Raw genomic sequence first — 57671 nt, forward strand, 5'->3', positions numbered from 1 at the left:
CAAGTTTCTAAAATTGCCAAATTGCACGAAGACAGCATCATCCAGTGGAAAGCAAAGGACATCCTTTTAAGTCAAACCGGTTTTATGGCTTTAGTTGAAGAAAACCATGCTTTTAATTATCGTTTATGGCATGCCGAGGATAGAGCCAGACGAGAGGATATGGGCTTTGAATATGTCTATCGTGCAAAACGTGAAATCGACCATTGTAATCAACAACGAAATAATCGCATGGAAGCCATGGACGAATGGTTATTCACAGAATTACAACCGGCAGAGCCTTCAGAATGCCCGGTACACTCTGAAACACCGGGGATGATAATCGATCGCTTGTCCATTCTTGCACTTAAAGCTTACCATATGGAGTTGCAAACTCACCGTGAAGGGGCGGATGAACTTCATCAGCAAAATTGTCAACGAAAATGGCAAACCATCCTGGAGCAACAAAATCAATTATTGATTTGTTTGAAAGAATTACTTACACAAATCACCCAACGCAAACGCACGTTTCGAATCTACCACCAATTCAAAATGTATAATGATCCCAATTTAAATCCAGAACTTTATCAGCAAAAATGATTACCAATATTCAGATGTCAAAGCTTTAGGAGGTTCTTTATGGGGTTGCTCTAAGCCACGTAATTGTGGTGCACTATGGGTACGACGTAGCTGAGCTTTGGGGTTCGAAAAAAATCCATACATGGATTGTGTTTTTTCTGTCGGTTTAGAACGACGTTGGAGGGTAATTTGATGACTGGGGGTAATGTCTGGGGTTCTATTATTATTGGTAGGCTTGAATGTGATGTCTTGAATCGTTCTATTAGAATCAGTTATTGAAGAACTATTTTTATCCGAGGAATCAGAAGACAATTGGCGATTACAATCTGATTCCCCTATAGGCGAGGTGGTTACAGTCCCTCCTGTTTCACTGGCATTGACAGTTGAGGGCACACTATCAATGGGGTCTTTACCAAACCCGCGTGCTTGGGCTCTTAAGGCTAACGCTGTACCATGCACCAAGGCACTTAAGACAGTGAGTCCCAACATAATGGGTGTATCATGATAATGACCATCTGCACCGCGTTCCTGAAAACTATTCATGGTAAAATCAACTGCCTTTGATCCTTTGCCTAACCCTGAGAAAAATGAGCGCACCACCTCAAACCATTCCTGGAAGAAAAACTGTGGGGAAGGGTCCACAGCCATGCCGTCGGTGATGGCGGTTTTAATTTTTTCTGGTTTTAATTCAGCGATTTTTTCTTTTATGCGATCTTTCGATTGTTTAAGTAATGTTAATATTTCATTTAAATTTTGGTCATGCGGATTATTAATTGTTTCTACTTCTTGCTTAATTTGGTGTCGATGGGCATGAATAAGGGAGTGCGCTGTAAACGCAATTAAAAGTCCCATGCCCATGCAAATGCAGGTAATAAGTAGTGCCGGAGGAAAGCTTGCAGAAGCCAAAACTATAATTGTCGCCACAGCAAATATTAAACTTGCAAGTGCTCCATAAGCTGCCAAACCATTTTTCATCCCTGCTAATAAAGCAGACGAGTAAGAAAGCGTGGATAATTCGCGCAGGTATGCCCGCTTTTTTTCAAACGCGTCTCGCAGAGAGGTGATGTCTTCGAATAACTCTAGCTGCCCTTGGTAGCTAATAGTTCCACCTGATTGCACGAGCTTAAGAAACTTGGTTTCCAATTCTTTCCCGCATAAGGCCAAATCTATTTTGGCTTGCGTAATCACCAAGCGACGTTGAAAATCGTATTCCTCATAAACGCGTGTAGCAATACACGCTATAAAATAAATGGCACAAAATACGGTCATTGCTAAAAATACTGGTGGTGCCAAAGCACATAATGATAAGACGCCTACATAAAGATAAAGTCCATCCACAATGCCACCATAGGCTGCAGAAAGCAGCATTTGGCGTCTTAGGGCCATTGATTGACGTTTTATGTCGTCGCGCTTTTCCTCTATTTCTGCCAGAGATAAGATGTCGGAATTTTTAATTTGCTCCAGTAATCTTGCATTGGCTTTCATCATGTCTTTACGAGTATTGACGTGATAGCGAAACCACATTCGATTTGCCGCAGATAGAACCCCAAGCAGTAAACCCGCGGGGACAATCATAAAATTTAAGTTTTGTCCGCCAATGAGATTAATAACTTGTGCTGCGCTGCGAAATCCTTTGTAAGCATTTTTTAATCCTTTCATGGTGTCGCGGCAATAAGGCCACACGGTAGCTAAAAAACTCTTGAATTTATTGGCATCATCATCTTTAAAATGATTGGCAAGCATTGCGAAGACGACTAAAGTAACTGTGCTTGTGGCTGCTGCAGCGATGCCTTCTGGAGTGAGCATCCATTCATGCATGAGATCAGAGGTTGAGAGGTTGCCATTCCCATAAAGCAAGTCAAAGGTGTACTTAATCATGCTATAAGAAAGGCTCAAACCGTCCAGCGCCCCAAACATGGCGTAAACAATTCGAAGTTCATGCAATCGTTTTGCAATCAATCGACTTTGAGCATCCATTCTCCCGGCAATTAGATAAATTGAACTAGATTCGGAATTTTCAGGGGTAAGCTCGGTCGTCATACGAATAGAGGCACGGCCTAAGATGAGGAGAATTGTACCTAATTACGACCCAAATGGCAACCATTTTTTCATCTTGAATTAAAATGATACAAAAAGAAATGGCCCATCGCTAATAATATCATACCACATGGAAAAATAAATACTTTTTTAAGCTGTCTTCGGAGTAATAAATTCATAAAATAGGACAATTCTTTACCTCAAACACTAGACTAAACTATGAAAGGTTGCATACATATTATGACTCATTGAACTCTGTGCGTAAGATTACAAATCTGCTAGGATTACAGGGGTTTACATAATGGGAAAAGATTTAATGAGTCTGCGCGGTTTTCTTGTTGTTATTTTATCATCGTTTTTAGGGTACTCCATGGCAGCCAATCAAAAAATTATTTATGGCTATGTTGAAAAAGCAACATTAGTTGATAAAAACATGACTCTTTCGGCAAAATTGGATACCGGTGCAAAATCAGCATCCCTTAGTGCCGTGGATATTCATGAAATTGAAGAAAATGGCAAGGCTTTTTTACGCTTCAAGGTACCCGGAAAACATGATGAAGTTGAATTTACGTGTGAATATATCGGCAAAGTGAAAATTAAAGTCCGGGCTGGCGAGCATATGTCATTACATCCTGTTGAACCCATAAAACGGCCTGTGGTAAAAATTGCAATTAAGATAGGCGATAAAACGCGGACTATCCTTGTTAATTTGACAAATCGCAAACGCTTCAACTATCCCTTGCTTCTTGGTAGGGACGCCATTATCGCTTTTGACGGTCTTGTTGATCCGCAGCATGCATTTCTAATTAAACCTGATAAAAACGAGAAAAAATGAAGTCAAACAAACGCCATGTTTACGGCTTAATTCTTACCTTATTTATTCTTGGCATGGGAGTTTTCCTCTATCGTCATTTAGTACTTGATGTTCCACTCACCGATACGGAAACGGTGAACAGCTGGATGGTTGAAGCCCACTTACGTTTTACTGCTGAAAGAAATATGCCAGTTAAAGCAAGCTTTACCATTCCTTATATGCCTCCTTATTTTGCCATTCTGGATGAATATTTTGTTTCTCATAACTATGGCGTCACTACCAATCTAAGCGGCTATAATCGGGTGACTGTTTGGTCTCTCCGACGAAGTAAGGGTACTCAATCCCTTTACTATAGGGCCATTTTTCGCGAAACGGATAACAATGAATCCTCCTTGGCCAAGCCTCCTGCTGTAAAAGCACAGCCCTTAACAGAAAACCAGACGGCAGCCGTTGAAGCAATCACCAATCAGGTTCGTCAATCTTCAGCAGATATTCAAACCTTTGCCCAAGGTACAATCAAAGAATTAAATAAACAGGATGGTAACGCCAAATTATTGGTTGGCAGCGAGTTTAGCGATGAAAATGTCATTCAAGCAGCCATTGTCGTATTAAACCAGGCAAAAATTTATGCCATGCCTGTTAAAGGTATCTATTTAAAGCATCAAAACAAGACAGACTTTAAATCCTTTATGGTAGTTTATAATGGCAAGGACTGGTTGTATATCAATCCCAGAACAGGCAGTGTCGGTTTTCCTAAGGATTTTCTAGTTTGGCAATATGGTTTTGAACCCGTTTATAGTGTCATTGGCGGAAAAAAACCAATTTTCAATTTGATTGTTTCCCCAACACCTATTAACGCGTTGTCCATTGCAAAAACAAGGGGAGTACAAACTGATTCGCAATTACTTCGTTTCTCCCTGTTACAATTACCTGTAAGTGCCCAGGAAACGTATAAAATTTTACTTACTGTTCCCATCGGCGCTTTTATCATTCTCTTATTGCGTAACTTTGTTGGTTTAAAAACTTTCGGCACTTTTATGCCCGTATTGATTGCGCTTGCTTTTCGCGAAACACATGTCATTTGGGGGATCACCTTATTTGTTATTATTGTCTCTTTTGGACTTCTGGCCAGATTTTATCTTGACCAACTGCGGTTATTATTAGTGCCGCGATTGGCAGCCATCCTTACTGTGGTGATTCTGTTGATGATTTTTATTAGCATAATGAGTCAGAATCTTGGATTGGAATCCGGTTTATCCGTTGCCCTATTCCCTATGGTTATTTTAACAATGACGATTGAAAGGATGTGTATTACCTGGGATGAGCGCGGTGCTTCCGATGCCATTAAGTCAGGGGTAGGTAGTCTTATTGCAGCGGTTATTGCTTATGGCGCTATGAACTATGAACCTATGCAGTATCTGATTTTTGCATTTCCAGAGCTACTCTTGGTATTACTGGCGCTCATTTTGTGGTTTGGTCAATACAGAGGCTACCGGCTTTTTGAATTACTGCGCTTTAAAGCCTTAGGCGGAGAACAGTTATAATGTGGAAGCTCTACCGCCGATTGCATAAGCGCGGGATTTTAAGTATTAATCGCCGTAATAGCGATTACGTTTTAAAGTACAATGCTCGCAAACTTTATCCTTTGGTGGATGATAAATTACAAACGAAACAATTAGCCATCCAAGCCGGAATAGCCGTTCCGAAGCTCTATGAAATCATAAGTACTGAACACCAAGTTAAAGGCATTGATAAAATTTTAGAGCCCTATAAAGATTTTGTCATCAAGCCAGCCCATGGGGCAGGCGGCGACGGCATCCTTGTGATTACCGATCGCGTTTTTGGCCGCTATCGCCAAATTAACGGTAAATTAATGACAAATCAGGAGATTAGCTATCATCTCTCATGTCTATTGAGCGGAGCGTATAGTCTTGGCGGACATGGTGACTACGCGATCATTGAGCATCGTGTCATTGTTGACCCCGTCTTTAAAGAAGTGAGTTATGAGGGTATTCCTGATATTCGCATTATTACCCTGTTAGGCTATCCTGCAATGGCCATGGTTCGGTTGCCCACGCGCCAATCGGGCGGAAAAGCAAACCTTCATCAAGGTGCTATCGGTGTTGGTATTAATTTAGCCACCGGAAAAACACTTGGCGGTGTATTTCAAAATGATCCCATCGATTATCATCCTGATACACTAGCGCCGATTGTGGATATAACCGTCCCATATTGGGATAAAATTTTAGAAATTGCTGCCAGCTGCTATGAGTTAACTGGCCTTGGTTATTTAGGCGTCGATATCGTGCTGGACAAAGATCACGGGCCCTTAATGTTGGAGCTCAATGCACGACCGGGATTGAATATTCAGATTGCCAATCGGGAAGGCGGGCTTACACGCTATCAAAAAATTGAAGCCCATGCCGCAAGAGAAAAAGAAGCCGTTGCCGCAAGAGTAGCTTATTCAAAGCAAGAATTTGCAAGATAACTTGAAAGAATGATCAACCCTTTTTTAGTAAGGATTTTGCACAACTCATATATCCCAGTGTTGTTTTATTCAAATGTGTCCATCTAGAATCCATAGATCCATTTTTTTTGACATCAGCAATGGCCACACCCGTTTCTTCTTTATTTTTAGGATTCATAAAGACTAGGGAAAGATTATGCTTTGCCCTATCGTAAATACCAGTTCCTACATAGAATGTTCCATCATTACACTTGGTAAAAATATCATAAGTATACTTGGTTTTTTTAATATTCATCCTGCAAGAAAATACCGTTTTAGTATCAATTTCTGAGCCTTTACATTTGTATAAGCCAGTGATGTGGCGTGGATAACCATCTGCAAAACAGTTTGACGACATTAGTAAGAGGATTATTAATTTTTTCATTCTCTTAAAATCCATTCCCAGCTCTTTGTACTGTATTCAGTAAAACATGAAACACGTTTATTTAAAATAGGCTAGATGCATCAACGCACCCTTTGATTCTATCAATCTTCCGCCAAAACGGAATGAACTAAACTTATAAATAAGACGATATCGGAATAAGGAGATTCATTATGCAGGCCAACGACTATCACGTATTACCTAATGAGGCCCTTGGGGGCTGGGATATACGAAAGGAAAAATCCAAACGAGCAAGTAGACATTTTGAGACGCAACAAGAAGCCATTGCCGCAGCGCGAAAATTCAGCCGCAAAGTAGGTGCTGAACTTTTCATTCATGGAAAAGATGGCAAGATTTTGCGAAAAGACAGCCACGGAAACGATCCCTTTCCGCCAAGCGGTTAACCCCTTCTCTTGAAATTTGCTGTGGGCTTGGAATTAGGGGTTGCCTGATATAGCTCGGCAACTTTGAATATGTATTGATGGGCGGTATTTGACTGTTTTTTTCTAAGTTATTTTTTTTAACCCATCGTTAGAGCATCCTCAGTAGCGAACTCTACACATAAATCGGCAACCTCTTGGTAAAATTCCTCCCGATTATCACTAACCTGGGGATGCTCATCGAAGAATATTTGCAAATCACCAATAGGCTCTATCAGGCTCATTGACATTGAGCTAAGCGCGGGTGGTAAATGGAGTGGCATGAAGGAAGCATCGTTATTTATACAACTTACAATTGTTTTTTGAGCGTCATAGAGCATTGCAAGCATCGTGTCTTCATAGCCAGTGGCTTGCTCAAGCAAATTCTCAATCGCAAGAGACTCTTCTTCATCAAATTCAAACTCCAAAGCAAAACCATCAATAAATTTATTGAGTATAGTAATTTTTGTACGTTCCTGTGGAGTAAAGTCGTCGTTATTTCCCGAGAGAGAGGGCACTGCTGCAGCAATCACCTTTAACAACGCTTCAGGAGAGCGATAATGCCGTACGTCGCTTAATAACAGTTTTGTTGCCGGCGTAAAATTCTGACAAGCATAAATAATCTCAAGTAGAGAAGTCAAATCATAGTAAAATTGATAATGATTTACCATATAGCGGCCAATGTATTCGCCAATACCCTCCCACATAAGCGCAGATTTTAACACCGCCAGCAACACGCTATTTTTATTTGATTCCAATGAATTTTTTGCATCTCTCCAGACATCAAAACCTTGGCAGAATTCCACAATAAATAAACTGCCTCTTAAAAACCCCATTTCTGCATAGAGGCAAGCCAATTTTTCAATGTCTGCCAGTGATTTATTTTTTTGCAGGTAAGCCAAAGCCATTAGAGCAGCATGACAAGCCTTATCGGTTGTCAAAGTTAATAATGCCTGGTGTTGTTCTGCATCAAACTCAAGAAAAAATTCAATGAGCTGTCGACGCTGGCATTTCCAAGTTTTCTTACCGACACGAAATATGACTTCATCTTTAATGTCATTGTATTCATTTATACAACTCACAAGTTTTTCCAACTTCTTAAAAGAGCTTCCTTTAAAAATTTTGCTTGTCTCTAAACAGACCTGTGTAAACACATGCTGATATTGGATTTCTGATGGAAATTTTAAATCATCAATTAATTTTTCTGCCGTTATTTTACCCACCAGGCAATACGTCATGAATTGATAACTACGCTCCGAAGGAAGCTTAGACAGCGTCGTTGCACAGGCGTTAAAAAGTTTATTCACCCTAGCGTAGCTTGGTTTAAAAAATTGATGATATGTTAGGCTGTGTTCATAGTGAACATAGCCTAAAATCTGTAACCATACCTTAGTAGGTAATGCTTTACTCCAATCATGAATTTTTTCTACAGCATTCTGCCCCATTTTTTCTTCCCGAATGGTTTCCTATTTATTTCTTGCAATTGTGTAACCATTTTTGTTTGTCTCTAAATAGTCGCGGAAGTCAATTTCGATTCTACTTGTTGACATAGCTCAGCAAATTGTTGATAAAACTCTTTTTGGTTATCCTCAACTTCAGTAGGGGCATCAAAAAACTCGGCCAAATCATCAATTGGCTCCACCTGATTTTCCGTTTCCTCTGCACGAGTTAAAAAGCTTAGAGACGTAGGGGCGGCATTGCCATCCATATAATTCTGGACAGTTTTAACTATCTCGCATAACTGCTTAAGTATTGTCGCATGATGATTTCTATCCAGAGTATTGTACAACCCTATCATTAAATCCTTTTCATCTTTATCGAAAGAGAAATTTCGAACATATTTTTCAAAGAAGTGCTTAAGTAGTATCAGATTATCCCTCAAGTTACGAGGATAACCGCTGCTATAATAATTCCTATTGAAGATATAACCCACTTGAATCATTCTCAGCATTACCTCAGGTGCTTTGTAGTGTCGGACATCATTCAGCAACAACTTAATGGCAGGTGTATTGTTTTGGCAGTTATGAATACTTTGTAGTATAAATTTGTGATCATAGTCGAACTGATAATGCTCCATGAGGTAATACTTTAAATACCCACCAACCTTTGGCCATGAAAGAGAATAGTCTAATACCCTCTGCAAGACGTTATTTTTTACTAAATCGAAATCTGTTGGCTTTACATCTCGATGTATACTCAACCGAAAACAAAACTCTAGAATAAACAAGCCTCCCCTTAAAAGCCCTACTTCTGCGTACACACTGGCTAACTGCTCAATTTGTTCGAGTGATTTATTCTTTTGAATATAAGCCATCGCCAGAAGTGCTGGGTAACAGCGCTTATCATTGGTTAATTTTGCTAATAATTCCTCTTCTTTGGCATCCATCTGAAAAATAAACTGCGGTATTTCCCCAAGGGATAGAGGTCGATTGACTTCTTCTATAAATTCCTCATCCTCTACATCGTAGTCTTTAAACGCAAGGAGACGCTCTTCTATCTGATCAAAGTTATTTTGCTTAAATAGTTGAAAAACTGCTGAAAAAATATAATAAAATGAGTTTTTGTATTGAGTGTCTGGCGAGCAGTTTAGTTCTTTGATTAAATTTTCGGTTGCTTTTTTACCCACTAAACAATAAGTCATGAGCCGATAACTTTTTTCTTCACGGTTAGACCAATAATCTGCAAATGCATTAAAAAGTTTATTTACCCTTGCGTAAGAAGGTTTGAAAAAGAAAGGTCGGTTTTGATTATGATCATAATGCACATAGCTTAAAATTTGCGCCCATACTTCCGTAGGTAACATTACACTTGGATCGTTTTGCTCTTCAACTTTATTTTGTCCTATCTTGGCCTTTTTACCAGGTTGCTCCCCAGTGTCGTCATCATGAGGTATCTGTCCTGACTCGGTTTCTTTTATTGTGAGTTCATCTTCATATAGTTCTTGAAGTTGTGTGGGCATATTTATCTCCAGCAGCAGATTTCTATAAATGATTTAAAGGGATTTTGGTGACTCAGCTTTATTGTGGTTGCTGTTCACTACTTCTTTCGTTTTTTCCAATTGAAACTTAAAAAAACGATGTGTGGTTTTATAAGGACTATCTGTCCCTAAAAAAAATAATATATGGCTTGCTATGTCGTCAGGCAGATTATATTTCCTGGCAATAGCCGGCATGGATCCTAGCGCTCTGGCTAAATCAGATTCGCCATTTCCTGTAAGGATAAAGCGCTCCCTGTTCTCGCCAAAGGCTTTCAGAATTTGATCTTTTTCTGCAGAAGTTCTTCCTGTAAACAAATCATTATCGCTTAACTCAACTAACTTAATCGAAACAGGAATTGCAGCCAAAATTTTAATTAACTCCTCAACCGTGAGTATATAAAGTCGATTTCTTCGTAAACTAAGTGAAGTAATGTGAGGGGGAATAGCGCTCAAAATCGCAGATGTGTTTTCAGGAGTTTTGTATAGGAAGAGAGCATTATCTTCTAAATCAAGTGTTTTAACGGAAGCTGGGATAGCGGCCAAAATTTCAATCAATATCTTAAATGCAAATCTACCAACATTAGTTTTTCCTAACCTAAGTGAAGTTACATGCTCAGGAATGCCTTTAAAAAGCGCAACCAAATCTGAAGCTTTATAGTTGGTTAAATCAATCTCGCTGAGATCCAGTAAAGTCACGCTCGATGGAAGCGCCCTCAAAATTAGGGATAAACCCTCACGTTTATGCTTTAGTTTCAAGCGCTCATCACTCAAACTTACTGAGATTAAGCTTAAGGGCAGCGCGTTAAGGATTTTAATCAAATCATTCGTGGATTTAAGCCAGAGGTGGTTACGGTTTAGATTCAGGGAGAGTAGACCATTTCGCAGCGCGCCTATTATTTTAACCACATCGTCAGAAGCTTTTATCCCAAGCCCATTACCGGTCAAATTGAGCGAAGTTATACTCGCCGGAAATGCCTGTAAAATGGCAATTATCTCCTCAGTCGATTTTCTCCCAAGGCCGCCGCCTATCAAACTTAGGGTAGTAACATGGGCTGGAATGCGTTGGATGAGCGGTATCAGTACTTTGCTAGTTTTATTTTCTAAAGCGCCAATACTCAAATACAAGGTAGTGATATTTTGTGGCAAGACTGAAACGAGGCGCGAAATGGTAGATACATGCAAAGAGACTATATTTTTGGAAATGGCTTGGCAGACCTGGGCTATTATTTCATCTGCCAATGTTTCAGGAAACTGTCCCGATAAATGAAGTGATATAATGCCGGCAGGGATAGCTTTAAAAATCTCTACCAGAGCCTCACCGGAAAGATGTTGGAAACTATTAAGATCTAGATATAAGGTGTTTATATTTTTGGAAATAGTTGTAAATCTCTGGATTACTTCTCCAGCGGATGGCTGCAAACCCTCTTCCCAATACATATGCAAAGGGTTTGAAATCAGGGGACTGTTATTAAAAGGCATCGTTAATCCTAAATTTGACCAACAAACACATATTTTGGGCAATATTTTATCTTACTGACGATGATGCAAACATAGGTAAGTTTACCCATACACCTCCTTGTCCACCCAATTATAAGAGAGTTGTTACCACCCAACTTGGCTTATTTACAAACATAAGAGAATCTTCTATCATTGAATAATGTCACATTATTCATAAAGGAGGCGCGATGAGCCGTGGCGGAAAACGATTGGGAGCAGGGCGTCCGGTAGGTAGTAATCGCTATGGGGAGACCACCAAAACACTGCGCGTCCCTTTATCTCGCATTGCGGAAATAAAAAAATATCTAGAGCGCCCCAAAGATATTCCACTTTATAGTTCGAAGGTGCGCGCTGGCTTTCCCTCCCCCGCGGATGATTATATTGAGTCATATCTTGATTTAAACCAACATTTAATTAAGCATCCTGCGTCTACCTTTTTTTTAATTGCAGCCGGGGACTCGATGATTGGTGCCGGTATTCAACCGGGGGATATGTTGATTGTTGATAGAAGTCTTGAAGCCACCCATGGCAAAATTGTCATCGCCGCCATTGATGGGGAGCTTACCGTTAAACGCCTGGTTAAAACCGCCAACGGTGCCCGCTTGCTTCCTGAAAACAGTGCCTATCAACCTATTGATATTACTGATTCTCAAGATTTAGTGATTTGGGGTGTGGTCACTTATGTCATTCACCAGGCCGTGTGACGATGTATGCCATCATTGATTGTAATAATTTCTATGCCAGTTGTGAACGTCTATTTCGGCCTGACCTAGTTGAAAAACCTATTGTTGTTTTAAGTAATAATGATGGTTGTGTGGTTGCGCGCTCGAAGGAAGCCAAGGTATTAGGCATTCCAATGGCTGTTCCTTTTTTTCAAGTAAAAGCGCTTTGTAAACAGCATAAAGTTCATATTTTCTCTTCAAATTATGCCCTTTATGGCGATTTATCACAGCGAGTCATGCGAGTTATTGAAGAAAACTGGCCAGACATGGAAATTTATTCAATCGATGAGGCTTTCCTGGATTTAAAAACATTGGCTTATGAAAAACTTGACCGGTTTTGTGTTGATCTACAGAAAAAAATTTTAAAAAATACCGGCATTCCAACCTCTATTGGCATCGGTCGAACAAAAACGCTGGCCAAGGTAGCCAACTGTATCGCCAAGAAAAACTTAAGTACCCCGGTATTTAATATTACGGGCCAGGAAGCCATTTGGCTTCCTCGAATAGGCGTTAATGAAATTTGGGGTATTGGTCGTCAGTGGGGTAGAAAATTAATAGGCTTAGGGGTGACTAATGCTTATGAATTAGCCACGATGAACCAACAACTGCTTAAAAGTAAATTTAGTGTGGTTTTACAATGCACTGCTTTGGAGCTTACCGGAAAAGCTTGTCTTGAGCTTGAAGTGCCCCAACCCAAACAATCGATTATGTCTTCCTGCTCTTTTGGCCAATTGCAATCAGAATATCATGCGCTTGCAGAAGCCATTAGTCATCACTGCAACATAGCCTGGGCGAAAATGCGAAAACAGGGGCTGGCCACACAGCATTTGTCTGTCTTTATTCGTTCAAATCCTTTCCATCAGCATTTACCCCAATATGCGAATGTGATCGGCTTTCGCTTGGTTAATCCTACAGATGATATTCGTTATTTAATACAGGCAGCAAAATTCTGTTTAAAACAAATTTATAAAGAAGGTATTTCTTATTACAAATGTGGCGTACTGCTCTCTGATTTAACGGATAAACACTGTCGTCAAATGGATATTTTTAATCAACCCTCAGAAGAGGCGCTTCTACAAAGCGAGAAAATAATGAAAACAATAGAAAGCATCAACAAAAAATATGGCACACACACTATTCGTTTGGCCGCAGAGGGTTTGCAAAAATCCTGGTCAATGAAAAGGGGATACAAAACACCAAGCTATACCACACGCTGGTCCGAGCTACCCTTAGCTTATTTAAAATAATCGCTTCGAATTGCCATTAGAGCTTCCATTTTGGCTTATTTTCTTATTTTTTAACAATAATTTGCTATATTTTTATTGTACCGAGAGTTTAAGGAAGGGGATGTTTGAGAAATTAAAGCCCATTAAACTTAATATATTAGTATTAAATTTTCTTTTTTTAATTGCCCTGTTAACTTTGGGTGCTATTAGTTATTTGTCTTATTCACAATTAAAGAGCCTTATTGAAGCAAATCTGCGTGTTAACCACGCTTATGAAGTTATTGGACAAATCGATGCCTCACTTTACTCGTTTGCAGAAATTGAAGCGGAGCAACGCGCTTATCTAGTATCGGGGAATAAAGATTTCCTTAAAGAAATTCCTATTATCAAGCCTAAGCTTGATAACTATTTAAAAGCATCTTTGGCGCTTACCGAAGATAACCACAAACAGAATGAAAGAATCCATCGATACGCAGCGTTAATTGAAGCAAGACTTGTCCTTCTACATCAGGTAATAGACTTAAAGGCCAACAATCAATTAAACACTCCCGAAGGTCTTGCTCTTTTTCATCGCAGTAGTGAAATTTCAAATGAGGCTAAAAGTTTAGGTCAAGAAATTAAATCGGTTGAAGAGGTTTTGTTAAGTGAAAGAAATCGTTTAACTATTCGCAGCGCGCAAATAGGCAGCATGTTATTGATTATCGGAAGTACTTTGGGGATTATTTTTTTAATAATACCCTTTATCCTGGCCAATATAGAATTAATCAACCGCAAAATTATCGAACATAAAAATCGCCACACAAGAACGCATCTACGCCAAATTATCGAGAGCGCTAAAGATATGATAGCAGCACTTGATAGCAAAAATCGTTTTGAAATTTTTAATGCGGCTTATCAGCGAGAATTTAGACAATTATTCGGTAAAACATTAAGCATAGGTATGGATATAAATAACATATTATCCGACCTGCCACAAAATAAGCAATATCTGATAGATATCTGGAAAAGCTCTTTACAGGCTGATGAGACTGTCCAGGTCGTGGAAGTGGAGCATGAACATGGGAAAAGAACTTATGAACTAAGCGCTAGCCAAATAAAAAATGAACATAATGAAATTAAAGGCGTAGTTCACACCGTTTGTGATATCACCAATAGAGTGATAGAACATTCCAAGCTTCAGAAATCTTATGAGAAATTATCAGAGGGGATGCAAGCGTTACAACTTAAAAATGAGCAAATCACATTGTTAGTGGATATGAGTGATATCATGTTGGCTGCCAATTCACAAGAAGAATTAAGTAAGATAATGGCCAAATTCGCGCACTCGTTACTTACTTTCAGTAACGGCTATCTATTTATTATGCATCCTTCTAAAAACTACCTTGAGAAAGCGGCTCGCTGGGGTAATCCACACACTCAGGAATCAATTATCACACCGGAACGGTGCTGGGCTATAAGACTTGGGCGGATGCACTATATCAAAAAAGCAGAAATGGAATTAGTTTGTGAACATATAGATACGAGTGCTAAAAATTTGCCTGCTTTTATTTGTGTGCCCCTTATGGCTCAAAACGATATTTACGGTCTTTTATATATTGAGGTTTCTGATTCCTCGTTTAATTTAAATGAGGAAACTCGTTTAATTATTACTGCCTTTGCTGAATTAACTGCACTAGCTCTGGCAAATGTACGTTTACGGGAAAATCTACGCTACCAATCTATTCGCGACCCTCTCACAGGCCTTTATAATCGACGTTATCTTGAAGATGCTCTTTTTAAACAGATTCACCAGGCAGAGCGTAGTCAGTTTCCTTTTGCCTTGTTAATGTTAGATGTCGATCATTTCAAAAAAATTAATGACAATTACGGCCATGATGCAGGAGATAGTGCTTTGAGGGAGATTGCTAAGATATTGGAAGGGCACACTAGACAAAGCGATATTATCGCACGCTACGGTGGAGAGGAATTTATCATTATGCTTCATAATATCGATTTGGACAAGGCCAAAAAATATGCGGAAAAGATTAGAATCGCGGTATCCAAATTGCAAATTAAGTATGGCGCTCAACCCGTGGTGCCAATCACCGTTTCCATTGGGATTGCTGTTTTTCCTACTGACAGTAAAAATAAAGAGGAACTGATTGAGCTGGCTGACAAAGCTTTATATGTGGCAAAAACAAGCGGAAGGAATAAGGTTGTTGCCATTTCTGGAACCAATAAAACACCCATTAATCAAAATTAATACAAGACTGATCGTCAAATATTCTATTCACCTTCTTCTTTCGTGCTGCGACTTGCTGCGGTTTCAGAATCGAAACAAAAAGTCGTTCTATCATGGATACTGCGGACAAGCCGCAGTACGTAGGGATTTATTTTATTTAAATCATTCAGTGCCTTAGCCCTGCATATTTTCCATATTACGGATACGCTGTACTTCAATGACTAATAATTTAAAATAATCGTAAGACATGTAGAAATTACCATGATCGCCAACGTCATCACCCCAGGAGTTACGCAAAGTGAATAAACCGCGATGCTCATTGCCTTTATCATCAATTGCTACTGCATTGTCATCAAAACCGGTAATTACCATTTCATGACCACCAAAATTGGGGTTTAAGTAAACGTCCCTGGCAATCTCTGGTGTTAATACCCAAGAATCAAAAGTAGACTTATGCGTACCAACTGCACCCATGAAACCCAAATCGAAATCCAAAAGTAAAACACCGAACGTGAGTCTGTCTTGCTCTTTTAGTGCACGTTTCACTTCGGCGACCACTTTATTGGTATCGGTTCGATCAGAAATAGCATTCATGATATCCAACACTGGAGACCAAGCGATTTTTTCACCGAGATTTTCGCTCATTTGATGGTATTCTTCCGGTGTCATTTGTACATCAGGCTCACTGCCGTGTATAGGGTATTCGGTAATGCCAGCACAACCTTGAGAAAGTTGCTGCTCTTTGCTAACTATACCAAACACATCCATTTGATTAAGTACAATACGGCCAAATGAACCATTCCAACCACTGCTACCATAAGCATTTTGTTCAAGGTAGCGGCCAAGCTCTAATTGACATACCTGGCTAATATAATCCCCTTTCCCTAAAGCAGCATCCACTGCTGCAGTCGTTGCAAACGTTACACAAGTACCATGCATACCCTGATTTAATACAGGAACTTCATTCATACCAAGCTGCACAGCACTGCCTGAAGCATCTTTAGCACTTAAAGCAAATTGCTGAGTATGGGAGAGAGCTTTTTGGGCTCGATTAGCAAGATTCTGTTTTGTGGTTGCTGATAATTGAATATCCAGAAATTTAATTTGTTTTACACTATTAGTTGCTGCCCTTGTAATATTTTTTGCATTCTTAACAGCAGGGACTTTTGCTGTTTTCGTTATGGTTCCAACAATTTTAATATCCTGAGCCGCCAAGCTTCCACTTACAAGCATCGACAAAATGGCGAGTTTTGCTACCTTCATAGTCAGTCTCCAATATTACTCCACGAGTTTTGTGGCAGGCGAGAGTATATCATAGGTATTAAAAACTGTTCATTAAGGATGAATAAAAGTCTAAACGATGAGGATACACCAGCTTTACAGCGCAGTTTACTATAATTAAGAGGAGAAACTCTTAGATAGGGAGATTAATATGAGCCTGATTCTGTTATTAATTTTAATTTTACTATTAGCCGGTCTTGCTCCAGCCTGGCCTTATAGCAGAAATTGGGGTTATCGACCTTCAGGAATTGTAGGGGTATTAATAATTATCCTATTACTTCTTTTGATTTTTCAGGTTATTCCTGTATAAACAAAACTCCCAATGGAACAAGTTAATGCTTTACTTCCATTGGGAGTAGATGACCCTAATGCATTGTATTTTGAAATAAGTTAATCATTGCTTCATTAAACTTCGGTATATCATCAGGTTTGCGACTCGTTAACAATTGTTTATCACACACCGTGGCTTCATCTACCCATTCAGCACCCGCATTCATTAAATCTACTTTAATAGAAGGCCAGGAGGTTAATTTACGCCCTTTAACAACCTCTGCATTGATGAGCAACCATGGCCCGTGGCAAATTGCTGCAATAGGTTTCTTTTGTTCTTGCATTTCACTCACAAAGGACGCTGCTTTAGGAAAGGTACGTAGTCTGTCGGGATTGATTACGCCGCCTGGCAACAACAAGGCATCGAAATCATAAGCATTTGCTTCATCCAGAGACACATCAACCGGGAAAACATCACCTTTTTCATAATGATTCCAACCCTGCACTTGACCTTTTTCAGGGGATACCAACACTGTTTCAGCCCCCTCCTCCTCCAAGGCTTTGCGGGGTTTTTCCATCTCTACTTGCTCAAATCCATTGGCAACCAAAATAGCCACTTTAATTCCATTTAATTTGTTCATATGAACCTCCTACCTAAGCTATCCTTTTTTAAAGTATAGAGGTTTTTAATCGATTTAAGGTCGGGAGACTCACCGACCTTAAATAAAAATTACTCATCCTCTCTTTTACAACTCATTCCCCAACAGGCACCGATGCAAGTAGACACCGCGCCGATAAAAAAGAGAACAAAAATCATGAAGGCGCCCCAGGCTAAACTGTCTGGAGAAACATTTGCAGGGACTGCAGTTCCAGCAGGTGCTGTCGTTGTTTGGTTACTTGTTTCGTCTCTAGTTACATTTGGCGTAGTGGTTTGAGTTGTAGCCACTGCTCGTGAAACGTGAGTTGTATAAGTAGAAACATAACTACTCATATGACCTGCCATAATAGCCCCGAGAATTAATGAGATAACCCAGGTTGTAAATCCATAAAGAATTCCAAGATTTCTTTTTGGGCAATACAAACGCCCCAAATAGCCAGCCGCATAACCCGCCACTATCATTGAGGCAATAACTCCAATTAGCAGGCCTATCAACCCGCCAATTGCAAGGACTGTAGCACCTTCCTGATTTAGCGTAAATAAACTTAGACCTATGGCAATACCAAACAAATTTAGCAAGAAACCCAAGCCCACGCCCACAAGGGCACCAACGAAAATCGCTGTCCATGAAATACGCTTAAAGACATGATGGCAATGATTTGTTTCAGTTATCATGATAACCTTCCTTGTTTAAAATTAAAAAAATCCCTATTAAAAAATATGGGAAACCAACCATATTAATACCAATATACTTAATGGTACCCCTAATAACCAGGCAATTATGTATTTAAGCATAGTTATCTCCTTATAAGCGATATGCGCAAAATTTTCTAAAGTCGAAATGAGTCTATAAATTCATCTCCTCCTTAAAAGAAATAGAGCAAAATATAAAACAAGGCAAACCAAATCTTATATAAAATTATCACTATGGAGTAATTTTCAGGTAAATAGGTGGAAGATTTTGGGTATCAAAACGAGCAAATACCAATTTATCTACAGGTTGCTTAGATGCTAAGTCCAAACATTGATTGTGCAGTCTTGCTTCAAATCGATAACCGCATTTTTCGATGACTCGCAATGAAGCAAAATTATCCGCCTGAGAGCAGATCTGCACCCTTGCTGCTTTTAAATAGTCAAAGGCATAACGAGTAAGCGCAATACTTAATTCGGTAGCAAATCCTCTACTCACGTAATGGCTATGTACCCAGTAACCGATTTCATAATAAGGGACGGCAGGATCACTCTGATCGTTATAACCACTGGCACCAATGATACGATATTCTGGCTTTAGCATGACCAGAAAAGGCATGTCTTTTTGGCGTGGTGTGCCCCAATTTATCCTACTTTCTTCAATAAATGATTTGGTTGCTTCCAGGCTTGGATCACAGGCCCAGGGCATCCAACGCGCAAGCTCAGCCAAAGACTCCTTAATGGCTTGATTTAGGGGAAATTCATCCCCCGGTTGGGGCGGCCTTAGGATAAGATTTGTCGTTTCGATTGAAGGCATCAATACCTCTAACAACTCATTAAATCACAAAGAAGTATTCAAGCATTTTTGCATAACTAGTTCTATACTATCTTTAACAAATTCCGGCAAAGAGAAGCACTATGGCTGTCACTACTGGATTATCAGGAAATGAAATCTATTGTTTGGCAGAAAAAGGTTATACTCCCGGCAATATTGTGGTAGGAAACAGTGTCCATTCATTAGGCCTTATTCGTAGTGTTGGCACCGGTTTGAAAGCCATGCTGGGGGGGGAGCTCACTCAAATTACTCAACTGATTGAAGATGGGAGAAAAACAGCCTATCAACGCATGCTACAAGAAGCCGTCAATTACAATGCTACCGGTGTTACAGGCGTTGATAGTCAACTTATTTTTCATGGCGGTAACGTTGAATTTTTGGCGATTGGCTCAGCCGTTCATGCCAATGGGACAACGCCATTGAACAAGTTTTCAACCTCAGCAGATGGCCAAGAACTTTTTGCCCAGTTAGATGTAGGCTTTAAACCTGTCTGTTTTGCCTTTGGTAATGTGGCATATTCCATGGGAATTGGCCGAGGCCTTCTTGGCCGTTTAAAAACATTGGCTCGGGGGGAGATTAAAGAATATTCTCATATTTTTAATCACACACGTCATTTAGCGTTAAGTCGTATTATAGCTCACGCCAAAGAACACAAGGCCAATGCCGTGCTTGGAATTAAAACTACCATTTTGCCTTTCGGCGGCGTTAATGAAATGTTAATGTTGGGTACGGCTTCGAGCCATGCCAAGCTATCTGGTGATACATTTAATGAACCTATTAGCAGTGACATGACGAATATTGAAATGTGGAACATGATAAGTAAAGGCTACATGCCACTGCGTCTGTTACTGGGAACCTCTGTGTATTCTTTGGGACTTGTGGGTGGCATTACCTCCACTATAAAATCTTTTGTGCGCGGTGAAATTAATGAGTTAACTCGATTAATTTACGATGCGCGTGAAAACGCATTAGCCATTATTAATGAAGAAGCCAAAGCGATTGGAGCGGATGATGTCATTGGTGTTAAAACCTATGTGTATCAATTAGGAAATGGCTTAATTGAATTTTTAGCCATTGGCACGGCGGTTAAAAAAACCAGTAGTCTCACGACAGAATCAAGTCAACTTCCACCCCAGGCAATCATTGTTGATAAAGATAGCTTCTATGATTCAAACGTTAACAACAGTTTAAAGGTGAATATCAATACGGGTAATAAACCCATTAACAAAGGTATGATGTTTATTTATATTCCCGTTATTCTCCTGCTTCTATTGCTACATTTATTTCTTAGAATGATGACTGATTGAAAAGGGTTAGCCCTGCTCCACCAGCCTTTTTACTTTCTCTACAAAAACAGGTCCAGGATCATCCTTGTCCGTTTGATAATTAGGATCGCGTTCTAGCCAAAGCGCGGTATGTTTGAAATTTAAATAATCCCTATGGCCAATCACATGGTTTATAGACGGATATTTTTTCTTTAAATGACACACTAAAAAAGCATTTGCTTTGACTTGTTCCTCGGTCAAATCATCGATGCTGTTTACACCTCCAATATTTTCAATACCAATTGCATAATGATTTAATCCTATCACATGTCTTGCCATCCAGTTTTCAGGCATCAATTGATAAATAGTGCCATCGCGATCCACTACAAAATGACTTGAAACGTTTAAATTTCCTGGCAACTCTTTAATACGTGGTGAACTTTGCGGAAAAACAGCTGGATTAAATATACGGAATGTGGCCTCAAACGTGGGGATGCATGTCCAATGTAAGACAATCATTCTTGGTTCAATTTCAATCGATGGCGAATCAATTCCATAATGGGTTAACTGGTATTGCCGGGTTAAGGCAATACGCTCTTTATCGAATTGGATTGGTGCTTGATGAATGGTTTGCCCATCCTGACAAGAAAAAGCATGGGTCAGCGAGCTTACTAACAATAAAAAAAGTGCAAGAATTTTCATTTATTTTTTAAGACCATAAAATAAGCTGTCACATAGTTGGGTAAATGACGGTTTGCTCGGTAAAATGCCTCTTTCCCGGCATAACTTCCTGCTAAAAAATCCACCTGATACAAATTATGTTGAAAAGCCCCTCCAGTATCCGCCAAAATACCAGCCCGTGTCACTATCTTCCCCCTTTTATCCGGGTACTGAATCATTAAAATTTTACCCAAACCTAATTGCTCAAGATCCGCTGCAAAAGTAACTTCAGTATTTACTGTAATTTTATGTTCCGCGTCTTTACCATAGCCTTTAATGCCATCAACCGCTTTAAAATACCAATAACGCTCCTGCTGGTAAGGATTTCTGGCCTTATCATAGGGAATATTGTTACAGCGATGAACATTAAATGTTTTTAAATGCTGTTTGCCAAAATCGGCGACCACTGTTCCCTGCATTAAAGCAGCCTCCAAATCCTCCCGACTTAGATACGCAAGTACCGGGACTTGTTTTCTAATTAAGGCACCTTTTAATACGGCTTGTTTTCCATAATGGAATCGCATCAGCTCAGGTTTTTTCTCTGCGTCTTCAAGGGGCAATGTTTCTTCATCTTTGGGTAGGGCATGCAGCGCAAAAGGGTAGGTAGTATTAGGTGTATTTGAAGCTTTGGCCCGATGAACATAATATTTGGTCATTAAAATTTTATCATTCGGTAACTTAGCAATTAAGGGCTTGGTTAATTGAAGCGGTTTGGTCTGCTCCATATCTGGGTACCAGCGAATGAAGTCAAAATGTTGTTTTACAAAAGCAGGATGATTTAATTCATTTTGATGCTGACAAATAAACCGCAACGTTGCTTTAATTCGCGCAAGTGGCAGCTTAAACACTTTGCCCTCATGAATCACACGTGAGTCATAGTGCTTCCCCTTATTTAAATAAGCCAGAGTTTCTTTGGCTGTTGCACATAAGGCAGGGCCATTGATCGCATAGTAAGCAGCAGGCAAAGGCTTTGCAGGTGAAAAATGAGGTTGTGCAACAGTTTGCGAAGTAATTAGCAAAGCACTAAAGGATAAAGAAAGTAAGAATTTGTTCACTGTTAAAATTCCAACGTTAAAAAAGGCACAAAATAGACAACAGGCATATCGGCCAGAAAATAGCTTTCATTCTACCTGATTCCGCCTCATACAATGAAGTTATGTTGTAACTGAGAGAGTGATTGGGTCGAAATGACCCAAAGCGTGAAATATGTTTCCCTGAGCATCTTCTTCTGCTCAGTGGGCGAAGAAAATTTTCGCTTGACGGCTATGTACCTTGCAACCTAACTGTGTTCATTTTTTTTGTTCGCTTACCGGGCCCAATGTACCTGTACAGATACTACCATTTTCATAAAACGTGCAGGAGTTTTGAGTTTGTGGGGTGCCATTATTTCCGCCTGACACCTCATTTAACTGCTCTTTTGCAATTTTTTTGCCTTTATTTTGTCGGGAAAGTTTTGCAGATTTTTTCATGGTAAGCCCTTATAAAGAGAAAACTACCTTTTAATAGTAGTACAAAATTGCCGCAAATAGGATAAAAAATGGCATTAACTTTGAATTTTGCCATCTACGATATGAATGACTCTGTCGGCCATGGCTGCGAAAGCAGGTTCATGCGTAACAACTACGACAGCGCGCTGATGTTGATGAGCAAGTTCTCTTAAAATCGTTTGCACGTTCATACTTGAGGCAGTATCAAGGTTTCCGGTTGGCTCATCTGCCAAAATTAACGGTGGTTCATTGGCAAGTGCCCTGGCAATTGCCACACGTTGGCTTTGTCCCCCAGAAAGCTGTTTGGGAAGTTTATGGAGCTGTTCTGCCAAACCTAAACTGACTAATAAATTGCCGGCACGTTCTTTAATAGCCTCTTTCGATAATTTACCTAAACGTTGCATGGGTAGCATGACATTTTCCAATGCGCTAAATTCCGGGAGCAAAAAATGAAATTGGAATACATAACCAAGCTGAGCAAGACGCATATCAGCCAATTTATCCTCACTGTAGGTTGCGGTATTTTCTCCCAATAACCATAATTTGCCCTCAGTCGGTCTATCCAATAAACCTAATAAATAAAGCAGGGAGGATTTACCAGAGCCTGATGGACCTGTGACTACTACAAATTCGCCAGCTTGTATTGCAAGGGTAATGTCACAGACCAAAGTAACAGGCACCTCCCCTGTTAAGCGTTTCGTCAATTGTTCCGCCCTCATTAATACGGACACTAAAGACCTCCACGCAAAATATCAATGGGCTGAAGCAAAGCTGCTTTGCGGGCAGGAAGCAAGGCAGCAATGATGGCAGCAGTCATAGCAAATGTCGCTGCAATTAAAAATTGAATGTAGCCCCAATCCAAAGGCATACCAATTGTTTCCGTACTACCAGGAGGTTTAAATTTTACCTGCATTAGGCTATACATTAGACTACTTCCCAGCGGCAATCCCAGCAAACAACCGACGAGTCCAAGCAGAACTCCCTGGATAACAAAAATAAGCTGTATATCACGCTTATGAAATCCCATCGATTTAAGAATCGCGATATCACGATGTTTTTCCATGACAACCGTGGAAATCACATTATAAATACCAAATGCAGCCACAATCAGTACCGCGCTAACGACGCTATACATAATAATGTTTCGAATAACCAATGTATTGAGCATGTCCTCTGATTTTTCTTGCCAGGAAATAGTTTGATAACCTACTTGCTTTTCAATTTGCGCAGCTAATGCATGGGCCTCATAAGGATTGGGTAATTTGATGACGATATTGTTAGCACGATGGGTACGATTCAATAAAGCCTGAGTCCGCTTGATACTCACAAAAGCCTGACTTGTATCAAAATCTGAACGACCAGTACGGAAAATACCAAGAATTTTAAAAACTCGAACCTGACCTGTGGGTGCTGTTACCGTAATATTATCATTTAACTTTAATGACAATTTTCGTGCTAACTCATTACCGATAACAATGCCATCAGAATTTATAATCAAATCATCCACTGTTCCTTCAAGCATGTAGTTTTCAATGGTTGAGACTTTTTTAATTTCCTCAGGGATCATGCCATTTAATGTAATGGATAGATCTCTGCCGGCAAAGCTCACCAAGGCTTGACCTACTAAAACCGGTGAAGCAGTAATACCCGGTATCGTGTATAAAAAACTCATCATTTGTTCATAACCACGAATGCCACGTGTCTCCGTCACAGGTTTCACATTACGAATTTCGATAGCACCTTCCTTGTAAAGTTGTTCCACTGGTTGCAAGCGGGGGTTTCGATATTCATCAACAATCGTAATATGTGGTGAATTATCAATGAGACGACGAATAAAATCTTTTTCTGATCCCTGCATTAATGAAGAAATTGTCAAAAAAAAAGCAACCCCCAGCACTATTCCCATCAGCGAGACTACACTTTGCCGTTTACGCGCTAACAAATGCCTTAAAGCAATGCTTAAAAATAATTTCATTCTTTTTCTTGCTCGACAAGGACAGTATTCACAGGTTCCCCTTGTTTTAACGCGAACGTAGGTCGCAACACAATCAGATCACGGGGCTCAACCCCTTGTAAGATCTCTACCTGCTTGAAGCCTTTTGTGCCCAGCACAACAGAGGACTTAACAAGCCGCCCTTGTTTTACCCGCCACACTTTATTTTCTACAATAGACGTTACCGGAAGTAATAAGGCATTTTTCTTTTCATGCAAAATAATATTGGTTTCTGCCGTCATGCCAATCAATAACGGCGTCTTTTCTGTAAAACCGATACGCACCCGGTAGCTACGGGCAATGGGGTCTCCTTTGGGAGTAATACTTTGCACTTTGCCGTAAAAAATACGCCCAGGAAAGGCATCGGCGCGAATTAATACTTTTTGACCGACGCGAACCTGTGCAATGTCCTCTTCATCAACTTCAGTAGAAATACGCAAGGGCGCACAGCAAGACAACCAGAATACGGCTTGGTTGGCAGGAATTAATTGCCCTATTTCACCATCGCGACGAATAATCCGCCCATCTGCAGGGGAAACAAGTTGTAGGTATTTAATTTGCGCTTCAACACCCTGTACGGCTGCCCGGGTTGCATTCCATTCGGCAAGGGTTCTGTCATACTCATCTTTTGATATTACACCTTTTTTAACCAATTGAGCATTGCGCTCATGGCGCTTACGAGCCAAGACTTCCTTTTCTTTTAACTCTATTAAAGAATGCTGCAGCTGGTCGTCTTCCAGTTGGGCTAATACTTGCCCTTTAACAACTTCGCTGCCCTCATCTGCTCTTAATTTAACCAAACGCGCAGACAGATGAGTAGAAATGGGTAACATCACTGTCGCTTCAACCGTGCCCGTCGCATAAGCAGCTTGCACGGCATTACCATAGACGGGATGAACAACTTCTACTGTATCCCTCATTAGCAATGGCAAACCAAACCATCCGCTAATTAGCAGAATAAGTAGCACTACTGTGAGTAGCAATTTTTTTTTCATAATATTATTTTTTTAATCCAGGGACTGAGAAGCGCTGCCTATCCTGTAAGCGTAGCGCAGTTAATTGCCCTCCCCATAAACAACCGGTGTCGATGGCATGAAGTGATGAATCTGGCGATTTACCTTCCAAAGCCGCCCAATGTCCAAAAACAATCTCCACCGGTATTGGCTTGCGCTCAGGAACCGTATACCAGGGAAGATAATTGGCAGGAGCATCTTTTATTGTTCCCTTATAATCTAGAAGCAAGCAACCCTTGGCGTTACAAAAACGCATACGTGTAAAATAATTAGTGATCACTCGTAGCCTTGTGAGGCCCGTTAAATCATCGCTCCAGCAGGCAGGCTCATTGCCATACATATGGGCAAAAAAGTCTGCGTAATTTTCCCCTGACAAAACCAATTCCAATTCACGTGCATACTGTTTTGCTTCTGTTAAACTCCAAACTGGGGGAATACCTGCGTGGCACATAACAAGATTCAATGATGTGTCATGACAAAGAATAGACTGCTTACGTAACCAATGCCCCAATTCTTGGCTATCGCTGGCAGCTAATACTGCCTGTAAACTATCATCAGGATTTTTGTGAGGGTATCCACCAAATAATCTGTTTAATAAATGTAAATCATGATTACCTAAAGTAATTTGAGGGGTGAGTGATAGGTTTTTAACAAAACGCAACACGTCGAGGGATTGTGGCCCTCGATTCACCAAATCGCCTACAAACCACAATCGATCATGCTTATCGTCAAAATTAATATGCTCAAGTAAACGTTGCAAAGGTTCATAACACCCTTGAACATCACCAATTGCATAATCAGGCACCGTTAGTGACTCCTGGCTTTAACATAGGGGGTACTACTGGTGTCGTAAGCGGCTGCCACTTACCCGTAGCACTCAAATGAGGCATGGCACTCACTTGCAAATTGGGTTGCTGACGCGTTAAATGACTATGGGATTGCGATTGATAAATAAGTTCCGTGGTTGAAATGGTATTGTTCTTTCCAGTATTTAAATGATGGAGTTGCACTTTTGCAGGCAGAGCCACCGCATAATCGGCAAAAACAATACCAGTATGCATTTGTTGCGTATGGCTTTGTTCAAAGCGGGAATGAATGCTGCCATCAGGCGCCAAGCGATGTAATCCTAAGGATAAAAAGCCATTCTGTACGGCTTGCCAATTCTTATATTCAGGATGCTCACGTACAAACAATTTAAACACATCAGGCAACATCAACATACCACCAGGGACCATGAATAAAGGGGCTTTGTTAATCATAATGCGCCCGCTATCCAGCGCCTTGGTAAGCCACTGAATAAATTCCACGCCCATTTGCTGCTCAATTTCTGTAATGGATTCTGGTGCCCCGCCTGCAAACGTACTTACACGACCATAACGCCCACTTCTGGCACCATAATTTCGTACCATCATTTGATTAAAATAACGTTGCAAGGCAATGGCGTTCGCTCTTATAAGGATGGCACCAAGCGTTCCTGCGCCTTGCAAATCCTCATTAAGCAAAGCAAGCCATACCGCTAATACTTGTGGATTTGAAGCAATCCAGGCAAAACCACCGGCTGGCATAAGTAATCGCGCTAACAATAGATTCAGGCGTTTGCGAAATTCTTCATCCGTTTCTTTTTGAAATTCATAGCTATAATGGCTACCCACGGCTACTAAGCTCTCCAGTAGAGGGTTCCACTGCTTAAGGAATTGACCATGGTTATCATAAAGTTCAATAGAGAAATCGATTTGTAACTTCGCAATCCCTTGCAATAGGGCAGCAGAAAATAAGGCATACTGCCATAATTTTTGCTCCTCAGTCAGTTCTGCCTGGCCCTCCTGAATGATGTATTGTTTAAACAGGGAAAGTGCTGCCTCCGTGCGATTCAAGGCATGATCCAGGAATCCCCCTTGCTGTGAATAATAACTATTTGCCGTTTCAGGCAAATTTTGACAATGATTTACAAAATTATGCATAAGACTTAAGCACAAGCTATCGAATCGCGCATTTTCTAGAGCACTAGCTTCTCGAATTTGTGTGATGAGGACTTTTCGCTTGTCTTCGGCCAACAAGAGTGGGGCTTGGACTATGCGCGTTAAATCGCGCAAGGATTTAGCATTTAGCGACTTCGCTTTTTTTCCGTAACGGTGAAACAAAATCAACCTCCAAGATCAGGCATGTACTATTAATTTTACACTAATTGGTCATAAATTTCGCTATACGAACATAATCACTAATTTCTATCTGTTCAGGGCGCGAAACAGGATCAATACCTAATTCAGTCAGCTGAGCTGCACTGAGTACAGACTTTAAGTTGTTTGCCAGCGTTTTGCGTCGCATGGAAAATGCTTGAGCCATTAACGACTCTAAGACAGTGAACTCCACCTTCGCATAAGGGGATATACGATAAGGTGTCAGACGAGCAATAGCTGACTCAACCTTCGGCTTGGGATAAAAAGCCTCAGGTGGTACATCAAACAAATACTCCACTTCACAATGATATTGCAACATAACACTCAGTCGTCCATAAGCCTTCGTACCTGGATTCGCACACATGCGTAAAACGACTTCTTTTTGTAGCATAAAATGCATGTCATCAATAAATGGGGCATAATCAAGCAAATGCAAGAGTAACGGTGTTGAAATGTTGTAGGGTAGATTTCCTATTATCCGCAGATGTTCGCCCCATTGACTGTAGTCAACAGTCAATGCATCACCGGCAATCAAATGCAATTTTTTAGCAGCAGGCAACGATTGCAGATGATTCTGTAAATCTTTATCAATTTCAATCGCGATTAACTGATTTAATTGCCGCAATAAAGGCCCTGTTAATGCACCAAGTCCTGGGCCGATTTCAATCACCTTATCCTTTTCTTTTAAATTTAGCGCGCTCAAAATTTTGTAAATAACAGCGTTATCTTGCAAGAAATTTTGGCCAAAGCGCTTACGAGGTTGATGTTTCACTTTTTTTCACCTAAAAACGAAGCAAAAATTATAGCAAACTCTTAGGGGGGACTATAGTATTAACCATTATTTTTATAAATTTTTACCCTGTCTTTTCCTGCCTGTTTAGCTGCATAAAGCGCTTGGTCTGCAGCTTTGATTATATCATCAATCGTCGCACCATGTTTTGGTGCTTCTGCGACACCGATTGAAATGGTTACCTGGGCTAATTGTTGGTTTTTATAAGTAACGGGGGTATCTTTTAATAATTCACGAAACTGATCGAGTTTCTTCGCAGCAGGCTCTAAAGTGGTATTTAATAATGCAACAACAAATTCTTCGCCGCCAAAGCGAAAAGCAATATCACTATCCCGAAAATTACTCTTTAACAATTGGCCAAGCAACCGAAGTACTTCATCGCCGGCTAAATGACTATAGGTGTCATTGAAGTTTTTAAAGTTATCGAGATCTAACATAGCGATGCACAACGTATTTTTTTCACGAGCAAGCCTTATCAGCTCTCTAGATAACAAATCATTTAAATAGCGGCGATTATATAAACCGGTTAGGGGATCATGTAAAGAAAGCTCGTTTAGCGAGGAGCGCAAATTAATATTGGCAAGCGCCAGTTTCACAATATTGCTAAAAGAAACAGCCATGTCTTTTTGATGTTGTGTTAATCGTCTACCCACAGGTGCAAATAAATGAATAACGCCTATTAGTTCATTTTGCACAATCAAAGGTAGCCCTATATTTCCACCCGGTGGAGGTTGAAGGTAATGATGGCATGGAATACTTTTTTGCGGATTATCAACCGAAATGATATCAGCTTCTCGAAGTACAAAACAATCCAGGGGCAAAGAGGTTTTGGTTAATAATTGCTGCTCCCCCCATTGCAGCACCGTCTCTACTTGATTAATGGCTTTATTAAATATCATTAATCCTCCACTTAAGCCCGGAAACAGATCTTGAGCGACCAAACGAATGCGGGGATAGGCTTCCTCCGCTGAAATACAAATCTGCAGTGAACGATTCAATTTGTTTAATAAATTTTCATCATGTTCTAATAGTTTTAATTCATTCAACGTTTCCAAGGTTTTTTCATTGAGCTGTCGCATTTTTTCTTCATTTTCAATACGATCACTGACATCTTTCATCTGCAAAATAAAGTTAACAGGTTCACCCTGATCATCGCGGATAAGCGATAAACTCACCATCGCCCAGATAATACTTCCGTCTTTACGTATAAAACGTTTCTCAAGGTGGGAAATACGCATCTCTCCCTTAAGAATTTTTGTCATGAATTCTTTTGTTATAGCCAAGTCATCACGGTAGGTAATTTCCAGAATATTTTTATTGTTTAATTCGTGATCATTGTAGCCAAGAATATCTTGTAGAGTTTGATTAGCGTGAATACAGTTACCCTCTGGTGAAACGATAGCCATACCAATGGGCGCATTTTCAATCGTATTACGGAAGTTTTCTTCACTGCGTTTTAAATCATGCAGCAGGTTTGAGCTGTATAATTCCAGGTAAATGGATTTGAGGAGAGATTTATTTGCCGCGGCAGTCGAAAAAATTACCAAAGAAACATAGAGAATTACCGCTAAAAAAAGGATAACGGAAAGCGAGTCGGTAATGGATACCGATAAAACAAGCATCACTAGCCAGATAGGTGTCATGAAGCCTAGATAAGCCCAGTGATAGGTGAGTAACTTAGCTGCCGGGGCTCCCAGTAAACCGGTTAAATAAACAAAAATAACAACACGCACCAGCGGATCATTGACATAAATAAATAATAATCCTCCCATCCCCCATAAAATACCGGATTGAAGATTATTCAAGATGAAATATTTTTTCCAAAAAGAGGGATATCGCAACGCTGGCCGTTTTTTTTCTTGATGATAATAAAATATCATTACCGCTCGTAGCACATCGTTTACTACTATCATTAGAATGACCCAGCTAATGACCATCATTGAATTAGTGCTGTGCGGCCATATCAACGATGTATACAGAAGGACTGCCAGGAAATCCGCCAGGATGATAAAATGAAATTTTTTATAGGATTCACTAATTAATCTTTCTTCTATTTGTGACTTGGAAACCCCGGGAAAATCCATTATTTGTTCCTCTTCGGTATTTAACGGGTATTGCCTCGGTGAATACATTCGGTTGTATTAACTGGTCTTGGTCATTATTTTTATAACTATAGCAGCAACATCCAAGGACGTCATTGGGGCTCCCTTCTTTTGGGACAAGCATCAGGAGTTCTAGGACCACATTCAAGAGTAGTTTAAAAAGCAGTTAAAAAATATCAATTGCAATGGTTAAATAGAAAGGACAAGCTAACTGGAACTCATCAAAAGAAGAGTCATTAAACCATGTTGAATCATCTGTTAGAACTTCGCCGTCGTGCTATCTATGTTTTAGTTTTTTTTGTAGTATTTTTTGGTGGCTTCTTTTTCTTCGCCAACCACTTATTTCAAATCTTGGTTGCTCCTTTATTGCAGGCATTGGGTAGTCATGATTCATTAATTGCAACGCAGATCACTTCACCCGTATTAACACCGCTTAAACTCGCTGTGAACGCTGCGGTACTTTGTACCTCGCCCTTTATTTTATTGCAACTTTGGCAGTTTGTCGCACCCGCCTTATATCATCACGAGCGCTATAATCTGCGATTTTTTTTGTTTATCAGTTTGACCCTTTTTTTATTGGGGCTGTTATTTTGTTACTTTGTTGTACTACCTTTCATGTTTCAATTTTTTGCCAATGCGGTTCCTTCTGGTGTTCGATTGTTACCGGATATAGCTTATGCCCTAGATTTTATTACACGCATGTTAATGGTATTCGGTTTTTGTTTTCAAATCCCGCTACTGTGTCTTATCCTGGTTCGATTGGGGTGGGCAGATCTTGTTTTACTTAAACAAATTAGGCCTTATGTCATTGTTGCGGCCTTTACGATGGGAATGTTACTAACACCCCCCGATGTTTTGTCACAAATTATGCTGGCTGTCCCACTCTGCTTGCTTTATGAACTCGGCCTTCTTTTAGCAGCCTTCGCCCAAACCTCCAAACTTAAGAAAATGGTAGCAACCAAAGAATAAGGGTATTGATTAAACCTTGAAACACAATGACCACTAGCAGTGCCAATATGACTAGGTATCTATCCAGGTAATAACCAAAGCCTGGATTAACTGGTACAAAAGGGTCCTTATCTTGCAGCCAACGACTAACCGCACTACAAACCGGCAGGTATAACAGGGCGACAATTTCTATGAATATGCGCGCTTCCATAAAGTTACCCACCAGTAATAGCATTAAAAAATAAACTAAAGCGACATATCGTAGCGGGCGATATTGCCAAGGGATGTAGTCATAAAAGGCAAACCAGAATAAAGGCAATCCAGCAAAACAAAAAATAAATAATAAAAGATGTTCTTCTGCAAAAAGCCAAGCCAGATTGACTTCAAAATGAGTATAATGAGAGCCTCGATAGTATAACTCAACGACGGTCCCTGGAAGATCTTGTGTTAACCATAAAACAATGAATCGGGCTATTCCATAAGCCAAAATTGACAGTAATAGTGGTCTAATCACCGTTGATAAACGTTGCCAATGAAGCGCAGGAATAAGTAATATTAATAAAAAACTGCTTTCTCGATTAAAAGTAGCTAAAAATACTAAAGGGATAAAATATAGCCATTGAGCACGAAGGCAACATAAAAAACCAACCATCATAAAAAGAAGCGAAGCCGTATCATAGGGATAATAAACTGTAGCTTCTCCTGCAATGGCATAACGATAATTTACTACAGTCACTAACGGAAGTAATAAAATGAATAGCCAACTTAACACTTGCGCCTGACGAGGATTAAACGCTTGTTGCAATAGTCTTATCAGTGTCAGATAAGTCAAACTAATTGTGATCAACTCAAGTATTAAAAATAACTCATTTACTTCCAGGGGTATAAAAAACTCCATTCCGCGCGCCAGCGCTGGCATTAACAATCGCTGACCGAAAGGCAGACGAGCTGAAAATTCAAACAATTGTTGGAAGGTTGCATCAATGTAACGACCAGTCAGCTTGATATGAAGAAAAGCATAACCAATTAGCAGCGTAATCGTTATAAACCGGAGTTTATAGACTCGTAAATCCTTTTCCATCCGCTTCATGATTTTTTATTCAAGATTCATCGAGGCTAACCGATATCACCCTTAAAAGGCAAGAACAGCCTAAAAGGTGGAGCACATGATGAACAAATCCGCAAAATTTAACGTGGGTGATTGCGTAATTCATAAACAACAAGGCTATCGCGCCGTAATCATTGATATTGATCCTTTTTTTCAACCCTCAGGGCGTATTAATCCTCAAATGCACAAACGCGAATTTGCAACACGCAACCCCTGGTATCGCCTTCTGGTTGATGAGAGTAGTCAAATGACTTATGTCGAGGAATGCTTGTTAGTTAAAGATTGCAGTAACCAGACCATTGATAATCCGCACATTCGCCACTATTTACACGAAAATCAGGGCAACTATCATAGCAATAGTCGCCAACATTAAACCATTTAAGTATGTCTTACCATAAAAACCAATAAGGCGACAAAAGCGATTAAAATTAAAGCCAGCATTCCCATAGTGGCAAAACTTTTGCTAAAGTTTTCCCGACTAAATAGCTCTGGCCGTCCTTTAATAGCTCGGTATAAAATCCATACAATAAGTCCGGCACCAAGAATCCCAAGGATTTGATACAAGGTTTCCATTATTCTTCCCCTTTTATTTCTTCAAAAGCAAACGCATCTGAAAATAGCTGTTCACGTGGAACCCCTTGTTCCAACAAAATATCACGTATGGCATACACCATGTCGAATGGTCCGGCAATGACTATTTGCCATAGTTGAAGATCACTGGAATGATGGTCCAGAATCACAGAGGCCAACGTTTCTTTACTAGTATTGGACAGCAACGAAAAGTAATGAAAATGCTCTACATGTGCTTGCCATTGCATTACTTTTTCATCCATGTATAAATCACTTTGCGAGCGGGCCCCCCAGAATAACTCAAATGGGCGTTTATCTCCTGTGGCCAGCAACTGTTCGATCATCGCTTTGATTGGCGCAAAGCCTGTTCCCCCTGCAATAAACAAGATAGGTCGCTGTGGAGAAAGTTTATCCAGATGGCAATTGCCCTGTGGCACACGTATCTTTACAGCTCCCTTTTGTTTAATTTCAGCCAGGAGTTGCAGGTTAGCTGCATTATCCTGGCTATGCCGGATATGTAATTCGTAATGATGCGAACCTAAAGGTGCATTAGCTATCGAGTAGCTCAGCTCGCCATCCTCAGTAATGATTTGTAGATATTGCCCAGGTTGATAATCAAGGTATTTTGCAGGTTTTAATACGACCTGCAAGATGCTGTCAGTAAGCGGTGTTATCCGCTCTACTTGAGCGGTAATCGATTTATTCATCAATCTAATCCTAACTCTGGCCAATAGGCTTCCACTTGTTGCAATACATCGTTTGTCATAACAATCGGCCTTCCCCATTCCCTTTGTGTTTCCCCAGGCCATTTACTGGTAGCATCCAGCCCCATTTTTGAACCCAATCCAGAAATTGGTGAAGCAAAATCAAGATAGTCAATGGGTGTATTGTCAATCATTACCGTATCACGGGCAGGGTCCATCCTGGTTGTCATTGCCCAAATAACATCTTGCCAATTTCGTGCATTAATATCATCATCACAGACAATAACGAATTTGGTATACATAAACTGCCGTAGAAAAGACCAAACAGCCATCATGATTCGCTTGGCGTGACCTGGATATTGTTTTTTAATAGTGACCACTGCCAGGCGATAGGAGCAACCCTCTGGCGGTAAATAAAAGTCTACAATTTCCGGGAATTGTTTTTGTAGCAAGGGCACGAAAACTTCATTGAGCGCCAAACCAAGAATAGCAGGCTCGTCTGGCGGGCGTCCGGTGTAAGTGCTATGGTAAATGGGTTTTTCACGGTGGGTAATACGCTCCACCGTAAAGATTGGGAACGATTGGACTTCATTGTAGTAGCCGGTATGATCACCAAAAGGTCCTTCGTCCGCTTCCAAGCCTGGTTCAAGATAACCTTCCAAAATTATTTCCGCCGTAGCGGGTACATGCAAATCATTACCAATACAGGAAATAAGTTGAGTTCGCTGTCCTCGTAGTAGTCCAGCAAATGCATATTCCGACAATGTATCAGGAACGGGTGTCACTGCAGCCAGTATGGTCGCAGGATCAGCGCCTAAGGTTACAGAAATTGGAAAACGCTCTCCAGGATGAACCTCTTGCCAGGCTTGATAGTCTAATGCGCCTCCTCGGTGAGACAGCCATCGCATAATCAGTTTATTTTTAGCGATCACTTGCTGGCGATAAATACCTAAATTCTCGCGATTTTGATAAGGGCCCTTCGTGGTCACCAACCCCCAGGTAATCAATGGTGCTGCATCACCTGGCCAACAAGTTTGGATGGGCAGGCGGAAAAGATCCACCTCCTCGTTCTCCCAGACATAAGCTTGACAGGAAGCCGATCTTACATACTTGGGTGCCATGTTTAATGCTTGTTTTAATAAGGGCAGTTTGGCAAATGCGTCTTTAACTCCCTTTGGTGGTTCAGGTTCTTTTAAAGCTGCGAGTAATTGACCTACTTCTCGTAATGCATGAATTGTCTCTTCACCCATACCTAAAGCTACGCGCTCTACTGTGCCAAACAGGTTGGTTAGAACTGGTATGTCATAACCTTTAGGATTCGTAAAAAAAAGGGCAGGCCCGTCCGCTCGCAACACCTTGTCACTGACGACAGTCATTTCAAGATAAGGAGAGACAGGGTAATCAATACGTTTAAGTAGAAAACGAGCTTCTAATTGTGCAATAAAATCACGAAGATCAGCATATTTCATAATTACTTTTTAAAAATAAAATTCTACTGATTATCGCATAAGGCTGTAATAGACAGAAACAATTCAAGTTTACATTTGTCCTAGAATCACGCTCTGCGTTATTTTGGCAGATAGGTTGGTTGAAACGAGCAACCTATTTTACGACGTCATTCTGAGCGAAGCGAAGAATCTCCTTATTACCATCGAGTGTTACCAATGGAGATTCTTCGCTTCGCTCAGAATGACGTAAGATTAAGAGCAGTGCCTATAGACAGTTACTCCTGGCGTTTCATTGCTTCAAAAAACTCAGCGTTGGTTTTGTGATTTTTCATGCGTTCAAGCAGGAATTCAATTGCATCACATTCATCCATGGATTGTAGAATTTTACGTAAAATCCACGTACGGTGTAGTTCTTCGGGTGTAAGCAATAGATCTTCACGACGGGTACCGGAACGATTAATATTAATGGCCGGAAACACACGACGCTCAGCAATGTTACGGCTTAAGTGGATTTCCATATTACCGGTTCCCTTAAATTCCTCGTAAATCACTTCGTCCATTTTAGAACCCGTATCCACCAAAGCTGTAGCAATAATGGTTAAGCTGCCACCTTCTTCAATATTACGGGCGGCTCCATAAAGACGTTTTGGTCTTTGCAGGGCGTTAGCGTCAACACCTCCTGTCAGTACCTTTCCTGAAGAAGGAACTACCGTATTGTATGCACGCGCTAGACGTGTAATGGAGTCAAGAAGTACGACCACATCACGCTTGTGCTCCACAAGGCGTTTAGCTTTTTCAATAACCATTTCCGCAACTTGAACGTGACGGTTGGCCGGTTCGTCAAACGTACTGGCTACAACCTCCCCTTTTACAGAGCGCTGCATTTCAGTGACTTCCTCAGGACGCTCATCAATCAATAACACGATGAGATAGCACTCAGGATAATTTTTCTCGATGGAATGGGCAATATTTTGCAGCATTAATGTTTTACCTGCCTTGGGAGGAGAAACAATAAGACCACGTTGACCACGACCAAAAGGTGCGCACAAATCGACAACACGAGCCGTTAAATCCTCTGTACTGCCATTGCCTTGCTCCATGACCAGACGTTCTGTAGCAAATAAAGGGGTGAGATTTTCAAATAGAATTTTACGCTTGGCACTTTCCGGCGCATCAAAATTGATTTGATCAACCTTCAATAGAGCGAAATAACGCTCATTATCTTTAGGAGGTCTAATTTTACCGGTAATAGTATCACCTGTACGTAAGCCAAATCGCCTAATTTGACTTGGTGATACATAAATATCATCAGGACCTGCCTGATAAGAACCATCTTCAGAGCGCAAAAAACCGAAACCGTCAGTTAATACCTCTAAGACACCACCGCCAAGAATGTCTTCACCTTTATGGGAATGCGCTTTAAGAATGGCAAAAAGAATATCTTGTTTACGCATACGAGAGGTGTTTTCAGCCCCCATTTCCTGTGCGATATTGACAAGATCGGCAATGGGCAATTGCTTTAGTTCACTAAGATTCATACTTCTCACTTGATGTGTTGGTTAAACGAATGAATTTTTCCGAGATAATTTATATTGGAAGGACAGCCTGGGAAGCTGCTGCCTAGAGGCAACTCTAAGTTCGCCAGTATCAGTATTCATTTTAGCACAACTGTGTGCTACAGGTTGTTTGTTAGAAATACAGTTGTAAAGTGAATTACTGAAGTGGCGGCCAGAAAGTAGCCACACTTGAGAGACCAGATTAACACAGTCTCTCAAAGAGATCTACTCTTTTAAACAGAATTAGACATTACTTTCCACAAAAGCACTTAACTGTGACTTGGTAAGTAAACCCATTTTAACGGCTTCAACCTGGCCATTTTTAAAAAGAATCAGGGTGGGAATACTCATAACACCATATTTCGAAGGTGTTTGTGGATTTTCATCAATATTAATTTTTGCAAACACTAGATTATCACTGTGCGCGGCAGCTACTTCTTCAAAAATGGGGGCTAACGCACGGCAAGGACCGCACCATTCAGCCCAGAAATCCACTAACACAGGCTTACCAGAATTTAATACGTCTTGTTCGAAATTGGCATCCGTTACCGTTTTAATATTCGCGCTCATGAATCACCTTTATTGATTAAAATAAAATAATAAAACTTTAGTTTGACAGAGATTATAAATCTCCGCAAATTGCTTGCAAGACACTTAATGCAGCGATTGCAGCTGTTTCAGTTCGCAAAACTCTTGGTCCCAAACTTAATGGGTTGAAATTATAAGATAATATTTGCTCAATTTCTTGCGCACTGAAACCACCTTCTGGTCCAATTAACAAAGCGATATTATCCGTTAAAATCTGATAATCGCGCCAACTTTTGCCCATATCCGGGTGAAGAACAAATTTTAATGCATGTAAGTGACGTTGCAAGTAATCATTTAAATACAATGAAGCTTCAATTTTGGGCACTTGGTTACGGCCGCACTGCTCACAGGCAGCGATAGCAATGGCTTGCCATTGCGCTAATTTTTTTTCCATGCGTTCTTCGTCTAACCTGACGACTGAGCGCTCCGATAGTAAGGGGGTAATACTGCTAACCCCTAACTCCACCGCTTTTTGGATAACAATTTCCATGCGCTCACCTTTGGAAATCGCCTGTGCTAAATGAATAGAGCGTGGTGATTCTCGATTAACTAAACGCTGATTTAAAATGTTCACAACAACTTTCTTTTTGTGAACAGCAGTAATTACCGCCTCAAATTCATAATTGTCACCGCGAAACAAAGTAATTGTTTCATCCACTTGTCGACGCAAGACAATGCCAACATGTTGTCCAGCAGAAGGGGATAACTCAAGCGTCTGACCTGGTGCATAATCACCAGGTTGATAAATACGAATTTCTCTCACGACCTATTCTCAAAAAATTGGGATTTTAGCACCCCAAAATGCTTACTAACTTATGTTACCTATGATAACCATTTTTAAAGTGAATTAAACCAAGGGGCTATGTTAAAATTTTTTATTTCACTGGAGAATCGACAACATGAGCACTACGCGTATAGAAACTGACAGCATGGGGGAAATTGCTGTCGCCGCCGATAAGTATTGGGGGGCACAAACGGAACGTTCGCTGCATCATTTCAATATTGGCGCTGACATTATGCCACGCGAGGTGACTCATGCTTTTGGCATCCTAAAGAAAGCAGCGGCCTTGACCAACTTAGAGCTGGGGAAATTACCCAAAGATAAAGCAGAGTTAATTATAAAAGCGGCTGAAGAAGTGCAAAAGGGCCAATTGGATGCTCATTTTCCTTTGCATGTTTGGCAAACGGGCAGCGGTACTCAATCCAACATGAATGCCAATGAAGTGATTTCCAATCGCGCGATTGAGATGGCAGGTGGAACGAAAGGTAATAAAACCCCCATTCATCCCAATGATCATGTGAATATGTCACAATCTTCCAATGATACCTTTCCCACTGCCATGCATATTGCCGCAGCCTTGGCATTTCATGAAAAGCTGTTACCAGCAGTGCGCCATTTACGCGACGCCTTGGCTGCTAAAGTGGAAGAATTTAAAGACATCGTAAAAATTGGACGAACCCATTTGCAAGATGCTGTTCCCTTAACCTTGAGTCAAGAATTCTCAGGGTACGTGGCTCAATTGGATGCTTGTATTCATCGTTTCGAAGTTGTCTTACCTGAACTATATGAATTAGCCCTCGGAGGGACTGCCGTTGGGACAGGCTTAAATACCCACCCCAAATTTGCAGTAGCCGCAGCAAAACATATCGCTGAGATAACTAAACTTCCTTTCGTTTCCGCCCCTAATAAATTTGCAGCACTCGCTTCTCATGAGCCCCTGGTAATGGCCCATAGCAGTTTAAAAACATTAGCTTGCGCACTCATGAAAATTGCAAATGATGTACGCTGGCTAGGTTCTGGTCCGCGTTGTGGTATCGGCGAATTAATTTTACCAGAAAATGAACCTGGTTCTTCTATTATGCCGGGCAAGGTTAATCCCACGCAGTGTGAAGCAATGACTATGGTTTGCGCGCAAGTCATTGGTAATGATACCACCGTGGCTATTGCTGCCAGCCAGGGTAATTTTGAATTGAATGTGTTTAAACCGGTTATTATTTTTAACGTGCTACATTCCCTGAATTTGTTAGCAGATACCTGCCATTCTTTCCAGGTATTTTGTGTAGAAGGACTTGAGGCAAATCGGGAAAAAATTAATTATTACCTTCAGCACTCCTTGATGCTAGTAACCGCCCTTAATCAACATATTGGCTACGATAAAGCCGCCAAAATAGCAAAAACGGCCCATCATGAAAATATTTCATTGCAAGAAGCCGCTGTGAAGCTCGGCTTTTTAACTGCCGAACAATTCAAGCAATATGTGAAACCTGAAGAAATGGTTTATCCTGGTTAAGCTTGTACCACCTGTTGATTAAGAGTCTATCGACATTCGAGCATACCTCGATATCAATAGACTTAATCATGGGTGGTATTTTTAACTGCAGCTTTTAATTCTTGCAGGTAACCACTTAAGGCTGCAACGTTATTGCTGAATAACCATGGGATCCCACGATTCAGCTCTCGATATAAACTAAATTTAGAATCCACCATTCCAACACCTATCGCTTGCTTTTCACCAGCTCGCAATTGTTCAAGTCTATTTTGAGTCATCAATACATAATGGCCTAAAACCCCCCCATAACGTTTTTGCAAACTTAAGTCGCAAAATTTTTTTACATTGTTATGCTCGGCAACGAGGAGTAAAGCCTGTTTAGGAAATTGTGAGAAAGAAGCAAAAATTTGTTCATTAAGACTCAGTAAATGATAATCTTCACAAGGAGTAAGAGCTTGCAGTATTTCTTTTAATTGCGCTTCTGCCGAGAAAGGGGTTTTAAGCTCAATAAATAAATGCATCCGCTTTCCATAAGTGTTTATCACCTCTTCTAAACTAGGTATTTGCGGCACCATTTGACGTAACTTATGAAAAGTTATCCCTTTAATGGCAATATCCTTTCCCCATAAGCGGTTTAAAGTAGCATCATGATGGACTACCAAGATTTGATCCGCGGTTTCTCGTACATCAAACTCAATACCCCAGCATCCAAGTTTTAAAGCACGGGCAAATGCTTCGTGGGTATTTTCAAAAATCTGTTTATTTCGATCGTGGGCACCACGATGAGCGATAAGGCGAGCTTTCTCAGTTAAACCTTCATCCGGTTTTTTTCTGGGAAGACATGCGTGATACCAATCCACACATTTCTGTATAAAGTCTAAAAATTTCATAAAAAATCAGGATGAAACAATCTCAAAAAAGATTACCCATATTACCCTAAATTTTTTTTATTATCTTTACCCAAATTTAACAATAGCGTTAATAAATGCTTAATTAATAATCTCTATAATCAAATTATAAGCAAGCAATTCAGTGGAGAACGCTCATGGGTAAAGCTAAAACAGGCGAAAACTCCAAAAAAAGGGCAAAAAAATCTAGAAGAATTGAAATGGCACCCGCGCCTGAGGTAAATGAAGCCGATATTTTAAGAAAAGATACCGAACGCTTACTGGAAAAAAAAGCAGAATTAACCAATATTTTCGAAAATTTGCCACAAAAAACTTATCGTGCTGTTGCAATCAATAAGCAGGCAAAGGAATTATGGGCTGAGATACAGCAAACCCGTATTCGTTTGCAAGAAAGGATAGATGCCATTGATAAGCAATTAGATGTACAAGAAAAAAGTATACCCCGTAGTGTGGTAGACAATCTTCGGATCCGCAATCAGTGGATACAAGAGCGCAACAACATATTGCATCAGGAAATTAACACCCTTACCCGACAGCATGAGAACCTAGCCGCCATTGAAGAGGATTTATTCCCTAAAACAATAAATGCAAATGCGTTTCTCGACAAGAAAAAAGCTGCTGCCGAATTATATGTAAGTTTAAAAAATCGGATTAGTAAAATAGAAGTTACACTAAACCGCTATGATGATTCTATAAAAGAAGCCCTGCAAAAAGATATTGCCCAACTCAAAAATCAACTTCAAGAAGTTAGTGCTTCTGCTGACAAAATAAAAGAAGTATCCGTGCAATCATCACGCACCGGTGTAATTACTGCAGACATGTATGCCCAACTGGCAAACGTGCTTTACGAGGTCAACGAAAAAGCCTTTGCAGTTATACAAAACTGCCAATTACTGGAAGAACGCTTAGGGCTTGTAATGCAAGATCAAGTGATTGAAAAAGAGGTTGCTAATCTTGCGCAAACATACGAGATTTTAAAGGGCGCTTATTATCAGCTTACGGCCGATAGCCAGCACGGGGAGCTGTTTGAAAATTTAAAAGATCTGCTCATGGATGAAAATTCCCGCTTTAAATTATCATTTTCAGTCGACTCTTTTAAACCGTCCATTCCCATTACAGACTTACATTGGAGTGACGATGCCAGTCAACGTGCACGCATTAAAGCAGAGCGTGAACAATTGCTTTTGCAACTCAATGAAAAGGGCAAAGAGGTAGAAACAATAGTTAAAACCATTGTCGCCTATCAAAAAAATTTAAAAGAAGCCATCAGCGACGATTTAGAATTCTGTCTTCAACGTGCAGACTTGGAGGCAGCGTTTGAGAAGAGAAATTCATTACCTTATTACAGCAGAATTAAAGCAGCGATTAATTTTAACTTTCAAGCAAATGTAAATGATCCCACTTTTGTGACCCATTTACAGACTTTATTGTTAAACATTTCCGCAGGAAGAACAATTAAATTACACCGTAGAGATTTAGAAAAGCACCAAGAACAATTTTTACACGATTTTCCTGCAATCACCCTTACAGACAATAGCTTTATTTACCAAAAAAAGAAGTATCCTCGGCAAAGTGCTTTGGCGAAAAAGCTCGAAGAATATCACATTGCACAACAAAGGATTGCAACTGCTTTTGCAGATGGTGATGGAAAAACAAGCTATGCTTCTATTGATTACAAAGCTGAGTTAGCAAAACTTCACCAAAGTAAGGTTGCTATTGAAGAATTCACAGCAAATCATGTCGAAGAAAAACGCAAAATAGCGCTGGAAATAAAAAGCTTGCAAACGGAGTTGAAAAATTATGCTCTCATTTCTACTGCCAATGAGTCCTTTACTTATAATTCAACTCAATATCCATTGTCTATCAGCGTTAGACAAGCGATTACCCATTACAATTCAAAATTGGATAGACTTACAGCCACTTTGGCCACTGCAGACCCTTCCAAAACGACCCAAATAGAGCTAAGCCAATTGCAAAGCGACTTAAAAGCCCTTGCGGAGAATAAAAAAGGGATTCAGACATTTATTACAGATTATGAGGAAGAACAACAGTTAAAATCAGAGCTTAAAACACTTACCGACAATTTAGGAAAGCATGAGAAGCTGTTGGAAAGCAAGATAAATTTAGCAAATAAAATTTGTACCCGAATTGAAGAGGAAGTAACAAGAATACAAAAAAACAACTCAAAGGACTCTAGAATAGGAATTTTAACTGAATTGCAATCTCCTTTTATTCATATTCAAGCAACATTGGCTGTAACAAAGAATAGGATAGAAGATTTTCAAACCAGCAAAAATAGCGGGTCTCTCAAAGAGCAATTAGAAAAAGCAAGAGCCCTTCTAACTGAGACTATCGAGGATAATAAGACAACAACTCAAAAGTTAGCGGATAGCGTAACAGAGCAACTTTCTTCCAAAAATTTATCGAAGCTTACTAATTCCACACCAATTTTAGAAGAGCTCTTTCAGTTTTTAGAGAAACTAATTCAACCTTTATACAAGCTGCTTAAAGGGGACGAGAAACTTTCTAAGCCCGGTTTCTTCTCCTCAAAAGCAGAGAAGAATCTACAGAGTTTTAGTAAGGAGATTTTGCCCGACATTGAAGCGATTAAGGAACAACAGCAAAACGCGGCCCCTGCTGCATAATATTTCTCTGTATAGAGAATAACGATTGACAGCTTAAGCAATCTTGAGTATGTTAGCGACCATGCCGAGGTGGTGGAATTGGTAGACACGCTAGCTTCAGGTGCTAGTGGGGGTAACCCCGTGGAGGTTCGAGTCCTCTTCTCGGTACCAAACTCAATTGTTTTACTCACTTATTAATCAAGTGGTTATCTTGCCAAATGCCTGGCCGTAGCGAATGCTTTGACCTGCGGTTAACTCATCAAGCCATTGTACTTTTTCACCCTCAGCAAATAACAAAACAACGGTGGAACCTAACTTAAAATAGCCCATTTCCTCACCTTGCAACATGGCAATATTAGTCTGTTCTAAATCCGCATAGCTAAAATGTTGTTTTTTGCGTGAACGCTTTAGATCCCCATGCCATTTAGTCCCAATGGCGCCTACAATGGCCGCTCCAACCAATACCATTGCCATGAGTCCCACTTTAGTATCAAAAAAAATGACCAGCCTTTCATTGCGGGCGAAAAGAGACGGAACAATCCGAGCAACTGCAGGCTGAACGGAAAATAACTTGCCGGGGACATAAATCATCTCTCTTAACGTAGCATCAAGAGGCATATGGATACGATGATAATCTTTAGGGGATAAGTAAAGTGTGGCAAAGCAGCCGTTAATAAATTGCTCACTTAAAGCTGGCTCACATGCTAACAATTGCTTCACAGTATAGTAGCGACCTTTAGCCTGTAAAATTTGTCCTTCTCTTATCCTTCCTATTTCACTAATAAAACCATCGACCGGTGAAACAATATCTGCAGCCGCCAGTGGTCGACATTCATTCTTTAAATGACGAATAAAAAATTCATTGAATGAGCCGTATTTTTCAGGATTTTGTTCTTGTGCTTCTTGCATATCAACGCAAAACTGCCGGATAAAGCGACGAATTAGCAAATTCTTAATGGCAGGGGAGCGAACGTTAGCCAGAAGGCCTGTCAGTTGGGTTAACAACTGTTTAGGTATAATAAATTGCGGTAGCGTCTTTAAATAATCATTAAGCATAACAGTAAAAATCAATAAAAATTACAGTCTTAACAAGCAGTCTAACATATTTGTAAATCCGTGCCATTTTATGGCAAATTAAAAATTAATTACTTCAGCACGGGACAAACATTTTAAATCGCGTCATTGCGTTTATTGACTACCAGGGAGGGTAGTCCGCAGACAATCACACAGGGAGAGTGTTTATGCGCAGTAAATATCACCGCATTCATTATCGTGCCATGCCTGTTCAATCACGTTTTGGAATGATTTTTGGTGTCCTTCACAATGAAGAATGTTATACCGCTGAGGAATTGCAATTTAGGACAAGAGTTCTGGCCGCAAGGGTAAATTCCGGGTTAGACGCTGACTTGTTACAAACAAGTAGCAACTGGTTTTCTACTAATCAAGACTCTGCATTTGCAAATATAAATGAAAATTCCTGGTTGTTTAATCCTGAATATCTGCCACGAGAACCACTGAGTACAGAAGATTTTCATATTAGCCTGGTTGATAATCAGCGATTAAATTGGCCAGAGTTAGCCACAATGACCCGCACTATTGGCGATTATTTACTATTGCGCAATAGCAATTTGCCCACAAGCCATCTCAACCAACCCATGAATTATGTGTTATTGGATATGGTGCGCATGCTTAAACGCCTATCCATGGTGGACAATGCTGAATACGTCACCCAACAATTGCAATTATTGCATAATTATTTGAGAGTGGTGGAAATACATACTTCAGCCACTATTGGCAGTGACAGGCTTTTTCTAAGTGACTGTCGACGTACTATTGAACATCAACAGCAGACCATTGAAAATCAAATTCACTCCAGACAATTAAAGACTCAAATACATCAAGTGCAGCAACAATTAAATCAGGTGGCTGAATTAAGACACACCATATTACACTTTGCACTCTCTGATTCAGCGGTTAATCCTCATCCTTATTGGGAACATTTCGCTACTCTCACACCATCTCAACCAGATTCGAAAAAGGAATTTCCTACTTTGGCCGCCAAGGCATGTGGGACAATGCGTTCCGATGCGCTAACGACCCTCAGTGAAAAGCCTGCAAATCAGCAGTTAAATGTTCTTGAGCTATCCGCTGCAACACTTTCCCATTGCCAGGATTTTAACTTTGTAACCGATTTACCTGAAGCGGTGAAGGATGCCTATAGGAATAGTTTAATTGATTTGCAAGAAATTCTTCGTTTTCAAGGTATATTAGATCAGCTGCAGCAACTTTTTGACAAAGCCGGCGAAGTGTTTACCATCATTCAGTTTCGGGAAGAAATGCTCGGCCTGCTTAAAAATATTGAACAATTTATTCAACATTCTCAGCAAAATATAATGCAGGTCTTAGAGGCCAATACCAACCTTTACCATCAATTTATTCAAGCAAAGCAAGATTTGCGGTGGTGGGAAAAAATGCTCACACAACGGCAAGAAAAAATAGATACTTTTATTGAAAATCAAGACAATTTAGCACGTTTTGATACTACTCCTACCAGTTTGCAGATGGCGAATAAAGAACTATTACAGCATGTGAACCAAGTTGTTAACCAGTTAATGCAACATGCCAGTGAAACCAATCAGTTGGAGTTGGTAAGTACAACCCGGAACATGGTGGAACAATTAATGGACTCCATGCATGCCTGGATAGGGCGTCAATATGAATTAAAAGGTCTGCCTATTCCTGAAAAACCTAAATTCAACACCCTCTCTGAAAAGAACCAACTTGAGACCTCTAAACCTGTAAAGAAGCACTATGCGCACCCTCACCCATCAATTATTAAAGAACCGCCTCCCTTGACTTCATCGACATCCAAACTTAGCCCTTTCCAATTTTGGTCACCCCCGCAAGTCACTTACCTTCCAGCCACACAAGCTTGTCATTCTCATTCTTGCAATTCCATACCACCGATGCTTTCTTCAACAGAAAATAATCCAGGAAATTCTGCTAATCCTACCGCATCAATGATGTATGCTGGAGCAGCTCTAGGCTTCTTAGTCTTACTCCCTGTGAGTATTTTAGCGCTTAAACTGCTTTATGATTCCTGGCAAGTTTCTTCTGCGACAGAGAATAATGATGTTTCAGATTTTGAAGCAATAAAAATTAAAACAGAGGATTTATTAAGTCTTGTTAATAATTTACAAGAGGAAATAAGAATGAGTGACCTCGACTATTCCTTGCCATTTATTAATGAAGAATACCATCACTTGATTAACAAAGCAGGCAAGGGGCAATTTGATGTTTCGGAAATGCAAAGTCTCCATGATGAATTGGTAGAGATTCAGCTAGAGCTTTCAAACTCTATCTCACAGAACCTTAATTCACCAAGTCCTATTTAAATTCAATTGCCGCAGCCCCTTTTGCTGCGGTTTTATGAATTACATTTAATAAGTAGGCTCTACAGTAGTCCTTTTGGATTCCGTTATTTTTTCATATGTCTTAGGTTTCGCATAAAGCTTAATCTGTGTACCATAATAAGGAAGATGCGCTTCAGTGATATCACTTAAATCCACCTCAAGCTGTAGCTTTTTAGAACTACTATCTTGTTTCATACCTCTAAGAACCCTTTTTAACAAATGAGTATTTAACGAATTTTCTTCATTACCACCATCCGTTAAAATCATTGCCAGCAGTTTTTCCTTTGTATATTTTTTTTTACGGAATTTCTCTAGAAAACCATCGATTTCACTCGCTCGCGAACCACCGAAGAACCCCCAACCAGCATAATCGCTTTTGGCAGAGGCAACCAGTTTTTCAACCACTCTGCCAGGTTTTGAGGCAATCCAAACAAACATCGCATCATTAAACTGCTTAATTCTAGTCTTGGAAACAGGGGTGATAAATTGTTCATCCTGTTTAACATACTCTTGTGCCTGTTTGGCATAAAACTCAGCCTGAAAATTGCCATGCTCAATCGCATTTCGTACACTCAACAAATTAATCTCAACCTGCGCTTCTGTCGCAGTAATCATCATTGGTATTATATTTTTTATCAAATGTGTATTTAAGGAAGTACTCTCTACCCCTCCCTCGCTTAATATAGTGGCCAACCGGTTAGCACAATTATGTTTTGTAGATTTCAAATAGGCCTCTACAGAAGGAGCCCGATAACGCTGGGCAGTTACATGATAGAACGGGGGTTTATAACATTCGATGCTGTTAAGAATAATGCTATTAAAGGTTTCTATTTCTAACGTATTAGCCCAGGCAAACAGCGTTTTTAAGCAAGTTGATACTACCTCTTCATCCGTATGTTTTCGATTCAATAATGTAGAATAATCCACCGTCGCACTTTCGCTAAGCACCACATCCTTACCGATAAGATGACGCTGAAAGTGTAGCCCATTATAAAATTCTTGTAGATTCTTAAGGCAATCACCAAAGGAACGAGACCATTTGGTACCCATTAAGCAGGGTAAAACTTCTGTCTCTGATTTAACAATTAATTGGGATACAGCTGTGCAAAACTCTTGATTATGTCCAACCTGAAGTTTTGCAGTTTCCACGGAATAATATTTCTCGGCGCACTGGTGGAGCTCGTGCATAAAAGCCTCTAAAGACTTTAACCCTCGTTTTAAATTACTGGTTTCGTCACAATCTACGGTTTCTGACTCTGTTAGTAATTTAGGAGTCCCAATAAGCTGGAATGACTCTGTGAGTGAATTAATATCCAACTCTTCTTTTACAGCTAATGGCAGTGGATTTTTACGCAATGCATTAGCAAAATCGCGTATTAAATTATTGCCTTCCTGGATTATCGCTTTAATGGTTTGCCCGTGTGCATCCCGCCAAATTTGATGATAGCGCTGCGTCATTTTTTGCAGATCGTACCGGCCTTCTGGAGGCGTTGCATAACTATCTAAGACATTCTGGTTTGTCTCACTGTGAATATATTTTTCCCATTGCTCCTCCATTTTTTCATTTTCAAGAGCAGCCCAGGTTTGAATTTTATGGAAAGCAGAAGGTTTATTACGTAAAAAACGATTAAAGCCTACTACTGGGACACCGCTATTATTTTGTGTACAACCGGCATAAAGTACCACTGCCCGGTAGAGTTCATTATATTCCTGCTGGAAAACTTGCATAATATGGCTAACAAAAGACTGTGCATTTGTTTTTTCATTAAAAAGATCAGGATACATTTGCTCCAATTTCTCCCGCTTATGTTGCGGGAGGGAATAATAATCAAGTGGTAACTCATTAGCCAGATCAGGATAAGCTTCTTTTAACTCATCCCGTTTTTCCTTTGTAACGGAATAACGGCTAAGCTTTGCTTCCTTTTCAAGATATTCTTCCAGATAGCAAACCACTTCCGGAAAGGCTTTTTTAAAGTGCACTTGTTTATCTTTTGATAGATAATAATAATTTTTAATATTTTTAGATGGCCCAAAATAATCCTGTAATTTCTTATCCAAACTCGAATATTTTCCCTCCCATTCCTCCCGCATTTCCAACGGAATTGACAAATAATCCAGTGGTTGATCGGCTCCAAAATACTCCTCCAGCCGCGCCCGTAACATATCCGGGTCAAAAACAAGAAGTTCTTTAAGCAGGGCACTAAAAAATTGCTCTTGCCAAGAGATATCACCTGTTTCTGTTTTAATCGCCTGATTAGAGGCTAAGGCTTGAAACTCTAGATAAGATTGAAAACGTTTGGTTATATTAATATTGCCAGGCGTTGAATTGGTTGGTGTATGCGTCCGTCCTTCAATAATAGGAAAATTATCCATTTCCTTTGAAAGTAATTTCATCGCTTTTTCAGGGAGCTCTTTGAGTACGCCATCATTCCAGCGCTTACCTTTCATGATATAGGTATAGGGATAAAGCGCCATATCCCAATCGATTAAGCCAAAAAGACTGAAATTCCCTGGATGACGATCATCACATTTTATACGCCAGGCACTTACTAAAAGTTCTGCAACATTGTATTTCAATAAGGTTGCCGTAGAAGGACAAACTAACTCTCTTTCTTGCAAATTAGCAGGTAACGATTGGCCAGAGACAGCCAAGGGTGTGTAGTTAGGTAAAGTAAAGGAAATAATTCCTCGAATTCTTCCTAAATCATCAACAACGATTCTTTCTTTCGCAGAGCGCTCACCTAAGGCAAGGCCGACCAAAATACTGGCCGCAACAGAGTATTTTGCAAGAAGAGTAGGGAAACTCCCGTCTCCAACCCCGTCAGGGATTAATTCTTTGTAAAATCCAGTTTTTATTTGACCATCAGTATCAGTAAATTCGACTTTGTAAACTTCATGTCCTGATGTCGGTACCGCTGATCCAGCAGTTTTTCTTTTTAACTGGCCATAACGTATCGCCTTCGCTGGCAGTGGCATGGCTCTTTCCTTATTATTTTCCCTTATCGAATATTCATATTAAGCAGAAAAGCATCCTTAGTTCAATAGTATTTTTAAAAGCAATAATGCATTAGCATAAAATACATTGTAAATTCAATGAACAAATTAGGCCATACGCTGATTTTGATTCGCAACAAGACAGAAATGATAAAATTTAATCAACGCTAGAGAATACTTGTCGCCAAATCCTAGCAGGTTGTTTATTTACTTCATTCGAGAAATGAAGCAGCACCAAACATACCAGTGCAGTAATACTAACAAACAGTCCTGGAAACCATAAGGCCCCCATAATTTTAGCTTGTTCAGCCAGCGGCAAACTGATAGCCCCTATACTTGCAGCCAATGCCCAAACCGTGGAAACACCCCGACAACGATATTGAGGTGGTAATTGTAAGTAAAGAAAATAATAAAGAGCGGCACAAAGTAAACTATTAGAGAGCGCATAGGTTGCAAGCAGAAGCAACGTGGCTGTTTCGTAATGTAAGGCCGTAAAATGAAAAAGCAGGGGGGCTGTTGGTATAAGGATAAGCATACTTGCCTGAATTAAACGGAAGACTTGGTGTGGTCGGCTAAAGTAGGCAACAGGCAAAGCCAATGCCGCAGAAATAAATTGTGCCAGGGAGCCTATCCATGTACATTGGGCCTTTGTCATGAATTGTTGATCAACCGCAAAAGAAACCCAAAAAATATTGCAGATATAAACCATCACACTGACAAAAATTCCCATAGCAGCAATATTAATCAATCCTTGCCAATGAGGCCTCCATGAAAACACCTCTTTGGATGACGATGTTTGAAATTCAGGAGACTCTGTCAATTGCTTTCGCAAACGACAAACCCATAACGACAAGACACCTACGATGGCAAAAATTGCTCGCCATGCTTGCTCATAATCGATAAACTGTAGGAAACTGGCTAAAGCCCCCCCCATAAACATACCCAAAGCACTGCTTACAGCCACCAATCCGCCTGCAATGAGTGGTTTACGCCGATAATGCTCCACTAAAAACATCGCTGAGGTGTTAATTTCTCCACCTAAAGCCAGTGCCTGCGCAATACGTAATAGTAGTAATCCCCAGGTTGCAGCCAAACCAATCTGCTGGTAATTTGGCAAAAGACAAATTCCCAACGTTGCCATTCCCATTAGGGCAGCAGAAAGAAGCATAGGGTGACGGCGTCCATTTAAATCTGCTGCGCGGCCAAAAAGCCACCCCCCTAAGGGACGCGCAAAATAAGCTGCAGCAAAAAGGGCAAAAGATAGCATTAAACTGTAGTTCGAGGCAGGAAAAAATTCTTTTGCAAACACAGATCTCGCCAGATAAAGATAAAGACTAAAATCCAGCCATTCAAAAAAAATAAGGGCTAAAACAAGAAATAGGGCTCGCTGCTTCATCTACTCTGTAATTCCAAAGTTTAAACATTTGTTTTAAACCAGATCTATAACTATAGGCTGATTTTTCAGCCAGATAATAAAATAGACCCAGCAATAAATTCGATAAAATCGAAATTATATCATTTTTACTGTTATATTAGTGAAGATCACGCTTCTCTTTCTTTACAGGTTTCTATCAGGCATTTTACCCTCATTGAAAAAATCTCACCCCCGTTCTAGAACAAATAAATTATCGACGTAGCTGCTTGCAGCCGGGAAACTTCTTTAACTTCCCAGACCTCTGGGATTCATTGAAATGAATGACTAAGTAGATTGATATTTTGCATGCCAGCGATTATCCCGGTTGCTTGCAACTGTCTCTTGATCACATCTCTGCCGAAGCCCCGCGGCTTGACCGCGGGGGCCAGTGTTTTAACGCAGAGCCTCTGGATTCGCGGGACGTCGAAAAGTAGAGTTTGGAATGCGTTTTCAGAGATGTGTATAAGATTCAGTTGCAAGCAACCGGGCTACTTGCTGTCTTTAAAACGAATAACCTTTAGCGAAAACTTTGCTTGCTTTAAAGACTGTATCTGAACTTGCATGAGAACTCAGGTTCATTGTTTCACGGGAAACCTTTCGGTTTACCTCATTTTTTTTCTTTTCGTTTGACATAAAGCATTTTTTTTACGGTAGCGATAGTCTGTTTTTTTTCATCATAAATTTCAGTATGAAAAACAGGAAGGAATTTGCCTTTTTCTACTGTGGTTGTTTTTATGTGTTCCACCTGCTCGTCCTTAAGAACAAAATCGGCATAAACCCTACTTTCACCGGGTTTTATATAATTAATTTCACCATGCTTATCCCAAACTACAAATTCAGGGCCTAGACGTTGTATAAGCATCAGGGCAAAAAATGGATCTGTCATGGAATATAGGCTACCGCCAAACTGCGTTCGCATGTAATTTTTATTATACCAGCGAAACCGCATAGATACTCGTGCAAAAGAAAAATCGCTATTGATTGTTTCTACTTTAATGCCAGCCCCCAAAAATGGGGGATAACAGTTTAAAATAAAGCGCAATGCTCGTGCAGATAACTTCATATTATTTGTCAGTGGATGCTGCAGTAATTTGCAGTGCAGTGACATTTTGTAAGCCACGCGGCAATCGATTTCCACGACGGCCACGCTCACCCTGATAGTGTTCAAGATCAGCCGCTTTCAGTGTGAAATGTCGCTTGCCAGCATGGACAGTTAGTGCATCGGCCAAAAACAATAACTGTAAATCAACAATAAACTCCTCACGTTGTAGCGCTTTGGAGGAAGGAATACTAATTAACTTATTCCCTTTACCGCGACTAAGCTTTGGAAGTTCATTAGCCTTGAAAAGAAGCAAGCGCCCCACATTGGTTACACAAGCAATGTATTGCTCGTCTTTATTGGCAATTAAACGCGGGGGTAAAACACGACTATTTTCTGGTAATTTTATGCAAGCCTTGCCATTGCGGTTTTTAACATATAAGTCTTTTAATTGAGTGATAAAACCATAACCAGCATCGCTTCCCAATAATACCCAATCGTCTGCATCGCCTCCAATTAGCGCTTCAAACAACATGCCGTCAGAAGGGTTTAATTTTCCTGTAAGTGGTTCACCTTGTCCACGGGCAGAAGGTAAGGTGTAGCCTGGTAATGTATATACTTTACCTTCACTATCAAAAAATAGTACTTGCTGGTTACTTCTGGCATTGGTTTGGGCTTTAAAGTCATCGCCCGCTTTATAGCTTAATTCACGTCCATTAATATCATAACCTTTTGCTGCTCTAACCCAGCCCTTTTGGGATATTACTACTGTAATGGGTTCATTGGGCAAAACATCTTCTTCTTTTAGCGCTTGTGAATCCTGACGTTCTACCAAAGGGGAGCGTCTTGTATCACCAAATTGTTTTTTATCAGCAGCAATTTCATTTTTTACTAGTGTCTTTAATCGTTTTTCACTGGCTAAAATGGCTTGTAAGGAATCACGTTCTTTGCTTAACTCATCAAGTTCTGCCCGCAAACGGATTTCTTCAAGCTTGGCTAAATGACGCAACTTCATTTCAAGAATTGCTTCGGCTTGCCTTTCGCTGAGTCTAAAACGCGCAATTAATCCTTCTTTAGGATTTTCATGTTCCCGAATAATAGCAATCACTTCATCTATATTAAGGAAAGCAATAATTAACCCTTCCAAAACATGAATGCGATCCAGGATTTTTTCCAGACGATACTGTAAACGTTTTTTAACGGTTAACAGACGATAACTTAACCACTCTTGTAAAATGGTAACTAATCCCTTCACTCGTGGTTTACCATCCAAACCTATCATATTGAAGTTAACCCGATAACTGCGTTCTAAATCAGTCGTGGCAAACAAATGTGACATGACCCCATCAATATCAACTCGATTTGATTTAGGAACAATGACCAAGCGTGTTGGATGCTCATGATCCGATTCATCACGCAAATCTTCTATCATAGGTAATTTTTTTTGTTGCATTTGTAATGCAACTTGTTCAATAACTTTTGCACCAGAAACTTGGTAAGGAAGGGCTGTGATGACAATGTTGTGCTTTTCCTGGCGATAAACGGCTCGCATTTTAATTGAACCGTTTCCTGTTTCATATATATTGCGAATGGCGTGGCTGGGAGTGATAATTTCTGCTTCCGTTGGAAAATCTGGGCCTTTGACATAAGCACAAAGTTCATCCAAGTTGGCATTAGGATTATCTAGCAAATGAATACAGGCATCAGCAATTTCCGTTAAGTTATGCGGTAAAATATCAGAGGCCATTCCTACTGCAATTCCCGTTGCCCCATTGAGTAATACATTGGGTAAGCGTGCCGGTAATAGAGCAGGTTCTTGTAAAGTACCATCAAAATTATCAACCCAATCTACGGTCCCTTGTTGTAATTCTGATAACAGTAATTCAGCGTATGGAGAGAGGCGAGCTTCAGTATAACGCATTGCGGCAAATGACTTCGGATCATCGGGAGAACCCCAGTTTCCTTGACCATCTACAAAGGGATAACGGTAGGAAAAGGGTTGTGCCATAAGCACCATAGCTTCATAGCAGGCTGAATCGCCATGAGGATGAAATTTACCCAATACATCCCCTACTGTTCTAGCTGATTTTTTATGCTTGGCTGTTGCTTTTAGCCCTAATTCAGACATTGCGTAAACAATACGACGTTGCACTGGCTTTAAACCATCCGCTATGTGCGGCAATGCCCTGTCAAGAATGACATACATCGAGTAATCAAGATAAGCTTTTTCAGTAAACTCGGTTAATGGTTTGCGTTCGATAAGATCGTTCATAAGTCTTATGATTCATGCTAATTTGCAAATTAATGCAAATCGGGTTAATAAAGCAAATTACAATTATTTGCGAAAAGTTAGCCAACAAATTTCTTTGTTTTAAGGCTCAAGGTGCAGAATAGTGCATCTAATTTTTAAGCACAGATTTGCTTCATCTTTTGCCTACTTGTGTGGAGGCGTAGACATGGTGGTTGTATATCTTGCTATTAAAATGCATTTACCCTGATCCAATGTGAATAATCTAGCATAAAGCCAGTAAAGATGCGAATGGCTCTAATTATTCACGGCATTTTCTCACCAAATTCACAGAGTTATCCACAAACACTAAATATTCATGTTTATATTTACAAATATAAATTTCATTTAAAATCAAATAGTTAATATAAATTAAACTTTATTTGCGAATGAAATCATAAAGTTATTCACACGCTGTGCAAAAATAAATTTCTATGGCTTTATTTAAGCTTACTTACTGTTGGACTTATTTCGAGATCCTCCATGCAAAAGAGGTGTCATCTCCGCTCAGGCGAAGATTCATATAAAAGAAATTCTATTTTTATAAACAGGTGATGTCTAAACTGCCCGACTGAAAAGCCGAGACAGTTTTTTCTGGATTATTTAATATTTTTACGAATTTTTTGAATTGCACGAATTTGAGCAACAGCTCTTGCCAACTCAGCAGCAGCCTTTGAGTAATCCATCTCTGCGGATTTATTAGCAATTGCTTCTTCAGCACGTGCTTTTGCGGCTAAAGCTGCAGCTTCATCAATTTCTTCAGCGCGTTCAACTGCATCTGCCAAAACAGTGACATAGTAGGGTTGCACTTCCAGCATTCCGCCTGAGACATAATAAACCTCCTGAGCGCCACCTGGTAAAGTGATGCGAATTTCACCAGGTTTTAAAAGCGTCAACAGAGGGGCATGTCCAGGCACAATACCAACTTCCCCAAGCTCTCCAGTGGCGACGACCATTTCGACGACACCGGAGAAAATTTCCTGTTCAGCACTGACGATATCTAAGTGCGTTGTTATTGCCATGTCTGTTTGCCTCATAGGGTTTTAGCTTTAGCAACAGCTTCCTCGATGCTACCAACCATGTAAAACGCTTGCTCAGGCAAATCATCGTACTCACCAGCAAGAATTCCCTGGAATCCTTTGATGGTATCTTTCAATGAAACATACTTACCTGGCGCACCGGTGAATACCTCAGCAACGAAGAATGGCTGAGACAGGAAGCGTTGAATCTTACGAGCACGAGATACTACACGCTTATCTTCTTCAGACAACTCATCCATGCCAAGAATCGCAATAATATCTTTTAATTCTTTGTAGCGTTGCAATGTTTGCTGTACCCGGCGAGCTGTATCATAGTGTTCCTGACCAACAATCAGTGGGTCTAATTGACGTGAAGTCGAATCCAAAGGATCTACTGCGGGATAAATACCTAACTCAGCAATTTGACGGGAAAGTACTACTGTAGCATCCAAGTGAGCAAACGTAGTTGCTGGTGATGGATCGGTTAAGTCATCCGCAGGAACATAAACTGCCTGGATAGAGGTAATAGAGCCCGTTTTGGTCGAGGTAATACGCTCTTGCAGCATACCCATTTCCTCAGCCAGTGTTGGTTGGTAACCTACCGCAGAAGGCATACGGCCTAGCAGTGCGGACACTTCAACCCCAGCCAGTGTATAACGATAAATATTATCAATAAACAACAATACATCACGGCCTTCATCACGGAATTTCTCTGCCATGGTCAGACCAGTCAATGCTACGCGAAGACGGTTTCCAGGTGGCTCGTTCATTTGCCCGTATACGAGAGATACTTTATCAAGAACGTTAGAGTCTTTCATCTCATGATAGAAATCGTTACCCTCACGAGTACGCTCACCCACTCCCGCAAATACAGAGTAACCACTATGCTCAATAGCAATGTTACGAATCAATTCCATCATATTAACGGTTTTACCTACACCGGCACCGCCGAAGAGACCAACCTTACCACCCTTCGCAAATGGACAAAGCAAGTCAATTACTTTAATACCAGTTTCCAGTAATTCCTGGCTACCTGCTTGCTCCTCATAACTTGGCGCTTGTCGGTGAATAGCCCAGACCTCATCTGCCTCGATAGGACCAGCATCATCAACAGGGCGTCCCAAAACATCCATAATACGGCCCAAGGTCTTTTTACCGACAGGAACCTGGATAGGCTTGCCAGTGTTTTCCGCTTTGACGCCACGTTTTAAACCGTCGGTTGTACCCATTGCAATGGTGCGGACAACGCCATCACCCAGCTGTTGTTGCACTTCAAATACCAAATCCCCTTCAACAAGCTGAAGCGCATCGTTAACTTTGGGAACATTATCGCGGGGAAACTCAACGTCTACAACCGCACCAATTACTTCAACTACTGTTCCTAAACTACTCATGATATACCCTCTTATAAAGCGTCTGCACCACCGACAATTTCTGCCAGCTCTTGTGTAATAGCAGCTTGTCGGGCTTTGTTATAAGCCAATTGAAATTCTTTAATTAATTCACCTGCATTATCAGTAGCACTTTTCATTGCAATCATTTTTGCAGCTTGCTCACATGCAATGTTCTCCACAACGCCCTGATAAGTTTGCAGTTCGATGTATCGCTCCAGTAATCCATCCAACAATTCTTTGGCATCAGGTTCATAAATATAATCCCAATAGTGGCCAAGCTCCTTGCTATCCTCATCAGATACTGGAAGTGGTAATAATTGTTTTACTGTTGGCCTTTGGGTCATCGTGTTCACAAATTCATTGTACACAATGTGCAAGGCATCGATGGTACCATTGTAAAATGAATCGATCATTACCTTCACAACGCCAATCAAATCCTTAACACCTGGTTTGTCACCAAGCTGATCAACAGAAGCGGTTACATGGCCTCCAACACGTCTAAAGAAAGCCTGTCCTTTGCGCCCAATAACGCAAAGATCAACTTCTTTACCTTCATGCTGCCATTGACGCATTATGCGAATTGTTTCTCGCAATAAATTGGCATTCAAACCACCGCACAATCCGCGGTCGGAAGTGACAACAATCATACCCACCCTTTTAACATCTCGTTGGGTCATGAAAGGATGATGGTATTCAGAGGTAGCTCGAGCAATGTGTTTAACAACATTATAAATTTTAGTTGCATAAGGT

50 protein-coding genes and 1 tRNA gene (2 of these 51 cut by a window edge) are annotated in these 57671 nt (G+C 40.3%); 16 read left to right on the top strand and 35 right to left on the bottom strand.

Going from position 1 to position 57671, the window contains the following annotated elements:
• On the top strand, positions 1–576 hold the 3' portion of the coding sequence (locus Ljam_RS09125; RefSeq protein WP_238583711.1) for a DUF4254 domain-containing protein. Its footprint begins 24 nt before the window's first position; the window shows 576 of its 600 coding nt (coding positions 25–600); its start codon lies beyond the left edge, outside the window; it ends in the stop codon at positions 574–576.
• Here the strand turns inward: Ljam_RS09125 and Ljam_RS09130 are convergent, their stop codons facing one another.
• Complete coding sequence (locus Ljam_RS09130; RefSeq protein WP_065620188.1) at positions 577–2532, bottom strand: AAA family ATPase; 1956 nt, start codon at positions 2530–2532, stop codon at positions 577–579.
• A 361-nt stretch (positions 2533–2893) separates the two neighbouring features.
• Between Ljam_RS09130 and Ljam_RS09135 the strand changes: the two genes are divergently transcribed.
• Genes Ljam_RS09135 through Ljam_RS09145 form a run of 3 tightly spaced genes read left to right on the top strand, consistent with a single transcriptional unit; the run spans position 2894 to position 5894 of the window.
• The gene (locus Ljam_RS09135; RefSeq protein WP_238583712.1) at positions 2894–3427 is read left to right on the top strand and encodes an ATP-dependent zinc protease family protein; all 534 of its coding nucleotides are present in this window, start codon (positions 2894–2896) and stop codon (positions 3425–3427) included.
• A complete protein-coding gene (locus Ljam_RS09140; RefSeq protein WP_058449733.1) occupies positions 3424–4950 on the top strand; it encodes an inactive transglutaminase family protein in 1527 nt (508 codons plus the stop codon). The genes Ljam_RS09135 and Ljam_RS09140 overlap by 4 nt, the downstream gene beginning before the upstream one ends.
• Positions 4950–5894, top strand: coding sequence for an alpha-L-glutamate ligase-like protein (locus Ljam_RS09145; protein WP_058449734.1), 945 nt, complete (start codon positions 4950–4952; stop codon positions 5892–5894). Before Ljam_RS09140 ends, Ljam_RS09145 begins: the two co-directional genes overlap by 1 nt.
• A 13-nt stretch (positions 5895–5907) precedes the next feature.
• Here the strand turns inward: Ljam_RS09145 and Ljam_RS09150 are convergent, their stop codons facing one another.
• On the bottom strand, positions 5908–6297 hold the full coding sequence (locus Ljam_RS09150) for a hypothetical protein (RefSeq protein ID WP_131762225.1): 390 nt from the start codon (positions 6295–6297) through the stop codon (positions 5908–5910).
• Positions 6298–6467: 170 nt separating this feature from the next.
• On the opposite strand from Ljam_RS09150, the gene Ljam_RS09155 reads away from it, so the two are divergent.
• Positions 6468–6698: a DUF2188 domain-containing protein gene (locus Ljam_RS09155; RefSeq protein ID WP_058449736.1), complete on the top strand. Its 231-nt coding sequence runs from the start codon at positions 6468–6470 to the stop codon at positions 6696–6698.
• A 116-nt stretch (positions 6699–6814) separates the two neighbouring features.
• Here the strand turns inward: Ljam_RS09155 and Ljam_RS09160 are convergent, their stop codons facing one another.
• The 3 genes from Ljam_RS09160 to Ljam_RS09170 form a co-directional block, all read right to left on the bottom strand.
• Positions 6815–8158, bottom strand: coding sequence for a hypothetical protein (locus tag Ljam_RS09160; protein WP_058449737.1), 1344 nt, complete (start codon positions 8156–8158; stop codon positions 6815–6817).
• Positions 8159–8220: 62 nt separating this feature from the next.
• A complete protein-coding gene (locus Ljam_RS09165) occupies positions 8221–9672 on the bottom strand; it encodes a hypothetical protein (protein ID WP_058449738.1) in 1452 nt (483 codons plus the stop codon).
• Between the two features lie 33 nt (positions 9673–9705).
• Positions 9706–11169: a leucine-rich repeat domain-containing protein gene (locus Ljam_RS09170; protein WP_058449739.1), complete on the bottom strand. Its 1464-nt coding sequence runs from the start codon at positions 11167–11169 to the stop codon at positions 9706–9708.
• Positions 11170–11375: 206 nt separating this feature from the next.
• Here Ljam_RS09170 and Ljam_RS09175 point away from each other — a divergent pair, with 206 nt between their 5' ends.
• From Ljam_RS09175 to Ljam_RS09185, 3 genes are all read left to right on the top strand, one after another.
• Positions 11376–11891, top strand: a complete 516-nt coding sequence (locus Ljam_RS09175; protein WP_058449740.1) for a LexA family protein — start codon at positions 11376–11378, stop codon at positions 11889–11891.
• Between the two features lie 2 nt (positions 11892–11893).
• Positions 11894–13156: a Y-family DNA polymerase gene (locus Ljam_RS09180; protein WP_058449741.1), complete on the top strand. Its 1263-nt coding sequence runs from the start codon at positions 11894–11896 to the stop codon at positions 13154–13156.
• 100 nt (positions 13157–13256) lie between these two features.
• A complete protein-coding gene (locus Ljam_RS09185; protein ID WP_058449742.1) occupies positions 13257–15377 on the top strand; it encodes a diguanylate cyclase in 2121 nt (706 codons plus the stop codon).
• A 153-nt stretch (positions 15378–15530) separates the two neighbouring features.
• Here the strand turns inward: Ljam_RS09185 and Ljam_RS09190 are convergent, their stop codons facing one another.
• Positions 15531–16619, bottom strand: a complete 1089-nt coding sequence (locus Ljam_RS09190) for a C1 family peptidase (RefSeq protein WP_058449743.1) — start codon at positions 16617–16619, stop codon at positions 15531–15533.
• A gap of 169 nt (positions 16620–16788) precedes the next feature.
• Between Ljam_RS09190 and Ljam_RS14785 the strand changes: the two genes are divergently transcribed.
• Positions 16789–16947, top strand: coding sequence for a DUF3309 family protein (locus tag Ljam_RS14785; RefSeq protein WP_065235535.1), 159 nt, complete (start codon positions 16789–16791; stop codon positions 16945–16947).
• Positions 16948–17002: 55 nt separating this feature from the next.
• On the opposite strand, the gene Ljam_RS09195 is transcribed toward Ljam_RS14785, so the two are convergent.
• The 3 genes from Ljam_RS09195 to Ljam_RS09205 form a co-directional block, all read right to left on the bottom strand.
• Positions 17003–17548 carry a type 1 glutamine amidotransferase domain-containing protein gene (locus tag Ljam_RS09195; RefSeq protein ID WP_058449744.1) on the bottom strand — a complete coding sequence of 182 codons (546 nt, stop codon included), beginning with the start codon at positions 17546–17548 and terminating at the stop codon, positions 17003–17005.
• A gap of 89 nt (positions 17549–17637) precedes the next feature.
• Positions 17638–18240 carry a hypothetical protein gene (locus Ljam_RS09200; protein WP_058449745.1) on the bottom strand — a complete coding sequence of 201 codons (603 nt, stop codon included), beginning with the start codon at positions 18238–18240 and terminating at the stop codon, positions 17638–17640.
• Positions 18241–18490: 250 nt separating this feature from the next.
• Complete coding sequence (locus Ljam_RS09205) at positions 18491–19072, bottom strand: GNAT family N-acetyltransferase (protein ID WP_058449746.1); 582 nt, start codon at positions 19070–19072, stop codon at positions 18491–18493.
• Positions 19073–19173: 101 nt separating this feature from the next.
• Here Ljam_RS09205 and Ljam_RS09210 point away from each other — a divergent pair, with 101 nt between their 5' ends.
• Positions 19174–20397: a heavy metal-binding domain-containing protein gene (locus tag Ljam_RS09210; protein ID WP_058449747.1), complete on the top strand. Its 1224-nt coding sequence runs from the start codon at positions 19174–19176 to the stop codon at positions 20395–20397.
• 6 nt (positions 20398–20403) lie between these two features.
• Here the strand turns inward: Ljam_RS09210 and Ljam_RS09215 are convergent, their stop codons facing one another.
• From Ljam_RS09215 to Ljam_RS09260, 10 genes are all read right to left on the bottom strand, one after another.
• Positions 20404–21057, bottom strand: a complete 654-nt coding sequence (locus Ljam_RS09215) for an N-acetylmuramoyl-L-alanine amidase (protein WP_058449748.1) — start codon at positions 21055–21057, stop codon at positions 20404–20406.
• Entirely contained in the window at positions 21054–22130 is a 1077-nt protein-coding gene (locus tag Ljam_RS09220; RefSeq protein ID WP_058449749.1) for a hypothetical protein, read from the bottom strand. Before Ljam_RS09220 ends, Ljam_RS09215 begins: the two co-directional genes overlap by 4 nt.
• 234 nt (positions 22131–22364) lie before the next feature.
• Positions 22365–22544, bottom strand: coding sequence for a hypothetical protein (locus Ljam_RS09225; RefSeq protein WP_058449750.1), 180 nt, complete (start codon positions 22542–22544; stop codon positions 22365–22367).
• Positions 22545–22618: 74 nt separating this feature from the next.
• Positions 22619–23293 carry an ABC transporter ATP-binding protein gene (locus Ljam_RS09230; protein WP_058449751.1) on the bottom strand — a complete coding sequence of 225 codons (675 nt, stop codon included), beginning with the start codon at positions 23291–23293 and terminating at the stop codon, positions 22619–22621.
• The gene (locus tag Ljam_RS09235) at positions 23293–24537 is read right to left on the bottom strand and encodes an ABC transporter permease (RefSeq protein ID WP_058449752.1); all 1245 of its coding nucleotides are present in this window, start codon (positions 24535–24537) and stop codon (positions 23293–23295) included. The genes Ljam_RS09230 and Ljam_RS09235 overlap by 1 nt, the downstream gene beginning before the upstream one ends.
• On the bottom strand, positions 24534–25550 hold the full coding sequence (locus Ljam_RS09240; protein ID WP_058449753.1) for an efflux RND transporter periplasmic adaptor subunit: 1017 nt from the start codon (positions 25548–25550) through the stop codon (positions 24534–24536). Before Ljam_RS09240 ends, Ljam_RS09235 begins: the two co-directional genes overlap by 4 nt.
• A gap of 4 nt (positions 25551–25554) precedes the next feature.
• Positions 25555–26373 carry a symmetrical bis(5'-nucleosyl)-tetraphosphatase gene (locus tag Ljam_RS09245; protein WP_058449754.1) on the bottom strand — a complete coding sequence of 273 codons (819 nt, stop codon included), beginning with the start codon at positions 26371–26373 and terminating at the stop codon, positions 25555–25557.
• Positions 26366–27709, bottom strand: coding sequence for a conjugal transfer nickase/helicase domain-containing protein (locus tag Ljam_RS09250; RefSeq protein ID WP_058449755.1), 1344 nt, complete (start codon positions 27707–27709; stop codon positions 26366–26368). The genes Ljam_RS09245 and Ljam_RS09250 overlap by 8 nt, the downstream gene beginning before the upstream one ends.
• A 40-nt stretch (positions 27710–27749) precedes the next feature.
• Positions 27750–28517, bottom strand: coding sequence for a 16S rRNA (adenine(1518)-N(6)/adenine(1519)-N(6))-dimethyltransferase RsmA (rsmA, locus tag Ljam_RS09255; protein WP_058449756.1), 768 nt, complete (start codon positions 28515–28517; stop codon positions 27750–27752).
• A gap of 59 nt (positions 28518–28576) precedes the next feature.
• The gene (locus Ljam_RS09260) at positions 28577–30619 is read right to left on the bottom strand and encodes a GGDEF domain-containing protein (protein WP_058449757.1); all 2043 of its coding nucleotides are present in this window, start codon (positions 30617–30619) and stop codon (positions 28577–28579) included.
• A gap of 261 nt (positions 30620–30880) precedes the next feature.
• On the opposite strand from Ljam_RS09260, the gene tatC reads away from it, so the two are divergent.
• Positions 30881–31606: a twin-arginine translocase subunit TatC gene (gene tatC / locus Ljam_RS09265; protein ID WP_058449758.1), complete on the top strand. Its 726-nt coding sequence runs from the start codon at positions 30881–30883 to the stop codon at positions 31604–31606.
• Here the strand turns inward: tatC and Ljam_RS09270 are convergent.
• Positions 31578–32666 carry a hypothetical protein gene (locus tag Ljam_RS09270; RefSeq protein WP_058449759.1) on the bottom strand — a complete coding sequence of 363 codons (1089 nt, stop codon included), beginning with the start codon at positions 32664–32666 and terminating at the stop codon, positions 31578–31580. The genes tatC and Ljam_RS09270 overlap by 29 nt on opposite strands.
• Positions 32667–32754: 88 nt before the next feature.
• Between Ljam_RS09270 and hspQ the strand changes: the two genes are divergently transcribed.
• Positions 32755–33066, top strand: a complete 312-nt coding sequence (gene hspQ / locus Ljam_RS09275; RefSeq protein ID WP_058450778.1) for a heat shock protein HspQ — start codon at positions 32755–32757, stop codon at positions 33064–33066.
• Between the two features lie 5 nt (positions 33067–33071).
• Here the strand turns inward: hspQ and Ljam_RS09280 are convergent, their stop codons facing one another.
• The 6 genes from Ljam_RS09280 to Ljam_RS09305 all read right to left on the bottom strand — a co-directional run bounded on the left by Ljam_RS09280 (position 33072) and on the right by Ljam_RS09305 (position 38322).
• The gene (locus Ljam_RS09280; RefSeq protein ID WP_058449760.1) at positions 33072–33266 is read right to left on the bottom strand and encodes a hypothetical protein; all 195 of its coding nucleotides are present in this window, start codon (positions 33264–33266) and stop codon (positions 33072–33074) included.
• Complete coding sequence (locus tag Ljam_RS09285) at positions 33266–33973, bottom strand: NAD(P)H-flavin reductase (protein WP_131762227.1); 708 nt, start codon at positions 33971–33973, stop codon at positions 33266–33268. Before Ljam_RS09285 ends, Ljam_RS09280 begins: the two co-directional genes overlap by 1 nt.
• Positions 33970–35436, bottom strand: coding sequence for a 4-hydroxy-3-polyprenylbenzoate decarboxylase (gene ubiD, locus Ljam_RS09290; protein ID WP_058449762.1), 1467 nt, complete (start codon positions 35434–35436; stop codon positions 33970–33972). The genes Ljam_RS09285 and ubiD overlap by 4 nt, the downstream gene beginning before the upstream one ends.
• A 254-nt stretch (positions 35437–35690) precedes the next feature.
• Positions 35691–36953, bottom strand: a complete 1263-nt coding sequence (rho, locus tag Ljam_RS09295; RefSeq protein ID WP_058449763.1) for a transcription termination factor Rho — start codon at positions 36951–36953, stop codon at positions 35691–35693.
• A gap of 261 nt (positions 36954–37214) precedes the next feature.
• On the bottom strand, positions 37215–37541 hold the full coding sequence (gene trxA / locus Ljam_RS09300; protein WP_058449764.1) for a thioredoxin: 327 nt from the start codon (positions 37539–37541) through the stop codon (positions 37215–37217).
• A gap of 52 nt (positions 37542–37593) precedes the next feature.
• Complete coding sequence (locus Ljam_RS09305) at positions 37594–38322, bottom strand: 16S rRNA (uracil(1498)-N(3))-methyltransferase (protein ID WP_058449765.1); 729 nt, start codon at positions 38320–38322, stop codon at positions 37594–37596.
• A gap of 136 nt (positions 38323–38458) precedes the next feature.
• On the opposite strand from Ljam_RS09305, the gene fumC reads away from it, so the two are divergent.
• Complete coding sequence (gene fumC, locus Ljam_RS09310) at positions 38459–39850, top strand: class II fumarate hydratase (protein WP_058449766.1); 1392 nt, start codon at positions 38459–38461, stop codon at positions 39848–39850.
• 62 nt (positions 39851–39912) lie between these two features.
• On the opposite strand, the gene Ljam_RS09315 is transcribed toward fumC, so the two are convergent.
• Entirely contained in the window at positions 39913–40719 is an 807-nt protein-coding gene (locus tag Ljam_RS09315; protein WP_058449767.1) for a glycerophosphodiester phosphodiesterase, read from the bottom strand.
• 155 nt (positions 40720–40874) lie between these two features.
• On the opposite strand from Ljam_RS09315, the gene Ljam_RS09320 reads away from it, so the two are divergent.
• Both Ljam_RS09320 and Ljam_RS09325 read left to right on the top strand, forming a co-directional pair.
• Positions 40875–43382: a coiled-coil domain-containing protein gene (locus tag Ljam_RS09320; protein ID WP_058449768.1), complete on the top strand. Its 2508-nt coding sequence runs from the start codon at positions 40875–40877 to the stop codon at positions 43380–43382.
• Positions 43383–43445: 63 nt separating this feature from the next.
• Positions 43446–43532, top strand: a tRNA-Leu gene (locus Ljam_RS09325).
• A 27-nt stretch (positions 43533–43559) separates the two neighbouring features.
• Here Ljam_RS09325 and asd read toward each other — a convergent pair.
• Entirely contained in the window at positions 43560–44417 is an 858-nt protein-coding gene (gene asd / locus Ljam_RS09330) for an archaetidylserine decarboxylase (protein WP_058449769.1), read from the bottom strand.
• Positions 44418–44602: 185 nt separating this feature from the next.
• Between asd and Ljam_RS09335 the strand changes: the two genes are divergently transcribed.
• Positions 44603–46756, top strand: coding sequence for a hypothetical protein (locus Ljam_RS09335; RefSeq protein WP_058449770.1), 2154 nt, complete (start codon positions 44603–44605; stop codon positions 46754–46756).
• A 45-nt stretch (positions 46757–46801) separates the two neighbouring features.
• Here Ljam_RS09335 and Ljam_RS09340 read toward each other — a convergent pair whose 3' ends face one another.
• The 7 genes from Ljam_RS09340 to atpG all read right to left on the bottom strand — a co-directional run.
• The gene (locus tag Ljam_RS09340; RefSeq protein ID WP_058449771.1) at positions 46802–49750 is read right to left on the bottom strand and encodes a hypothetical protein; all 2949 of its coding nucleotides are present in this window, start codon (positions 49748–49750) and stop codon (positions 46802–46804) included.
• Positions 49751–49925: 175 nt separating this feature from the next.
• Entirely contained in the window at positions 49926–51164 is a 1239-nt protein-coding gene (locus Ljam_RS09345; protein WP_058449772.1) for an MFS transporter, read from the bottom strand.
• Between the two features lie 625 nt (positions 51165–51789).
• Positions 51790–52245, bottom strand: coding sequence for a DUF4442 domain-containing protein (locus Ljam_RS09350; RefSeq protein ID WP_058449773.1), 456 nt, complete (start codon positions 52243–52245; stop codon positions 51790–51792).
• A 1-nt stretch (position 52246) separates the two neighbouring features.
• The gene (gene parC, locus Ljam_RS09355) at positions 52247–54493 is read right to left on the bottom strand and encodes a DNA topoisomerase IV subunit A (protein WP_058449774.1); all 2247 of its coding nucleotides are present in this window, start codon (positions 54491–54493) and stop codon (positions 52247–52249) included.
• A 614-nt stretch (positions 54494–55107) separates the two neighbouring features.
• Positions 55108–55530: a F0F1 ATP synthase subunit epsilon gene (locus tag Ljam_RS09360; protein WP_058450779.1), complete on the bottom strand. Its 423-nt coding sequence runs from the start codon at positions 55528–55530 to the stop codon at positions 55108–55110.
• An 11-nt stretch (positions 55531–55541) separates the two neighbouring features.
• Complete coding sequence (gene atpD / locus Ljam_RS09365; protein ID WP_058449775.1) at positions 55542–56921, bottom strand: F0F1 ATP synthase subunit beta; 1380 nt, start codon at positions 56919–56921, stop codon at positions 55542–55544.
• Positions 56922–56932: 11 nt separating this feature from the next.
• Positions 56933–57671: the 3' portion of a F0F1 ATP synthase subunit gamma gene (gene atpG / locus Ljam_RS09370; protein WP_058449776.1), read on the bottom strand. It continues 128 nt past the right edge of the window; the window shows 739 of its 867 coding nt (coding positions 129–867); its start codon lies beyond the right edge, outside the window; the stop codon is at positions 56933–56935.

The organism is Legionella jamestowniensis, assembly GCF_001467745.1.
Classification (GTDB): domain Bacteria; phylum Pseudomonadota; class Gammaproteobacteria; order Legionellales; family Legionellaceae; genus Tatlockia; species Tatlockia jamestowniensis.

What these genes read in the sequence shown, in the direction of transcription:
- Ljam_RS09150 (WP_131762225.1), bottom strand. Translation starts at nt 6,297, where the DNA reads ATGAAAAAATTAATAATCCTCTTACTAATGTCGTCAAACTGTTTTGCA.
- Ljam_RS14785 (WP_065235535.1), top strand. Translation starts at nt 16,789, where the DNA reads ATGAGCCTGATTCTGTTATTAATTTTAATTTTACTATTAGCCGGTCTT.
- Ljam_RS09240 (WP_058449753.1), bottom strand. Translation starts at nt 25,550, where the DNA reads ATGAAAAAAAAATTGCTACTCACAGTAGTGCTACTTATTCTGCTAATT.
- Ljam_RS09280 (WP_058449760.1), bottom strand. Translation starts at nt 33,266, where the DNA reads ATGGAAACCTTGTATCAAATCCTTGGGATTCTTGGTGCCGGACTTATT.
- Ljam_RS09180 (WP_058449741.1), top strand. Translation starts at nt 11,894, where the DNA reads ATGTATGCCATCATTGATTGTAATAATTTCTATGCCAGTTGTGAACGT.
- Ljam_RS09270 (WP_058449759.1), bottom strand. Translation starts at nt 32,666, where the DNA reads ATGGAAAAGGATTTACGAGTCTATAAACTCCGGTTTATAACGATTACG.
- Ljam_RS09210 (WP_058449747.1), top strand. Translation starts at nt 19,174, where the DNA reads ATGGCTGTCACTACTGGATTATCAGGAAATGAAATCTATTGTTTGGCA.
- Ljam_RS09185 (WP_058449742.1), top strand. Translation starts at nt 13,257, where the DNA reads ATGTTTGAGAAATTAAAGCCCATTAAACTTAATATATTAGTATTAAAT.
- Ljam_RS09215 (WP_058449748.1), bottom strand. Translation starts at nt 21,057, where the DNA reads ATGAAAATTCTTGCACTTTTTTTATTGTTAGTAAGCTCGCTGACCCAT.
- Ljam_RS09235 (WP_058449752.1), bottom strand. Translation starts at nt 24,537, where the DNA reads ATGAAATTATTTTTAAGCATTGCTTTAAGGCATTTGTTAGCGCGTAAA.
- trxA (WP_058449764.1), bottom strand. Translation starts at nt 37,541, where the DNA reads ATGAGCGCGAATATTAAAACGGTAACGGATGCCAATTTCGAACAAGAC.
- Ljam_RS09320 (WP_058449768.1), top strand. Translation starts at nt 40,875, where the DNA reads ATGGGTAAAGCTAAAACAGGCGAAAACTCCAAAAAAAGGGCAAAAAAA.
- Ljam_RS09315 (WP_058449767.1), bottom strand. Translation starts at nt 40,719, where the DNA reads ATGAAATTTTTAGACTTTATACAGAAATGTGTGGATTGGTATCACGCA.
- Ljam_RS09160 (WP_058449737.1), bottom strand. Translation starts at nt 8,158, where the DNA reads ATGGGGCAGAATGCTGTAGAAAAAATTCATGATTGGAGTAAAGCATTA.
- fumC (WP_058449766.1), top strand. Translation starts at nt 38,459, where the DNA reads ATGAGCACTACGCGTATAGAAACTGACAGCATGGGGGAAATTGCTGTC.
- asd (WP_058449769.1), bottom strand. Translation starts at nt 44,417, where the DNA reads ATGCTTAATGATTATTTAAAGACGCTACCGCAATTTATTATACCTAAA.
- Ljam_RS09350 (WP_058449773.1), bottom strand. Translation starts at nt 52,245, where the DNA reads ATGAAGTTATCTGCACGAGCATTGCGCTTTATTTTAAACTGTTATCCC.
- tatC (WP_058449758.1), top strand. Translation starts at nt 30,881, where the DNA reads ATGTTGAATCATCTGTTAGAACTTCGCCGTCGTGCTATCTATGTTTTA.
- Ljam_RS09155 (WP_058449736.1), top strand. Translation starts at nt 6,468, where the DNA reads ATGCAGGCCAACGACTATCACGTATTACCTAATGAGGCCCTTGGGGGC.
- Ljam_RS09225 (WP_058449750.1), bottom strand. Translation starts at nt 22,544, where the DNA reads ATGAAAAAATCTGCAAAACTTTCCCGACAAAATAAAGGCAAAAAAATT.
- Ljam_RS09190 (WP_058449743.1), bottom strand. Translation starts at nt 16,619, where the DNA reads ATGAAGGTAGCAAAACTCGCCATTTTGTCGATGCTTGTAAGTGGAAGC.
- Ljam_RS09205 (WP_058449746.1), bottom strand. Translation starts at nt 19,072, where the DNA reads ATGCCTTCAATCGAAACGACAAATCTTATCCTAAGGCCGCCCCAACCG.
- ubiD (WP_058449762.1), bottom strand. Translation starts at nt 35,436, where the DNA reads ATGAAATATGCTGATCTTCGTGATTTTATTGCACAATTAGAAGCTCGT.
- Ljam_RS09360 (WP_058450779.1), bottom strand. Translation starts at nt 55,530, where the DNA reads ATGGCAATAACAACGCACTTAGATATCGTCAGTGCTGAACAGGAAATT.
- Ljam_RS09345 (WP_058449772.1), bottom strand. Translation starts at nt 51,164, where the DNA reads ATGAAGCAGCGAGCCCTATTTCTTGTTTTAGCCCTTATTTTTTTTGAA.
- rho (WP_058449763.1), bottom strand. Translation starts at nt 36,953, where the DNA reads ATGAATCTTAGTGAACTAAAGCAATTGCCCATTGCCGATCTTGTCAAT.
- Ljam_RS09170 (WP_058449739.1), bottom strand. Translation starts at nt 11,169, where the DNA reads ATGCCTTTTAATAACAGTCCCCTGATTTCAAACCCTTTGCATATGTAT.
- Ljam_RS09200 (WP_058449745.1), bottom strand. Translation starts at nt 18,240, where the DNA reads ATGATAACTGAAACAAATCATTGCCATCATGTCTTTAAGCGTATTTCA.
- Ljam_RS09195 (WP_058449744.1), bottom strand. Translation starts at nt 17,548, where the DNA reads ATGAACAAATTAAATGGAATTAAAGTGGCTATTTTGGTTGCCAATGGA.
- Ljam_RS09130 (WP_065620188.1), bottom strand. Translation starts at nt 2,532, where the DNA reads ATGGATGCTCAAAGTCGATTGATTGCAAAACGATTGCATGAACTTCGA.
- Ljam_RS09135 (WP_238583712.1), top strand. Translation starts at nt 2,894, where the DNA reads ATGGGAAAAGATTTAATGAGTCTGCGCGGTTTTCTTGTTGTTATTTTA.
- Ljam_RS09340 (WP_058449771.1), bottom strand. Translation starts at nt 49,750, where the DNA reads ATGCCACTGCCAGCGAAGGCGATACGTTATGGCCAGTTAAAAAGAAAA.
- Ljam_RS09165 (WP_058449738.1), bottom strand. Translation starts at nt 9,672, where the DNA reads ATGCCCACACAACTTCAAGAACTATATGAAGATGAACTCACAATAAAA.
- Ljam_RS09140 (WP_058449733.1), top strand. Translation starts at nt 3,424, where the DNA reads ATGAAGTCAAACAAACGCCATGTTTACGGCTTAATTCTTACCTTATTT.
- hspQ (WP_058450778.1), top strand. Translation starts at nt 32,755, where the DNA reads ATGAACAAATCCGCAAAATTTAACGTGGGTGATTGCGTAATTCATAAA.
- Ljam_RS09175 (WP_058449740.1), top strand. Translation starts at nt 11,376, where the DNA reads ATGAGCCGTGGCGGAAAACGATTGGGAGCAGGGCGTCCGGTAGGTAGT.
- Ljam_RS09335 (WP_058449770.1), top strand. Translation starts at nt 44,603, where the DNA reads ATGCGCAGTAAATATCACCGCATTCATTATCGTGCCATGCCTGTTCAA.
- Ljam_RS09145 (WP_058449734.1), top strand. Translation starts at nt 4,950, where the DNA reads ATGTGGAAGCTCTACCGCCGATTGCATAAGCGCGGGATTTTAAGTATT.
- Ljam_RS09260 (WP_058449757.1), bottom strand. Translation starts at nt 30,619, where the DNA reads ATGGATTTTCCCGGGGTTTCCAAGTCACAAATAGAAGAAAGATTAATT.
- parC (WP_058449774.1), bottom strand. Translation starts at nt 54,493, where the DNA reads ATGAACGATCTTATCGAACGCAAACCATTAACCGAGTTTACTGAAAAA.
- atpD (WP_058449775.1), bottom strand. Translation starts at nt 56,921, where the DNA reads ATGAGTAGTTTAGGAACAGTAGTTGAAGTAATTGGTGCGGTTGTAGAC.